The 57,530-nt window shown below is 59.9% G+C and carries 54 protein-coding genes and 1 pseudogene (2 of these 55 cut by a window edge); 32 read left to right on the top strand and 23 right to left on the bottom strand.

Annotated elements, in window-relative coordinates:
• The 3 genes and pseudogenes from EL257_RS15890 to EL257_RS15900 form a co-directional block, all read left to right on the top strand.
• A protein-coding gene (locus EL257_RS15890; RefSeq protein ID WP_126364189.1) for a PAS domain-containing protein crosses the window boundary here: on the top strand, window positions 1-2,206 show its 3' portion. Its footprint begins 257 nt before the window's first position; the window shows 2,206 of its 2,463 coding nt (coding positions 258-2,463); its start codon lies off the left edge, out of view; the stop codon is at window positions 2,204-2,206.
• Window positions 2,207-2,300: 94 nt separating this feature from the next.
• Window positions 2,301-2,564 carry a hypothetical protein gene (locus EL257_RS15895; RefSeq protein ID WP_126364191.1) on the top strand — a complete coding sequence of 88 codons (264 nt, stop codon included), beginning with the start codon at window positions 2,301-2,303 and terminating at the stop codon, window positions 2,562-2,564.
• A pseudogene (locus tag EL257_RS15900) lies at window positions 2,561-2,835 on the top strand (cell filamentation protein Fic); the annotation flags it as partial. The gene EL257_RS15895 and the pseudogene EL257_RS15900, both read left to right, overlap by 4 nt.
• A 100-nt stretch (window positions 2,836-2,935) precedes the next feature.
• Here the strand turns inward: EL257_RS15900 and ycaC are convergent.
• Window positions 2,936-3,568, bottom strand: coding sequence for an isochorismate family cysteine hydrolase YcaC (gene ycaC / locus EL257_RS15905; RefSeq protein ID WP_126364192.1), 633 nt, complete (start codon window positions 3,566-3,568; stop codon window positions 2,936-2,938).
• A 135-nt stretch (window positions 3,569-3,703) separates the two neighbouring features.
• Window positions 3,704-4,714 (bottom strand): LacI family DNA-binding transcriptional regulator, encoded by a 1,011-nt coding sequence (locus EL257_RS15910; protein WP_126364194.1) that lies wholly within the window; start codon window positions 4,712-4,714, stop codon window positions 3,704-3,706.
• A 171-nt stretch (window positions 4,715-4,885) separates the two neighbouring features.
• On the opposite strand from EL257_RS15910, the gene EL257_RS15915 reads away from it, so the two are divergent.
• From EL257_RS15915 to EL257_RS15925, 3 genes are read left to right on the top strand one after another with little or no spacing between them, the layout of a single operon-like run.
• Window positions 4,886-6,067: a Gfo/Idh/MocA family protein gene (locus EL257_RS15915; protein WP_126368160.1), complete on the top strand. Its 1,182-nt coding sequence runs from the start codon at window positions 4,886-4,888 to the stop codon at window positions 6,065-6,067.
• Window positions 6,064-7,146, top strand: a complete 1,083-nt coding sequence (locus tag EL257_RS15920; protein WP_126364196.1) for a sugar phosphate isomerase/epimerase family protein — start codon at window positions 6,064-6,066, stop codon at window positions 7,144-7,146. Before EL257_RS15915 ends, EL257_RS15920 begins: the two co-directional genes overlap by 4 nt.
• A gap of 42 nt (window positions 7,147-7,188) precedes the next feature.
• Window positions 7,189-8,400 (top strand): MFS transporter, encoded by a 1,212-nt coding sequence (locus tag EL257_RS15925; RefSeq protein ID WP_126364199.1) that lies wholly within the window; start codon window positions 7,189-7,191, stop codon window positions 8,398-8,400.
• Window positions 8,401-8,404: 4 nt separating this feature from the next.
• Here the strand turns inward: EL257_RS15925 and EL257_RS15930 are convergent, their stop codons facing one another.
• A complete protein-coding gene (locus EL257_RS15930; RefSeq protein ID WP_232013112.1) occupies window positions 8,405-9,439 on the bottom strand; it encodes a M20/M25/M40 family metallo-hydrolase in 1,035 nt (344 codons plus the stop codon).
• A 255-nt stretch (window positions 9,440-9,694) separates the two neighbouring features.
• On the opposite strand from EL257_RS15930, the gene EL257_RS15935 reads away from it, so the two are divergent.
• On the top strand, window positions 9,695-10,690 hold the full coding sequence (locus EL257_RS15935; protein WP_126364203.1) for a ribonuclease Z: 996 nt from the start codon (window positions 9,695-9,697) through the stop codon (window positions 10,688-10,690).
• 10 nt (window positions 10,691-10,700) lie between these two features.
• Here EL257_RS15935 and EL257_RS15940 read toward each other — a convergent pair whose 3' ends face one another.
• On the bottom strand, window positions 10,701-10,973 hold the full coding sequence (locus tag EL257_RS15940) for a hypothetical protein (protein ID WP_126364206.1): 273 nt from the start codon (window positions 10,971-10,973) through the stop codon (window positions 10,701-10,703).
• Window positions 10,974-11,151: 178 nt separating this feature from the next.
• Between EL257_RS15940 and EL257_RS15945 the strand changes: the two genes are divergently transcribed.
• The 8 genes from EL257_RS15945 (at window position 11,152) to EL257_RS15980 (ending at window position 17,203) form a co-directional block, all read left to right on the top strand.
• Window positions 11,152-12,270 (top strand): carboxylate-amine ligase, encoded by a 1,119-nt coding sequence (locus tag EL257_RS15945; RefSeq protein ID WP_126364208.1) that lies wholly within the window; start codon window positions 11,152-11,154, stop codon window positions 12,268-12,270.
• Window positions 12,271-12,357: 87 nt separating this feature from the next.
• Window positions 12,358-13,680, top strand: coding sequence for an SDR family oxidoreductase (locus tag EL257_RS15950; protein ID WP_126364210.1), 1,323 nt, complete (start codon window positions 12,358-12,360; stop codon window positions 13,678-13,680).
• Between the two features lie 24 nt (window positions 13,681-13,704).
• Entirely contained in the window at window positions 13,705-15,006 is a 1,302-nt protein-coding gene (locus EL257_RS15955; RefSeq protein WP_126364212.1) for an erythromycin esterase family protein, read from the top strand.
• A gap of 54 nt (window positions 15,007-15,060) precedes the next feature.
• A complete protein-coding gene (locus tag EL257_RS15960) occupies window positions 15,061-15,741 on the top strand; it encodes a polysaccharide lyase family 7 protein (protein ID WP_126364215.1) in 681 nt (226 codons plus the stop codon).
• A 24-nt stretch (window positions 15,742-15,765) separates the two neighbouring features.
• Complete coding sequence (locus EL257_RS15965) at window positions 15,766-15,948, top strand: hypothetical protein (RefSeq protein ID WP_126364217.1); 183 nt, start codon at window positions 15,766-15,768, stop codon at window positions 15,946-15,948.
• Window positions 15,949-16,072: 124 nt separating this feature from the next.
• A complete protein-coding gene (locus tag EL257_RS15970) occupies window positions 16,073-16,246 on the top strand; it encodes a KGG domain-containing protein (protein WP_126364219.1) in 174 nt (57 codons plus the stop codon).
• A 56-nt stretch (window positions 16,247-16,302) separates the two neighbouring features.
• Window positions 16,303-16,566 carry a hypothetical protein gene (locus tag EL257_RS15975; RefSeq protein WP_126364222.1) on the top strand — a complete coding sequence of 88 codons (264 nt, stop codon included), beginning with the start codon at window positions 16,303-16,305 and terminating at the stop codon, window positions 16,564-16,566.
• Between the two features lie 85 nt (window positions 16,567-16,651).
• A complete protein-coding gene (locus EL257_RS15980; RefSeq protein WP_126364224.1) occupies window positions 16,652-17,203 on the top strand; it encodes an ATP-dependent Clp protease proteolytic subunit in 552 nt (183 codons plus the stop codon).
• Between the two features lie 10 nt (window positions 17,204-17,213).
• Here the strand turns inward: EL257_RS15980 and EL257_RS15985 are convergent, their stop codons facing one another.
• Together EL257_RS15985 and EL257_RS15990 are read right to left on the bottom strand one after the other, a co-directional pair.
• Window positions 17,214-17,447 (bottom strand): hypothetical protein, encoded by a 234-nt coding sequence (locus EL257_RS15985; protein WP_126364226.1) that lies wholly within the window; start codon window positions 17,445-17,447, stop codon window positions 17,214-17,216.
• Window positions 17,448-17,569: 122 nt separating this feature from the next.
• On the bottom strand, window positions 17,570-18,733 hold the full coding sequence (locus tag EL257_RS15990) for a zinc-dependent alcohol dehydrogenase (RefSeq protein WP_126364228.1): 1,164 nt from the start codon (window positions 18,731-18,733) through the stop codon (window positions 17,570-17,572).
• A gap of 273 nt (window positions 18,734-19,006) precedes the next feature.
• On the opposite strand from EL257_RS15990, the gene EL257_RS15995 reads away from it, so the two are divergent.
• Entirely contained in the window at window positions 19,007-19,291 is a 285-nt protein-coding gene (locus EL257_RS15995) for a hypothetical protein (protein ID WP_126364230.1), read from the top strand.
• Window positions 19,292-19,298: 7 nt separating this feature from the next.
• On the opposite strand, the gene EL257_RS16000 is transcribed toward EL257_RS15995, so the two are convergent.
• On the bottom strand, window positions 19,299-19,526 hold the full coding sequence (locus tag EL257_RS16000; protein ID WP_126364232.1) for a PLD nuclease N-terminal domain-containing protein: 228 nt from the start codon (window positions 19,524-19,526) through the stop codon (window positions 19,299-19,301).
• Between the two features lie 266 nt (window positions 19,527-19,792).
• Here EL257_RS16000 and EL257_RS16005 point away from each other — a divergent pair, with 266 nt between their 5' ends.
• Together EL257_RS16005 and EL257_RS16010 are read left to right on the top strand one after the other, a co-directional pair.
• Complete coding sequence (locus EL257_RS16005) at window positions 19,793-20,398, top strand: SCO family protein (RefSeq protein ID WP_126364234.1); 606 nt, start codon at window positions 19,793-19,795, stop codon at window positions 20,396-20,398.
• Window positions 20,398-20,877 (top strand): copper chaperone PCu(A)C, encoded by a 480-nt coding sequence (locus tag EL257_RS16010; protein ID WP_126364236.1) that lies wholly within the window; start codon window positions 20,398-20,400, stop codon window positions 20,875-20,877. Before EL257_RS16005 ends, EL257_RS16010 begins: the two co-directional genes overlap by 1 nt.
• Before the next feature lie 148 nt (window positions 20,878-21,025).
• Here the strand turns inward: EL257_RS16010 and EL257_RS16015 are convergent, their stop codons facing one another.
• Window positions 21,026-22,042 (bottom strand): ABC transporter substrate-binding protein, encoded by a 1,017-nt coding sequence (locus EL257_RS16015; RefSeq protein WP_126364238.1) that lies wholly within the window; start codon window positions 22,040-22,042, stop codon window positions 21,026-21,028.
• Between the two features lie 263 nt (window positions 22,043-22,305).
• Here EL257_RS16015 and EL257_RS16020 point away from each other — a divergent pair, with 263 nt between their 5' ends.
• Together EL257_RS16020 and katG are read left to right on the top strand one after the other, a co-directional pair.
• Window positions 22,306-24,516: an LTA synthase family protein gene (locus EL257_RS16020; protein WP_126364240.1), complete on the top strand. Its 2,211-nt coding sequence runs from the start codon at window positions 22,306-22,308 to the stop codon at window positions 24,514-24,516.
• Between the two features lie 170 nt (window positions 24,517-24,686).
• A complete protein-coding gene (gene katG / locus EL257_RS16025; protein ID WP_126364242.1) occupies window positions 24,687-26,963 on the top strand; it encodes a catalase/peroxidase HPI in 2,277 nt (758 codons plus the stop codon).
• Window positions 26,964-27,177: 214 nt separating this feature from the next.
• Here katG and pepN read toward each other — a convergent pair whose 3' ends face one another.
• From pepN to EL257_RS16055, 6 genes are read right to left on the bottom strand one after another with little or no spacing between them, the layout of a single operon-like run.
• Entirely contained in the window at window positions 27,178-29,835 is a 2,658-nt protein-coding gene (pepN, locus tag EL257_RS16030; RefSeq protein WP_126364244.1) for an aminopeptidase N, read from the bottom strand.
• Between the two features lie 10 nt (window positions 29,836-29,845).
• On the bottom strand, window positions 29,846-30,676 hold the full coding sequence (locus EL257_RS16035; protein WP_126364246.1) for a DUF2797 domain-containing protein: 831 nt from the start codon (window positions 30,674-30,676) through the stop codon (window positions 29,846-29,848).
• Complete coding sequence (locus EL257_RS16040; protein WP_042609561.1) at window positions 30,673-30,933, bottom strand: YeaC family protein; 261 nt, start codon at window positions 30,931-30,933, stop codon at window positions 30,673-30,675. The genes EL257_RS16035 and EL257_RS16040 overlap by 4 nt, the downstream gene beginning before the upstream one ends.
• A 34-nt stretch (window positions 30,934-30,967) precedes the next feature.
• On the bottom strand, window positions 30,968-31,837 hold the full coding sequence (locus EL257_RS16045; RefSeq protein ID WP_126364248.1) for a rhomboid family intramembrane serine protease: 870 nt from the start codon (window positions 31,835-31,837) through the stop codon (window positions 30,968-30,970).
• Complete coding sequence (locus tag EL257_RS16050; protein WP_126364249.1) at window positions 31,834-32,805, bottom strand: metallophosphoesterase; 972 nt, start codon at window positions 32,803-32,805, stop codon at window positions 31,834-31,836. Before EL257_RS16050 ends, EL257_RS16045 begins: the two co-directional genes overlap by 4 nt.
• Window positions 32,805-33,695 carry an NAD(+) kinase gene (locus EL257_RS16055; protein WP_003224174.1) on the bottom strand — a complete coding sequence of 297 codons (891 nt, stop codon included), beginning with the start codon at window positions 33,693-33,695 and terminating at the stop codon, window positions 32,805-32,807. The genes EL257_RS16050 and EL257_RS16055 overlap by 1 nt, the downstream gene beginning before the upstream one ends.
• A gap of 115 nt (window positions 33,696-33,810) precedes the next feature.
• On the opposite strand from EL257_RS16055, the gene EL257_RS16060 reads away from it, so the two are divergent.
• Window positions 33,811-34,761, top strand: coding sequence for a DUF1853 family protein (locus EL257_RS16060; protein WP_126364250.1), 951 nt, complete (start codon window positions 33,811-33,813; stop codon window positions 34,759-34,761).
• Between the two features lie 62 nt (window positions 34,762-34,823).
• Here EL257_RS16060 and EL257_RS16065 read toward each other — a convergent pair whose 3' ends face one another.
• Window positions 34,824-36,107: an arsenic transporter gene (locus EL257_RS16065; RefSeq protein WP_126364251.1), complete on the bottom strand. Its 1,284-nt coding sequence runs from the start codon at window positions 36,105-36,107 to the stop codon at window positions 34,824-34,826.
• Between the two features lie 186 nt (window positions 36,108-36,293).
• Window positions 36,294-36,851: an NADPH-dependent FMN reductase gene (locus tag EL257_RS16070; RefSeq protein ID WP_126364252.1), complete on the bottom strand. Its 558-nt coding sequence runs from the start codon at window positions 36,849-36,851 to the stop codon at window positions 36,294-36,296.
• Window positions 36,852-37,034: 183 nt separating this feature from the next.
• On the opposite strand from EL257_RS16070, the gene EL257_RS16075 reads away from it, so the two are divergent.
• Together EL257_RS16075 and EL257_RS16080 are read left to right on the top strand one after the other, a co-directional pair.
• A complete protein-coding gene (locus EL257_RS16075) occupies window positions 37,035-37,265 on the top strand; it encodes a hypothetical protein (protein ID WP_126364253.1) in 231 nt (76 codons plus the stop codon).
• 85 nt (window positions 37,266-37,350) lie between these two features.
• Window positions 37,351-38,244, top strand: coding sequence for a LysR substrate-binding domain-containing protein (locus EL257_RS16080; RefSeq protein ID WP_126364254.1), 894 nt, complete (start codon window positions 37,351-37,353; stop codon window positions 38,242-38,244).
• Here the strand turns inward: EL257_RS16080 and EL257_RS16085 are convergent.
• The 5 genes from EL257_RS16085 to EL257_RS16105 form a co-directional block, all read right to left on the bottom strand.
• A complete protein-coding gene (locus EL257_RS16085; RefSeq protein WP_126364255.1) occupies window positions 38,210-38,824 on the bottom strand; it encodes a GNAT family N-acetyltransferase in 615 nt (204 codons plus the stop codon). The two genes, EL257_RS16080 and EL257_RS16085, sit on opposite strands and share 35 nt — an antisense overlap.
• 14 nt (window positions 38,825-38,838) lie before the next feature.
• Window positions 38,839-41,094 (bottom strand): Orn/Lys/Arg decarboxylase N-terminal domain-containing protein, encoded by a 2,256-nt coding sequence (locus tag EL257_RS16090; protein ID WP_126364257.1) that lies wholly within the window; start codon window positions 41,092-41,094, stop codon window positions 38,839-38,841.
• Window positions 41,095-41,284: 190 nt separating this feature from the next.
• Window positions 41,285-42,043 carry a DNA polymerase III subunit epsilon gene (dnaQ, locus tag EL257_RS16095; RefSeq protein WP_126364259.1) on the bottom strand — a complete coding sequence of 253 codons (759 nt, stop codon included), beginning with the start codon at window positions 42,041-42,043 and terminating at the stop codon, window positions 41,285-41,287.
• A gap of 213 nt (window positions 42,044-42,256) precedes the next feature.
• Window positions 42,257-42,727 carry a ribonuclease HI gene (gene rnhA, locus EL257_RS16100; protein ID WP_126364262.1) on the bottom strand — a complete coding sequence of 157 codons (471 nt, stop codon included), beginning with the start codon at window positions 42,725-42,727 and terminating at the stop codon, window positions 42,257-42,259.
• Window positions 42,728-42,820: 93 nt separating this feature from the next.
• A complete protein-coding gene (locus tag EL257_RS16105; RefSeq protein WP_126364264.1) occupies window positions 42,821-43,579 on the bottom strand; it encodes a class I SAM-dependent methyltransferase in 759 nt (252 codons plus the stop codon).
• Window positions 43,580-43,645: 66 nt separating this feature from the next.
• Here EL257_RS16105 and gloB point away from each other — a divergent pair, with 66 nt between their 5' ends.
• The 9 genes from gloB (at window position 43,646) to fabI (ending at window position 55,890) form a co-directional block, all read left to right on the top strand.
• Entirely contained in the window at window positions 43,646-44,413 is a 768-nt protein-coding gene (gloB, locus tag EL257_RS16110; protein ID WP_126364266.1) for a hydroxyacylglutathione hydrolase, read from the top strand.
• Between the two features lie 99 nt (window positions 44,414-44,512).
• Window positions 44,513-45,976, top strand: a complete 1,464-nt coding sequence (locus EL257_RS16115) for a transglycosylase SLT domain-containing protein (protein ID WP_126364268.1) — start codon at window positions 44,513-44,515, stop codon at window positions 45,974-45,976.
• A 404-nt stretch (window positions 45,977-46,380) separates the two neighbouring features.
• A complete protein-coding gene (locus tag EL257_RS16120) occupies window positions 46,381-47,526 on the top strand; it encodes an integrase core domain-containing protein (protein ID WP_126361162.1) in 1,146 nt (381 codons plus the stop codon).
• 168 nt (window positions 47,527-47,694) lie between these two features.
• On the top strand, window positions 47,695-49,527 hold the full coding sequence (locus EL257_RS16125; RefSeq protein WP_126364270.1) for an extracellular solute-binding protein: 1,833 nt from the start codon (window positions 47,695-47,697) through the stop codon (window positions 49,525-49,527).
• Entirely contained in the window at window positions 49,524-51,365 is a 1,842-nt protein-coding gene (locus tag EL257_RS16130; RefSeq protein ID WP_126364272.1) for an extracellular solute-binding protein, read from the top strand. The genes EL257_RS16125 and EL257_RS16130 overlap by 4 nt, the downstream gene beginning before the upstream one ends.
• A 4-nt stretch (window positions 51,366-51,369) precedes the next feature.
• The gene (locus EL257_RS16135; RefSeq protein WP_126364274.1) at window positions 51,370-52,443 is read left to right on the top strand and encodes a microcin C ABC transporter permease YejB; all 1,074 of its coding nucleotides are present in this window, start codon (window positions 51,370-51,372) and stop codon (window positions 52,441-52,443) included.
• A 1-nt stretch (window position 52,444) separates the two neighbouring features.
• Window positions 52,445-53,464: an ABC transporter permease gene (locus tag EL257_RS16140; protein ID WP_064587187.1), complete on the top strand. Its 1,020-nt coding sequence runs from the start codon at window positions 52,445-52,447 to the stop codon at window positions 53,462-53,464.
• Between the two features lies 1 nt (window position 53,465).
• The gene (locus EL257_RS16145; protein WP_126364276.1) at window positions 53,466-55,076 is read left to right on the top strand and encodes an ABC transporter ATP-binding protein; all 1,611 of its coding nucleotides are present in this window, start codon (window positions 53,466-53,468) and stop codon (window positions 55,074-55,076) included.
• Window positions 55,077-55,095: 19 nt separating this feature from the next.
• Window positions 55,096-55,890: an enoyl-ACP reductase FabI gene (gene fabI / locus EL257_RS16150; RefSeq protein WP_090282903.1), complete on the top strand. Its 795-nt coding sequence runs from the start codon at window positions 55,096-55,098 to the stop codon at window positions 55,888-55,890.
• 154 nt (window positions 55,891-56,044) lie between these two features.
• Here the strand turns inward: fabI and EL257_RS16155 are convergent, their stop codons facing one another.
• On the bottom strand, window positions 56,045-57,010 hold the full coding sequence (locus EL257_RS16155; protein WP_126364278.1) for a sensor domain-containing diguanylate cyclase: 966 nt from the start codon (window positions 57,008-57,010) through the stop codon (window positions 56,045-56,047).
• A gap of 181 nt (window positions 57,011-57,191) precedes the next feature.
• A protein-coding gene (locus EL257_RS16160; RefSeq protein WP_126364280.1) for a hypothetical protein crosses the window boundary here: on the bottom strand, window positions 57,192-57,530 show its end. The gene runs 867 nt beyond the window's last position; only the last 339 of its 1,206 coding nucleotides appear in the window; its start codon lies beyond the right edge, outside the window; its stop codon occupies window positions 57,192-57,194.

Below are 57,530 nucleotides of genomic sequence, written 5' to 3' on the forward strand. Positions count from 1 at the left end.
CTCCGGCAGCACCTGGAGCGCTGAATACCGCTTTCTCTGCCATGACGGCTCGTACGCCGAAGTGCTCGATCGCGGTCATCTGATCCGCAATGCCGAGGGTCAGGCGGAGCGCATGATCGGCGCGATGCTCGACCTCACCCGCTCGCGCAGTGCCGAGACCGCACTGCGCCAAAGCGAAGAGCGCTTCAGCGCGATCCTGGAAACCATCGAGACGGCGTTCGCCATCGTCGACGTCAAATTCGACGCCGACGACCACCCCATCGATTACTTCTTCGTCGAGGCCAACCCGGCCTTCGAACGCCAGGCGGGCGTCAACCTGCGCGGCAAGTGGGTGACCGAGTTCGCGCCCAATCTGGAAAAATTCTGGTTCGAAACCTACGGTCATGTGGCCAAGACCGGTGAGCCGGCGAACTTCGAAAGTTACGCCAACACCTTTGAACGCTGGTTCGATGTGCGCGCCGTTCGTGTCGGCGACCCGGCGCACCGACAGATTGGAATTTTCTTCAGCGACGTCACCGAGCGCCGCAATGCGCAGGAGCGTTTGCGCATCAGCGAAGCGGTCGCGCGCGAGAACGTCGAACGCGTGCAACTGGCCCTCGCCGCGGGCGCGATCATCGGCACCTGGCATTGGCACCTGCCCTCGGATCGCTTTTCGGTGGATGAAGCGTTTGCCCAAGTCTTCAACCTCGATCCGGCACTGGGTCGCGATGGTCTGAGCCTGGCGCAAGTGGCGATGAGCGTGCACCCCGACGACCGCGATGGCCTGACCTGCGCGATCAACGAAGTGATTGCCCGCGGCGGTGCTTATTCGCACCAGTATCGCGTGCTCGGCGCGGACGGAAATTACACCTGGATCGAAGCGAACGGCCGCGTCGAATGCGCCGAGGACGGCACGCCGATGCGCTTTCCCGGCGTGCTGATCGATGTTGAAGACCGGCGCAATGTCGAAGCCGAGCGTGACCGGGTCACTGCTGCCTTGCAGGCGCTCAACGACACCCTCGAACAACGGGTATCGGCGCGCACCGCAGAGCTGATGCAAGCCGAGGAAAAGCTCCGCCAGTCGCAGAAGATGGAAGCCGTCGGCCAACTCACAGGAGGCCTGGCGCATGACTTCAACAATTTGCTGGCAGGCATCTGCGCCTCGCTGGAACTGATGGACAAACGCATCGCCCAGGGCCGGCTCAACGACGTCGACAAATACATGCTGATTGCCCAGGACGCGGCCAGACGTGCAACCGCCCTGACCCATCGTTTGCTGGCCTTCTCCCGACGTCAGACGCTTGATCCACGGCCCACGGAAATCAACTCGTTGATTGCCGGCATAACCGAGCTGATCCAGCGCACCGTCGGCCCGAGCATCCGCCTGAACACCGTCGCTGCAGCCGATCTATGGCCGGCCCTGGTGGATGCCAGTCAACTGGAAAACGCGTTGCTGAACCTGTGCATCAACGCCCGTGATGCCATGCCCGATGGCGGCAACATAACCGTGGAAACTGCCAATCGCACGCTGGACAGCGAATCGGCACGCGCGCTGGACATCCCTGCAGGGCAATACCTGTGTTTGTGCGTCAGAGACACCGGCGCCGGCATGAGCGCCGACGTCATCGCCAAGGCTTTCGACCCGTTCTTCACCACCAAACCGTTGGGCCAAGGCACTGGGCTGGGGCTGTCGATGATTTACGGTTTCACCAAACAATCCGGCGGCCAGGTGCGTGTCCAGTCACGAGTCGGTCAGGGCACCGAAATGTGCATTTACCTGCCGCGCTATCGCGGTGAGGCGCAGCGCCCTCGCGATGACATCCACAGCACAGCCACAGCGCACGCCCGCGCGGGCGAAACCATCCTCGTCGTCGACGATGAATCCTCGGTGCGCTTGCTGCTCAAAGATGTGCTCAAGGATCTTGGCTACAACCTGCTCGAGGCCGCCGACAGCGTCGAAGGACTGGAAGTATTGCGCTCGAGCGCGGTCATCGATTTGCTGATCACCGATGTCGGCTTGCCGGGCGGCATGAATGGCCGGCAGATGGCCGATGCGGGCCGGCAAATCCGCCCGCAACTGAAAACCCTGTTCATCACCGGGTATGCGGAAAATTCAGTGATCGGCAGCGGCCAGCTCGGGCCAGGGATGCAAGTGCTGACCAAGCCTTTCGCCGTCGACACGCTGGTGTCACGCGTCAGCGGTTTGCTCGCTGCCGGTTTCGACTGAGGGGTTGCCGGCCAAGCTGATTTACGGCGCTGACTGATAAATCTGCTGCTGCGGCACCATGCTACGCTGTGGTTAACAAAAGAAGGGGGGTCACATGACGGGTTCAGACACTGCAGGCGTAGCAAGCGAGGTCCGTCAGCTCGCCGAAAAGCACAAGGTGACCGCTGAACGTGACAGTTTGAGCCGGATGGCGGTGACCATTACAGCTTTGGCTGGCGATGCGGTCGAGCTGGATGCGGTTGAGCAGTTGCTCGTCAACCTGAAGCGCAAAGGCGTCCTGAACAAGACAGAAATCATGGTTCTTCAAGGACGCTACCTTGAGGAGAAAAGACGCTCCAAGAGGCGGCTTAGCGCATGACTTTCGACCCCTTCGGCGATTTCGACACTGAAGGTTATCTTCAAAACTCGCTCAAACTGAAAAACCCTATCGAAGTCAAAGAGTCTGAGCATCTCTCCTTTGGAGCCAGTCTCGAAGACGCCCTCGCCTATCTGGCCAAGAAAAAACGATCGACTCCAAAGCTGTCCTCAAAACCCATGAAATTCTCTTTTCCGCCTTTTATCCATGGGCGGGAAAAGACCGAAACGAACTGGTTCCCCATCTCGCGGTGTACACAGGTTCGAAAGAAGATGCCCATTACATCACCTCGCGATATTCATTGGGCAACTTGAACTTTAATACGAAAAAAAGCCTGCTTTTGAGGGCAGGCTTTGGTTTTCGCTCGGCTCGGCTTATTTCTGCTGAGCAGTCAGCGCCGTGTAGCTGTTCATCAGGTTGCGGTAGTTCGGAATCCGCTGCGACAGCAGATTACCCAAGCCTTCAATGTCGTTGCGCCAGTCGCGGTGCAGCTCACAGGCTACCGAGAACCAGTTCATCATCTGTGCGCCGGCCTGCGTCATGCGGCTCCACGCGGCTTGTTGCACGGTGGTGTTGAAGGTGCCGGAGGCGTCGGTGACCACAAACACATCGAAGCCTTCCGCCAGCGCCGACAAAGTCGGGAACGCTACGCACACGTCGGTGACCACACCGGCAATAATGATCTGCTTGCGCCCGGTGGCTTTGATCGCTTTGACGAAGTCTTCGTTGTCCCAGGCGTTGATCTGGCCAGGGCGAGCGATGTACGGCGCGTCCGGGAACATCTCTTTCAGTTCCGGCACCAGCGGACCGTTCGGGCCTTGTTCGAAACTGGTGGTGAGAATGGTCGGCAAGTTGAAGAACTTGGCCAGATCAGCCAGGGCCAGCACGTTGTTTTTGAACTCGTTCGGCGAGAAGTCCTGCACCAGCGAAATCAGCCCGGTCTGGTGGTCAACCAGCAGCACGATAGCGTCGTCTTTGTTCAGGCGGTTGTAGGTTGGCGTGGTCATGGTGTTCATCCCTTTTGAGTTTTTGAAGTTTGTTGTTGCGTTCAAGTTGGGTACAGATTACGGACGCAACGCTGAGGGATAAATCGGCTGAAACGCGTTTCACCGTCAACTCAAAAGGGACAATCTCGCAATGCGTCAGTCGCCGGCCTCGCTCCAGCGCGCGGCACTGCTGCGCGGGGTCAGTTCGAATGGCAGCACGATATGGCGCGCCGGCAACGGCTGCTTTTCGATCAGCGCAATCAGCATCTCGACGGCTTTTTCACCAAAGGTTTCCGCCGGTTGGGCGATGGTCGTCAGCGGCGGGTCGCAGTACGCGGCCATTGGAATGTCGTCGAAGCCCACCACAGAGATGTCTTGCGGAACGCGCAGGCCTTCTTGTTTGAGGCGTTTCAGGGCACCGATGGCCATTTCGTCGTTTTCACAGAACAATGCGCTGGGCCGCTGCGCCAAGGCCAACATCGTTGCCGCCCCTGCGAAACCTGCGTCGAGGCTGAAATTGCCGTGGCAGACCAGCGCCTCGTCGAACGGCACGCCGGCCTCGTGCAGCGCCGCTTCGTACCCCGCCAAACGCTCGCGAGTCAGTGGGCTGCCTTTCGAACCCTTGATCAGTCCGATGCGTCGATGCCCCAGCGCCAGCAGGTGTTGGGTCATCGCTTTGGCCGCGGCAAAGTTGTCGAGGCTGATGGTCGGAAAGCGCCCTTCCCGATTCACTTCACAGGCGTTGACGATTGGCGGCAGGTCCGCGCCGGGGCTGGAATGTTCGAAAGGATCATAGGCGCGCAACTGGATGACGCCATCCGCTTGATGCGCATGCACGAGATCGGCGAACTGTCGCTCGAGTTCTTCGCGGCCCTGGGTGTCGCACAGCAACAACCGGTAACCGGCCGCCTGCGCAGCCTTTTGCGCGCCGCTGATGACACGGGCGAAAAACGTGTTGGTAATCGTCGGCACCAAAATCACCAGATTGCCGGTGCGGCGTGAGCGAAATTGCACCGCCATCAGATTTGGACGATACCCCGCTTGCTCGACAGCTGCGTTGACCCGATCGCGGGTTTGCGGCAAGACGCGCTCCGGGGACGTCAGAGTCCTCGACACGGTCGCCACCGAAACCCCGGCCAGCCGAGCTACTTCGCGGATATTGGACAAGACCACCTCGTGCTTTCAGTGCAATCAGGCGCCGAGCTTACCGCAACACCGAGCAACGCCAAAACCTTCAACAGCGTTTGACAGCCGCGCAGATCGAGCCTAGATTTCGCCAACGATGTAACCGGTTACATCATGAACCGTGTCATGCCTGAATCCAAAGAGAAAAACGCCATGAACGCTGCTGCACGAAAAATCAGAATGGGCTTCGTCGGCGGCGGCGAAGGTGCTTTCATCGCGCAAGCGCACCGCCAGGCGGCTGGCCTCGATGGCCGCTTCGCCCTGACGTGCGGCGCGTTCAGCCGTGATCCGCAGAACAATCAGCGCACCGCCGCCGCCTTGGGCCTGCCAGCGGAACGCTGTTATGACAGCTGGCAAACCCTGCTCGCCGCCGAGAGTGCGCTGCCGGCCGATCAGCGCATGGAATTGCTGGTTATCGTCACACCCAATCACTTGCACGCGCCGATTGCCGAGCAGGCCCTGCGCAGCGGTTTCCATGTGTTCAGCGAGAAACCCGCCGCGCTCAATCTGGCCGAAGTGCAGGCCTTGCGCGACACGGTTGCCCGCAGCCAGCGAATCTACGGCCTCGCCCATACCTACCTGGGCTATCCGATGGTCTGGCAGGCGCGGGAGATGGTCGCCAGCGGCGCCATTGGCGAGCTGCGCAAAGTGCTCGTCGAATACCCGCAAGGCTGGCTCAGCACCGACGTTGCCGGGCAAGGCAACAAACAGGCGGGTTGGCGTGATAACCCCGAGCAATCCGGGATTGGCGGCTGCATCGGCGACATCGGCACCCATGCATTTTCCCTCGCGGAATTCGTCGCCGGTCAGCAGATCCGCTTCATCAGCGCGATGCTCGGCTCGCACGTCAGCGGCCGGCAGCTCGACGATGATGCGTCGATGCTGTTCAAGATGAGCGACGGCGCCAGCGGCGTGTTGATTGCCAGTCAGGTCTGCGCCGGCGAAGAGAATCCGCTGAAGATCCGTTTGTACGGCGACAAGGGCGGACTGGAATGGCGCCAGGAAGAGCCCGCCAGCCTGATTCACCGGCCGTTGAACGAACCCATGCGCGTGTTGCGTTCCGGGGTCGGCCAAGCGTGGCTGTGCGCAGCGGCGACCCAGCGCATGCGCCTGCCCGCCGGGCACCCGGAAGGTTATCTGGAAGCCATGGCCAATCTTTATGGCGATCTGGCGCAGGCCATCCTGAAAGGATCGAACGGCCCTGGCGCACCCGGCGTGCCGGGCATCGACACGGGATGGCGCGGCATGGCGTTCATCGAAACCGCACTGATCAACCATCACGGCGCAGCCAAGTGGAGCGAAATTCCCGATCTGCCCACAGGAGCAGCGTCATGAACAACGAAGCAACCCGCACCACCGGCCTGCGCGGCCCTGGCATTTTTCTCGCGCAATTCATTTCGGATCAGGCGCCTTTCGACACGCTGGAAAACATCGCGCAATGGGCCGCATCGCAAGGCTATAAAGCCATCCAGTTGCCGACGTCGGGCACGCGCTACATTGATCTGCAGCGCGCCGCCGACGATCAGCAGTATTGCGACGAACTGATTGCCGTCTGCGCTCGCGCCGGCGTGGTGATCAGCGAATTATCGACGCACCTGCAAGGCCAGTTGGTCGCAGTGCATCCGGCGTTCGACAGCCTCTTCGATGACTTCGCCCCCGAAGCGCTGCGCGGCAAACCGCAGCAGCGCACGGAATGGGCGATCGAACAGTTGAAACTGGCCGCGCGCGCGAGTCGGCGTCTGGGTCTGAACGCCCATGCGACTTTTTCCGGCGCGCTGCTCTGGCCTTACGTTTACCCTTGGCCGCAGCGCCCCGCCGGTTTGGTCGAGCTGGGTTTCGCCGAACTGGCGCAGCGCTGGCTACCGATTCTCGACTGTTTCGAAGAGGCCGGCGTCGACCTGTGCTACGAAATCCATCCCGGCGAAGACCTGCATGACGGCGCCTCCTTCGAGCGTTTCCTCGAAGCGGTGAATCATCATCCGCGCGCCGCGATCCTGTATGACCCGAGCCATTTGCTGCTGCAACAAATGGACTATCTGGGCTTCATTGATCGCTATCACTCGCGCATTCGCATGTTCCATGTGAAGGATGCCGAGTTCCGGCCGGATGCGCGCTCTGGCGTTTACGGCGGTTATCAGGGCTGGGTCGAGCGCCCGGGCCGGTTCCGTTCACTGGGTGACGGCCAGATCGATTTCAAGTCGATCTTCAGCAAGTTGACCCAGTACGGCTTCAACGGCTGGGCCGTTCTGGAATGGGAATGCTGCCTGAAGGACTCCGCACAAGGCGCGGCTGAAGGTGCGGCGTTCATCGAACGACACATGATCACTCGAACGGAAAAAGCCTTCGACGATTTCGCTGGCGTGACCGCCGACGAACACTCCAACCGACGCTTGCTGGGCCTTGGCGACCAGTGATTCAACAGCGGTTACCGACATAACAATAAAACGGTGATTGAAATGAACGTAATGAATGCCCGACTCAGCGTCATGATGTTTTTGCAGTTCTTTATCTGGGGTGGCTGGTTCGTCACCCTCGGCACTTTCCTCTCCAGCACTCTGTCGGCAACCGGCAGCCAAGTGGGCATGGCGTTCTCGACGCAGTCGTGGGGCGCGATCCTGGCGCCTTTCGTCATCGGGCTGATCGCCGACCGCTTCTTCAATGCCGAACGCATCCTCGCCGTGCTGCATCTGCTCGGCGCGGTGCTGCTGTTTCAGTTGTATCGGGCGGCGGACTTCAGCGTTTTTTATCCCTATGTGCTGGCCTATATGATGATCTACATGCCGACGTTGGCACTGGTCAACGCCGTAGCGTTCCGGCAGATCAAAGACCCTGCGCTGGAATTCTCGCGCATTCGCGTCTGGGGCACGGTTGGCTGGATCGTCGCCGGTCTGGTGATCAGTTTCATGTTTGCCTGGGATTCGCAGCAAGCCATCGCGGCCGGCGCGTTGCGCAACACCTTTTTGATGTCGGCACTCGCCTCCCTGCTGCTGGGGTTGTACAGCTTCAGCCTGCCGGCAACCGCTCCGTTGAAATCCGCCAGCGGCTCGCCGAGCCTCAAACAGATGCTCGGCGTTGATGCGTTGGGGTTGCTCAAGGATCGCAGCTATCTGGTGTTCTTCCTTGCGTCCATTCTGATCTGCATTCCGCTGGCGTTTTATTACCAGAACGCCAATCCGTTTCTCGCCGAACTCGGTGTGACCAACCCGACGGCGAAGATGGCCATCGGTCAGGTATCCGAAGTGCTGTTCATGCTCCTGCTGCCGTTGTTCATTCAACGCTTCGGCATCAAGGTCGCCTTGTTCGCCCTCTTCGCCTACGGCAACAATGGCGACCAGGCTTTCATGTTGCTGATCGGCATTGCCTTGCACGGGGTGTGCTACGACTTTTTCTTCGTTTCCGGGCAGATCTATACCGATGCCAAAGCGCCTGAACGCTTCCGCAGTTCGGCGCAAGGCCTGATCACGTTGGCGACCTACGGCCTGGGAATGTTGATCGGCTTCTGGATTGCCGGGCAGATCACCGACCACTTCACTTCCGCCAACGGTCACGACTGGCAAAGCATCTGGCTGTTCCCGGCCGGCTTCGCGCTGATCGTCCTGCTGTGTTTTGGGCTGGCGTTCAAGGGAGGCAATCATGCCAAAGGCGCGGTGGCTACCACGGCGCCGTAGGCCTTTACTCTTCGCCCATGGCTTGCGCGGCGGTCAGATACTCCACCAACGTCGCCGCGCACGCTTCAATCGCACCGTCCACCACCAATTCGAAGCCGTGGGTGTTCTCCGTCGGGATCGCCACACAACCGGCCTGGGCGCTGATGCCCGCGCTCATCACCGCGCTGGCATCAGAGGCGAAATCCACCAGCAATGCGAACTGCGGATCGTAGCCGCCGCGCCTCGCTGCATCCGCCAGCGCCGCCACCACGCCGCGCGAGTAGTAGCCCTTCTGATCGCCGCTGTCGATGATCGGATCGACACTCAGTCGCGTGGCGTATTCGCTCATGACCGGGCCGACTTCGACGGCAATGGTGATGTCGCCCGGCAAGTGCGAAGCGGCGTACATGGCGCCGGCGTTGCTTTCTTCTTCGAGTGTGGTGAACACGAAATAAGCGTCGTAGCGCAACTGGCTACGACGTTCGCGCAGTTGCGCCACCGCTTGCAGCATGGCCACCACCGGCGCGCGGTCATCGAGAAAATGCGCGGCGATCGCATCGCCGACACGAAACGGTGCGCGCCAATGCTGACTCAACACCACCCGCGTGCCGGGGCGCACGCCCAAGCGCTGCAAGGTTTGCGTATCGAGGCGGGTTATCACGTGCACGTCTTCCCAATGCACCGCGCCACTGAGCACATCCTGCCCTTGCGGCGAGCCCGTGGTCGCGTGCATTGAGCCGAACGACAGCACACCCGGCAGCGTTTCGCGGTCGCCAAGAATGTCGACCGGACACACCCCGAAGTTCACCGGATTGGCGCCGCCAAGCGCGACCACGCGCAACGTGCCATCGGCTTCGACGCGTTTGACGACCATGGCAATTTCATCCATGTGTCCCATGATCCGTACAGCATGGCGCGCCTGCGGATCAGCCTCATGGCCCTTAAGCAGACCGATGACATTGCCGGCCGGATCGGTCCAGCATTCGTCGCAATGCTGTTGCAGCTGCTCCAGGCAAATCGCCCGCACTTCATCTTCCTGGCCACCGGGCCCGCGGGCCATCAACAATCGGCTCAGCAACTCGACGGTGTCAGTCTCCTGTGCTTGATCTACCGCGCGCGGCGGCTGCGCCTGGCTGTGTGACATGCTCTGCCTCCTTGTGTATCGCCTCGAAATCATCTGTTGAAATTTAGGGCCTGGAAGCGCGTAAAAATTCACCGCGATTGATGTGATCGTGGTCATTTCGCATGGATACCGAGCGCCAAATGCGTTGTCGATATGGGCATCCCCACCGATTTGCGGCAATGGAGAACCACCGTGGACTTGTTGTTTCTTGGCACCTCTGCCGGCGCGCCGACGCGCCAGCGCAACGTCAGCGCTACGGCCTTGATCGAGACTTCGGGCAAAGGCTGGTATCTGATCGATTGTGGCGAGGCCACGCAGCATCAGGTGTTGCGCACGCCCCTGTCGTTGAACGAGCTGCGCGCGGTTTTCATCACCCATGTTCACGGTGATCACTGTCTGGGGTTGCCGGGTCTGCTGGCGAGCGCCAGCATGGCCGGGCGCACCCGAGCGCTGGACATTGTCCTGCCGGCAGCCTTGCATCCTTGGCTCACGCTGAGCCTTTCGGTCACTCACTCGCACCTGTCGTTCGACATTCAATTGCATGCCGTGGAAAGCCTGAGCGAGTGGCGTCACGGCAACGTCCACGTGACGACCGTCGAACTGTCACACCGCGTCCCGTGCCACGGCTATGTCTTCACCGAATCCGATCCCGAGCCGCGCCTCGATGTGCTACGTCTGGATGCCGAGGGGATCGCGCGCGGCCCGCTGTGGGGGCAACTCGCTCACGGCCAGGACGTGGAGCATGGCGGCGACTGGTTGCGCGCGCGGGACTATCTGCTCAGGGCCCGTCCCGACCGGCGGATTATTGTCTGCGGCGACAACGACCGGCCCGAATTGCTAGCCGACGTGGCGGCTTCAGCGGATGTGCTCGTCCATGAGTCGACGTTCGTGCAAGCGGCGATCGACCGCACGCGCGCCAGTTACGGCCACACCAGCGCCGCTGCCATCGCCGGTTTTTCCGAAGCGGCGGGTGTGCGCAACCTGGTGCTGACCCACTTCAGCGCGCGGTACCAGGCCAATCCTGCGCAGAGCCCGTCGATCGAGGATGTGCGCAACGAAGCGGCGACCCACTATCACGGCCAACTGATTCTGGCGCGCGATCTGCAGCGCTATCACCTCGACCGCGAGGGACATTTGCAGCCGGTTTCCAGCGAGCGCAAACCACCGCGCAACGACGCTCAAGGGTAATTGAACGGGTTCAATCGGCGCCTTCGTTGTCCTGCGCCGACGCTGCGTCATCCTTGGCCGCGTCGCCGGGCTTGCGTGATGGCGCACTCTCTTCAGCCCCAGGGTAACCGGGCAGCCCACGAGTATCGTCCGGGGTCATGACCTCGCCACTTTCCGGTAGCCGGTTGCCGTCGGTCGTGGCATTCGGGTCTTCGTCGCGGCCGGCAGTGCCGAGGACGAAGCCGTCATCATTCGGGTTCACGTTTTCTTCGAGCGGCGTATCTGGGCGCGATGAATTGTTCATGATTACCTCCAAATCGCGTGGATCGAATCCTTTGGAATAACCATCGGGTTGCAAGTGCAATGCAAAGGACGAACGGCGCCCGCAGTGCATCCGGTCAATTCGCCTGAACCACTGATGGCTCAGAACGCTCCCAGTAAAAACACTGACTCCGAAAGCTTCAGCCCTGAGAGCAAGCCACATGGCCCAACCGCGATTTGGCATTGAAGAAGAATATTTTTTCACCGACCTGACAACCCGCAGGATGGTCGGCAGCCCGGAACCCAGGGTGATCAAAGCATGCAGAGCGGCGCTGGGCTCAGCGTTTGCGACGGAGATGTTTCAGGGTCAGATCGAAGTGGCTTCGCCGATCTTCAGTGATTTCATTGAGGCCGAAGATTACTTGCGCAATGCGCGCGCCAGATTGATTAATGCAGTGCAGCCGTTCGCCTTGGGCTTGCTCTGCGCTGGCAGCCATCCGCTGGCGGATTGGCGCGAACAACTCGCCACCGACGAAGCGCACTTTCAGCATCTGTTCAAGACCTACGGCCACGTCGCTCGGCGCAGCGTGCTGTGTGGTCTGCATGTGCATGTGGAGGTGACCGCGTCTGTGGATCGCGTCCGCGTGATGAATGAAGTGCTGCCATGGACGCCGCTGCTGCTCGCGCTCAGTTGCTCTTCGCCGTTATGGGATGGCGCTGACAGCGGCTTCATGAGTTATAGGCAGACATACTGTGATCAATGGCCGCGCATGGGCATTGCGCCGCTGTTCGCCGATCAGCATGAATATGACGAATATGTGGCGCAGCTGACGCGCATTGGCGCCATCACTCAGCCTTGCGAATGCTGGTGGGGCGTCCGCCCGGCGGCACGCTTCCCGACTATCGAGTTGCGCATGACCGACGCTTGCCCGCGTGTGGAAGACGCGCTGGCACTCGCTGCGTTTTTTCGCATCCTGGTCGCGCACGCCAGCGCGCAAGCACGGCCCGGCTCGACGTATGACCCAACGGCCCGAGCCATCCTCGAAGAGAACCGTTGGCGGGCCAAGCGCTGGGGCATTCATGGCCGTTTCATCGTGGGTGTTGACGGCGCATGTAGGATCGAGCAGTGGTTGGCGCTCGCCGAGCAGCGCTTTGGCGAGACCGCGCACGCCTTGCACCTGCCAGCCCTGTTCCCACGCCTGCGCGAAATAATCGCCAAGGGCAGCAGCGCCGACCGGCAATTGGCCGCGTTCGATCAAGTCTTGCAACAGCCCCGCTCCAAGCGATCAGCGCTGTTTCACGTCGCCGATCTTCTGCTCGAGGAAACCGCAGCGGTCTGATCGCCGGGGCGTGTCCGTTCCTCTTTCGGATGGAACCCCTGCCAAATCCCCGTTCTCTACCCAGAGTCAACCCACGGAGGATTACCCATGATCGCCCCAGCAACCGGCATGAAACCTGGCGAACGTTACGTCATTGAAAGCGTCGAGCGCGCTCCGCAATTTCCTGGTTTTTTTCTTGATGGCAAATATTACCTGGGCCCGGAATTGCAGACTGCAGTGGGTTGGCTCGAGGGACAGGACTTCATTTACGATCAACTCGACCCGACCGGCGAGCCGATCTACCCCAACCGGCGCGCCGGCACGATCGATAATCTGGCGTTGATTCTGGATGACGGTTTGCGTCTGGAACTCAGCGCAGTCCCGTATCGCGCCGAAGCCGAACGTGCGCCCTCGGCCACAGAATCGATCGACAATTATCGCCAGACGCAGCGCGAGCGCACGTCGCCACTGGCCGGCAAACTGGTGGTCATCACCGGTGCCTCCAGCGGCATCGGTAGAGCAACGGCGCAGGCCTTCGCCGACCAAGGGGCGCGGTTGGTGCTTGCCGCGCGCGACGAAGTTGCGCTGGCCGAAGTCGTTGATGAATGCGTCGAACGTGGCGCTGCGGCAATGGCCGTGCGCACCGATGTCACGTCCAGCGAACAAATGCAGGCCTTGGCAACCCAGGCCGCCGAGTTCGGTGATGGCCGTATCGATATCTGGATCAACAATGCCGGAGTCGGCGCGGTAGGCAATTTTGAAGAGACGCCGCTTGAGGTGCACGAACAGGTTTTGCAAACCGATCTGCTCGGCTATCTGCGTGGCGCCTATGTGGCGATGCCGTACTTCAAGGCGCAGAAACGCGGAGTGCTGATCAATACGTTGTCGCTGGGTAGTTGGGTGGCGCAGCCGTTCGCCGCCGCTTATTCAGCGAGCAAATATGGTCTGCGCGGTTTGACCGAAGCCCTGCGCGGCGAACTGGTCGGATCGCCAGATATTCACGTTTGCGACATCTATCCCGCCGTCATGGACACCCCGGGTTTTCGCGACGGCGCCAACTACACCGGTCATGCGCTGAAGCCGCCAGCGCCCGTCTACGACCCGCATCGCGTCGCCGCGGCGATGGTCGAATGCGCGATCAAACCGAGAACCACCACTACCGTCGGCGCCGCCGCGACCGTGGCCCGCGCGGCGCATTTTCTTATGCCGGGTTTCCCGCAAGTGTCAGGTTGGCTGACACGGTTTGCCATTAAACGTCTGCCCGCTTCGCAGACCTCCGATGGCAATCTTTTCGCGCCGCCCAGCGGTCAGCGGCGTGTCGAAGGTGGCTGGCGCCAGCCCGCGAAACCTTCGGCGTGGCTGGTTGCCGGCGCGGCGCTGTTGGTCGGCGGCTGTCTGTTGGCGGTCAATCGCTCGCGTCGGCGGGACTAATGATGCTCGCCAGGAGGATCGACCATGGACACTTTAGTCAGCGCTCTGAAGGCGCACGCCGAACCGCTGCCCGACCCTGACAGTGCCGAGTTTGCCGCGCTGTTCGACCGCTACGCCGATGCGCAAGTGGTGTTGATTGGCGAGGCCAGTCACGGCACTCATGAGTTCTATCAGGCGCGGGCGGCGATCACCCGGCATTTGATCGCACACCATGGGTTTTCCGTGGTGGCGGTTGAGGCCGACTGGCCGGACGCCGACCAGATCGATCGTTGCGTGCGCGGCCGCGAACCCGCGCATTGGCACGACGCGGCGTTTTCACGTTTCCCCACGTGGATGTGGCGTAACACCGACGTGCAGGCATTCGCGCGTTGGTTGTTCGAGTACAACCAGACTCAGGCCGCCACGCAGCGCGTGGAGTTTCGCGGCCTCGATGTGTACAGCTTGCGCAGCTCGATTCGCGAGGTGCTCGGCTATTTGCAAGACACTGACCCGACAATGGCACGCGAAGCACGTGAGCGTTATGCCTGTTTGCTGCCCTGGCACGATGAGCCGGCGTTGTACGGGCACTTCACCGAAGTGGGCGGCATGGCCACCTGCGAAGAAGCCGTGCTTGAGCAGTTGCAGGCATTGCTCGGGCAACGCTTGACCGCGATGGAACACGACGGCGAAGCCTTGTTCAACGCCACGCAGAATGCGCGAGTGGTGCATGCCGCCGAGCAATATTATCGGGCGATGTACCGAGGCAGCCGCGAATCGTGGAACCTGCGCGACCGGCATATGTTCGAGACCCTGCAAGCGTTGCGCTCGCGACAGGAACGCGACGCCAAAGTGGTCGTCTGGGCGCACAACTCGCACATCGGCGACGCGCGGGCCACGGAGATGGGCGACAGCGGTCAGCTGACGCTGGGCCAGTTATGTCGCGAAGCACTCGGGCGCGCCGCCGTGCTGATTGGCATGGGCACGGACCACGGCAGCGTCGCTGCCGCCGATGACTGGGATCAACCGATGCGCATCAAGCAGGTCGTTCCCGCTCTGCCGCGCAGTTGGGAACGGGCCTGCGCCGAAGCCGACATACCGCGAGCGCTGTATGACTGGCGCGACGACGATCACGCTGTCCTGCGTGAAGCCTTGTCTGACCGGCGCCTGGAGCGTGCCATTGGCGTGATCTACCGCCCGCAGACCGAGCGGCAAAGCCACTACTTCGATGCAACCTTGAGCGAGCAATTCGATGCGTGGCTGTGGTTTGCCGAGACTCGCGCAATCACCGCGCTGAACACCACTCAGTCGTCGAGTCACGAGGAAGATACGTTTCCGTTCGGCTTATGACTCTCAGCGCAGCTCGCCATTTCGAACTCGTTGTACAACCCTCTGGAGGTACTCATGCCAGTCGATATCAGCCGTTTGATGATCACTACCCCTGTCGCGGTTTCCGCCACCAACCCAGTGGCTCTCGAACTGATGGGCAGCGACGCCCTGAGCCGTTTGCCTGAAGTGGTCAGCCGCCTGCCGGATGGCAGCATTCGCTTCAGCGCACCGACGTTGGGGGCGTCGAGCAAAAGCACGCATCGCACCCGTTGCGAGTGGAAGGAGCCGATCTACTGGTCGCTGGAAAGTGCAGCGACGCACGTTAACCGGCAGACCATGACGTTGCTGCAAGTCAATTCCGCGCAAAAAGTGGTGATTGCGCAAATGCACGTCAAAGGCGACGACAGCCCGGCAATCAAGGTGTTCTGGAACAAGAACCGCATCACCTGGGGCTTTCGCCAGACCTTCAATCAGGCGGAACCGGTGAATAGCACCATTGCCAGCAATATCGCGCTCAATGTGCCGTTCACAGTGGAGATCAATGTGAACTCGGCCGGACGCGTACTGGTGGCGGTCAGCAGCAATGGCGTCACCGCCTCGACACCCGCCATGCAACTCGACAGCAGCTGGGCCGGACAACGGTTCGACTTCCATGGCGGCGTTTACAACCAGATCGATTACAGCGCCACCACCGCCGCGAGCGATGGCTCGGTGTGCATCATCCACGATTTGCTACTCAATCATGCTGCGGCTTGAACGCTGCTCAGAGGGAGATTTTTCATGACCGATACTAAATCACGCGCCGAACACAGCACCGATATCGCTGACAAGCAGTTGCAGATCGATGATCGCAAGGACGGCCTGACCGATGACCAGCGCGCCAGCCGCGAAACCGATTCAAAGCAGAGCGGCGCAAGAGTTCAGCCAGGTCCAGCGGACCGCGACCGCGATGCACAGAGTTGATGGCAGCACCGCTTGTCGGGACACGCAAAAACAATCCAAACGATCTAGCGGTTTCGGTTATCGGAATTAGTGTCCGTAGCGTTTACGGACGGCAGTGAACCTTCATTAATGTTGGAGAACTATCATGACTACCGGTAATAAAAATCAGGGCAATGATAAAGCTTCTTCTGATAGCGGCAAGAAAGGCGGCCAATCGGGCGGCGGCAATAGCGGCAACTTCGCCAATGACCGCGAAAAGGCCTCGGAAGCCGGCAAAAAAGGTGGCCAGTCGAGCCACAGCGGCGGACGCAAGTCTTAAGCCGCAACCCTGGGGGCGGCACTGCTGCCCCTTTTTCATGACCAACGAGGCCAATCATGGAAAGCATCATCGAACATACGTGTTGCGCTGCGCGTCCGGAGAAAGCCGAAGAAGCGGCTCACGAGTGTGAGTCGACTTCACTGCCAGGCGCCGCGTTGAGTGATAGCCCTGTTGAACATCGCGCGCAAACGTCGACAACCGGCCGCAATGAGCGGGTTGCCACGCAAGGTGCCTGCTATGAACACCGGCAAGGCAGTGGGCAATCGGAGCGCAGTTCCACGGCCACGCATAGCCGTCAGGTCTGCGAACGCGGCTCTTGAGACGCTCGCCCCGCCCGCACATTCAGCTAGCCTTATCAACTCACACCAAACGAGGTGCCCCACCCTTTTTTTTGCGAGGTGACTCATGCCTGTTCACGTCATCAACTTCACCGCCCCGATCAACTCGGCCACCTGCGGCCAACTGATCGAAAAGGCCTCGGCAGCGGTTCAGCAAAACGCATCCAGATTGATCGTCAACATCGCCACCATGGGCGGTGAATGCAGTTACGGTTTTACTCTGTACAACTATCTGCTTTCGCTACCGATCCCGGTGCACACGCACAATCTCGGCACGGTCGAATCGATGGGCAATATCATTTTTCTTGCCGGCGAACACCGTTCGGCCTGCATCCATAGCAAGTTTCTTTTTCATCCGTTTCACTGGCACGTACAGGGTTCGGTCGATCACTCGCGCATGTCCGAATACGCGATGAGCCTGGATTACGACCTCGACTTGTACGCGCGCATTGTCGCCGAGCGCACCGTGGACGCTCAGGAGCCACTGGAGACGGAAAAATACCTGATCGCCGCGCCGCGGATCATCAATCCGCAACAAGCGCTTGATTGCGGCCTGATACATTCGATCGAAATGCCCCATATGGACGCGCATTCAGTGACCTCGACGATCCACTCCTGACGCCTGCGCATTAGGTCATCAGCAGAGCCTTGCTGGTTTCAATCGACGGGATGGCCACTTCCGCGCGCTGATTCTCCAGCCAATGACGGGTTCTGTTGATGTCGAAGATCTGTCCTTCGTCGATCATCGACAGGATCAATTCGTCGGAAATGCGGTAGCGCCCACAGTCCGGGCAATCTCGCTCCTCCCAAGGCCCGGAGCAGTGAATACGCTGCGCCGCGCCGACACAAATCAGACAATTCATCTTCATCACCCTTCTTATTGACGCCGGCCGCTTTGCGCGGCCGGGCGAGTGTTTTATCGGTGGCTGCTTGTCGGTATTCCCGCAGGATCAACGGTCTGCTTCGGCAACGACGTCGCCTTTGCTTAATCGTTTGCAGTCGAACCGTTGGCGCCGGGTTCGAGCTTGACCTTGATCCAGCCCGATTGATGGGTGTCAAAGGCTTTGAACGCCGAGATCGCGTCCGTGAGCGGCTCGTCCTGGGTCAGGATCCGTGACGGGTCGACGCGCCCGGCGAGGGTCATCTCGATCAGTTTGGGAATGTATTTGCGGTGGTGACAGTTGCCCATGTTGATGCGGATATTCTTGTTCATCGCCGCGCCGATCGGGAAGCTGTCGAACCCTGCCGGATAGACACCGATGATGGAAATCGTGCCAGCCTTGGCCACGCATTCGACGGCCCACTGCAGCGCTTGGGAAGGCTCGTCGCCCGGCTGCCATTGCGAACGCTGCTGGCCGTGATCATGCGCATGATCGGCGTCGATACCCACGGCATCGATGGCGCAGTCGACGCCGATATCGGCCGTCAGACGCGCGATGGTCTTGACCGGATCCTCCTTGTCGAAATTGATGCATTCTGCCCCGAGCTCACGTGCCCGAGCGAGGCGGTCGTCGAGGCAGTCGATGGCGAATACCCTGCCCGCTCCCATCAATCTGGCGCTGACGATCGCGAACAGACCGACCGGGCCACAACCGAGCACGGCCACGGTGTCGCCATCCTTGATCTGCGCCATTTCCGCGCCAAACCAGGCGGTGGGAAAGATGTCCGACATGGCAATGGCCTGGTCGTCAGTAATCTCCGGCGGCAGTTTGATCAAGCCGATGTGTGCGAAGGGAATGCGCGCCTTTTCCGCCTGCAGGCCATTGAACGGGCCGGTGTTTTTGGGCCCGCCGAAGAATGACGTGCCGGCGGTTTTGCCGTTGGGGTTGGCAACGTCGCATTGGGCGAAATAACCGGCGCGGCAGTACGAGCAATTACCGCAGGCGATGGTCGAGGGAATCAACACACGGTCGCCGATCTGCAAATTGCGCACGTCTTCGCCGAGCGCCTCAACGATGCCGACCGCCTCATGGCCGAGAATCGTTCCGGGCTGCATATCGGGCGCGCTGCCACGGATGAAGTGCAGATCGGTACCGCAGATCGCCGATGCGGTGATCCGCACGATGGCGTCCGTCGGCGCTTGCAACGTCGGCTCCGGCACTTCGTCCAGGCGGATGTCGCCTACTGCGTGAAATACAACGGCTTTCATGGTTCCACCTCCGCACGAATCAAGGGTTCTAATTAAGTGGAAACGCGCAGCAGGCCCAAGGTTTCATCAAAAAAACCTCGCTCCGGACAAATGGTAATCCGGCCCTGCATGAACCGCCGAACGCAGCGATTTATTGATCCTGATGCTGCTCGGCGAAAAACCATCCGCTCAGCAATTACGTTGAATTTTTCCAGCGGCAACCGACTCCTTTGGCTATTAGTAATAGAACCGGAATCCGCCGTTTCGGCTTACAGACCGATCTCAATCGCATGAGTGAAGCCGCGTGAAACGGCCGCAGAAAGCTGCAAAGGAGGCGTCATCATGATTTCAACCACATCGACCGACTCATTTACATCCTCCGAGGACGACGAGCCTGCACGGATCAACGCGTTGTTTTTCGAAGCGGACAGGCTTGAGGAAATCGCCTACCGACTCTTTGATGAAAGCAGCCGAAACGCCGCCACCTGGGAGCATTTCAACGAGGCCAAAGCCAGCGCCGACGCCAAACGCACCGAAGCATTTCAAGCCTTCATGGCGCTGCGCCGGCGTCAGCGATAACGCGTCGTCAGCCTTTGCTGTGCTCGGGAGACGACGGCCCTTCCTTGATCCCGCGAGGGCCGGCGATGCCCCAGACGATCAGGCCCAGCACCGGGAAGACGATCAGGCCGATCGCCCAGGCGGCTTTGGTGCCAACCGACTTCTGGCTGCGAAACACGCTGATGATCGCCCACAGGTCGACCAGCAGAATGATCACAGCGACACCTATCGAGAAATAACTGGTGGCTTCGTTCATGGCGCAATCCTCCGTAGTGGGTAATCAATTGAGCAACGAGCCCTTGAGCGCGTTCAAAAAAATTCCACCGCCGAGCTTGTGACGCCTCGCCAGAACCACCGCGTCGGCAGGCTCATGTCATTTTTACTTACACCTTTTGTCGCGCTGTCCGACGCCGCGCGGCGATCCGCGGCCGTCGTCTGGTCTCAGTTTGGTATCATGCGCCGCTTTTACGGTTAACCCCCCGCCAGTCGTACCGGCTGACGGGCTGCAAAGGGCGGTATCAGATGACGGCTTTGTTGACTCGGCGCAAAGTGCTTGCGGGAATGGGCGTACTCGGTCTCGGCCTGCTTGCCGGCTGCGATACCCGTGGCGAACTGTCGTATAAATACGGCAAGGATCTGAGCGACAAGATCCTCGGCCGCACCTTCAAGCTGAAGAATACCGACGGCGAAACCATGTCGCTGTCGAGCTTTCGCGGCATGATGCCGATGATTTTCTTCGGCTTCACGCAATGCCCGGCGGTCTGCCCGACCACGCTCGCCCGCGCGGCGAAAATCAAGAAACTGATGGGCAGGGACGGCGATCGCTTGCAGGTGATTTTCATCACCCTCGACCCAGAACGCGATACGCCGCAAATCCTCGACGCCTACATGAAAGCGTTCGATCCAAGCTTCGTTGCGCTGTACGGCACGGTTGAGGAAACCAAGGCCACCGCCAAGGAATTCGACGTGTTCTACGAGAAAGTCCCGGCCGGCGACACCTATACCATCTCGCACACGTCCACCAGTTACGTGTACGACTCCCGCGGCGGTCTGCGCCTGGGCCTGTCCACTTCACTTTCGGCAGAAGAATGCACGGAAGATTTGCTCACCGTTATGGAGGTTTGCTGATGCATCCAATTTGCAACAAGATCAAACGCGCCGCGCTGGCTCTGTCACTGATGGGCCTGGCGTTTCAAGCGTCGGCGCAGACTCGGATCGACGACGCCTGGGTGCGTGCCACCGTGCCGACCCAGACCGCCAGCGGCGCATTCATGACCGTCACCGCCGATAGCGACAGCAAATTGCTCAGTGTTGCTACCCCGGTGGCGAAGGACGTGCAGATTCACGAAATGACCATGAAGAACGACGTCATGAGCATGGGCCCGGTGAAGTTCGTCGAGCTGCCGGCGGGCAAAGCCGTCAAGCTGGATCCGAACGGTTACCACGTGATGCTGATGGGCCTGACGGCTCAGTTGAAAGAAGGCGACAGCGTGCCACTGACCCTGACCGTGGAAAACGCCAAGGGCGAGAAAGAAACCATCGAGGTCAAAGCACCGGTTCGCGCGCTTACGAATATGGAAGGCCACGATCACAGCAAGATGCATTGATCGCTGACGGTCTTAAACAACAAAGGGCGGCTTGATGATCAAGCCGCCCTTTTCATTGAGCTTCATTTAACGTATCCCGCCTGCTCAACCGTTACCCGGCAATGCTCTGGGCACGCTCTGGCGGGTCATCCCTGCAAATCTCTCTGCCTCAGCTACCCGAGCCGCTGTGTGCCTCTTCAAAGAAGTAATCCTTCCAGCTGCCCGCCTTGTTTTTCAGTACGCCAAGTTCCTGCAGTTTTTCGGCATAAATGAACGTGCGCTGCGGTACGACCGTGAAATCGATTTCCGGGTCCTTGACGATTTGTTCGACCAGCGCCAGCGGTAACTTCGACTGCTCGACGCGAATGTAAGCCTGGGCCGCAGCGGGTTTGTCGGCCTTGATGATCTCTTCGGCTTCGGTCAGGGCGTCGTAGAACGCCTTGTAGGTTTTCGGGTTTTCATCGTGGAATTTCTCCGTGGTGTAAAGCACATTGAACGTCGCCTGACCGCCGAGAATGTCGTAGGAGCTCAAGACTTTGTGCACCTTGGGATTCTGCAGTGCCTGGTATTGGAACGGCGGGCTGGAAAAGTGTGAGTTGATCTCCGAACCGCCGGCAATCAGCGCCGCCGTGGCATCGGGGTGCGGGAGGCTGACCGAGATGTTGTCGAACTTCTTGTATTGCTCATCGCCGAATTGCTTGGCAGTTTCGATCTGCAAGGTGCGTGACTGGAAGCCCACGCCCGCTGCTGGCACGGCAATGCGATCCTTGTCGCTGAAATCCTTGAACGTCTTGATGTCCGGATTATTGGTCAGCAAATAGTTAGGCATCGAACCGAGCGCGGCGATGGCTTTGACGTTCTGCTTGCCCTTGGTCCGATCCCACACCGTCAGCATCGGTGGCACACCCGCCGAGACTACATCGAGGGAACCGGTGAGCAATGCTTCATTCATCGCGGTGGCGCCGGAGATGCTGTTCCAGTCGACCTTGATGTCCAGACCCTGGGCCTTGCCGTGCTTCTCGATAAGCTGCTGATCGCGCACCACATCGAGAATCAGATAACCGATGCCGAATTGCTGGGCGATGCTGATCTCGCCTTCAGCCTGCGCGCCAGTGCTGAACAGCGCACTCGCTGCCAGAGACGCGGCCAACAGAGTCAGTGCGGAACGTTTGAACGGTGTGGCCATGACAACCTCGCAGCAGAAAGTGGTGTGCTGAAAAGCCCGACTCTATCGCTATAAAAAATAGAAATTAAATATCTTTATGGAATATGCATAGCACGCCGATGTGGGCATGATCCGGGCCTCCGGTGGGAGCTTGCCCTGCAAGCGATTTCAGCGTCGTCGCGACGCAACACCATTCAAACATTTTCAGAACATTCCGAGCCCCCACCCTTGGTATCATCGCCCACACTTTTATGACGATTTAATGGCTGGAAGGTCTTTTTTTTGTGAGCGCTCTTTTTCATCGGTTACGACAGCCCCATGGCCGCCTGTTCTCTCTAGTATTTCTGGTGCTGATCGTGCCGGTCTGCCTGCGTGCGGCATTAGGTTGGTCGACGCCGGCAGGGTATCTGTCGGATCTGGCTGTCGGCAGCTTGCTGTTGGTGGTATTGCATCGCCGCGCGTGGTGGCTGGCGCTGCCGGTACTGCTGTTCTGGGCGCTGTTGGCCATAGCGACAGCTGAACTCGTCAGTGCGGTAGGCCGATTGCCGACGCCTTCCGACTTCCATTACCTGATCGACCCGCAGTTCGTGGAGAACTCCGCCGGTGGCGGCCTCGCTCACCCGGCCATCGGCATTACGCTGTTTTTCGCCCTCGCGTTTTGGCTACTGACCCAACTGACCGCGCGTGGAACGCCGCGCACCTCCCTGCCCCGCACACTCTGGAGCGTGCCGCTGGTGTTGTTCGCCGCGCATTGGGCCATGCAGAACCAATGGCCTAGCGAAGAAGACCCTTGGCGCCAGTACAACCTGCCCCACCAGTTGCTCGCCGCCGAGGTCGCCGATCTGCAGATTCAGGCCGAGGAATGGCTCGATGGCGATGTCGAAGAGCCGGCGCCTGCGATGGCGGGACTTACTGACGTTGACCTCAACGGCCAGTCCTTGCTGACCGCGCCGGGTCAGGCGCGCAACGTGCTGATTATCGCGCTGGAGGGCATCCCCGGCGCCTACATTCGTGCCAATCGCGAGGCCATCGGCAGCCGCTATCATGAAGACCTGATGCCCAACCTCAGCCGCTGGGCCGAGCGCGGCATGAATACGCCGGATTACGTCTTGCACACCCACCAGACCATTCGCGGCTTGTACGCGATGCTCTGCGGCGATTACGACAAGCTCAACAATGGCACGCCCAAAGGCGTGGAAATGCTCACCCTCAACGATCGCAATCAGGCCTGCCTGCCGGCGCAGCTGCGTGATCATGGCTTCAGCACCCATTACCTGCAAGGCGCCGGTCTACGCTTCATGGCCAAAGACAAAATCATGCCGCACATCGGTTTCGATGCCACGCATGGCGTGGAATGGTTCACCAACAGCAACTATCTGGAATTTCCATGGGGCAAGGATGACAAGGCGTTTTTCGAAGGCGCGCTGGACTATGTCGGCCAACTGAAAAAACAAAAACAGCCGTGGATGCTGACCTTGTTGACCGTGGGCACGCATCAACCCTACTCCGCGCCGGAAGACTATCTGCAACGCTATGAAACGCCGAAGAAAGCCGCCGTGGGCTATCTCGATGATGCGCTGGATCGGTTTCTCAGTGGCCTCGAACGTCAAGGTCTATTGAAAAACACTTTGGTGATCATCACCTCCGACGAGTCTCACGGCATCGATGGCGTGCGTCTGGCCTCTTCGTGGGGTTTCAACCTGACGCTGGCGCCAGAGCACGAACAGCTGCCGCGGCTTAACAAAGGGGTCTATGGCCATGTCGATCTGAGCACATCGATCCTCGATTACTTCGACCTCCCGGTGCCCTCCGCGCTCAGTGGGCGTTCGCTGTTCCGCGACTACGACAGCGGGCGCGAGATCATGTCGTTCACCAACGGCAAGCTGCGCTATCACAACGGTCAGGGGATTTTCTCCGAGTGCGATATGCCGCGCCGCTGCCGCTACTACGAAAGCCCCGGCTTCATCGCCGACAGCGCCATCTACAAAGGCAACTACAGCGGTCACCCGGCCCGGCAGATTGCCGCGCGAGCCGATGCACTGGATCTGTCGTTGCTGCGCACCCCGCTTAATCATCGTTACCAGTTCGGCAGCACCAACATCATCCCGCTGCGAGCGCAGATCAAGGATGACTGGGCCGACAACCTGATCGGCGCGCAATATCTGGAGATGCCCAAGGGCTCGCACACTCGCGTGCGTTTGACCGTGCGTTCAGTCGATCCGCAGCAAGCCGCGTACATCCAGCTCAAGGCCAAAGAATTCGAACAGGACGTGCAACTCGGGTTGCCGGCGGAGATGGTCGCCACGGCCGATCAACCCCTGGAGATGGATTTCAGCTTCGACAATCCGCAACCGCGCAAAGCGTTCTCCTTCCACTTGTTGGGTTATGGCCAGGGCGCGGTCGAAGTCACCGACTTCAGCGTCATCACCCAATTGCCTGGTCAGGACGACATCCTCGACGAAGTACCCGAGGACGACGCCGCCCAATCCAGCTAACCCATGCAGGAGCTGCCGCACTCTGGGGCCGCTCTTGCATTGCGCCATGAGAGAGTTTGCCTATCGGTGTCCAATAGTCGGGCTATTAGCTGACTTGCCAACTCGGGTCTAGCCTTACCAGTCCGAAGTCGGCACGAGCCGGCCGTAGACGACCTGATAGGGACCCGAACATGGCAAACGAATCGAAATGCCCGTTCAACCACGCCGCCGGTGGTGGTACGACAAACCGTGACTGGTGGCCGAATGCACTCAACCTGAAAATCCTCAGCCAGCACTCACCCAAGTCGGACCCGCTGGGCCAGGACTTCGACTACGCCAAAGCCTTCAAAAGCCTCGACTTCCAAGCTCTGAAACAAGACATCAAAGCGCTGATGACCGACTCCCAGGACTGGTGGCCGGCTGACTTCGGCCACTACGGCCCGCTGTTCGTGCGCATGGCCTGGCACAGTGCCGGAACCTATCGCACCGCCGACGGCCGTGGCGGCGCTGGTTCAGGCCAGCAACGCTTTGCGCCGCTTAACAGTTGGCCGGACAACGTCAGCCTCGATAAAGCACGGCGCCTGCTGTGGCCGATCAAGCAGAAATATGGCCGCAATATTTCCTGGGCCGATCTGATCGTGCTCACCGGCAACGTCGCGCTGGAATCCATGGGCTTCAAGACCTTCGGTTTTTCCGGTGGCCGCGCCGATGTCTGGGAACCGGATGAAGACGTTTACTGGGGCTCGGAAACCGAGTGGCTGGGCGGCGATAATCGCTATGGCAAGAGCAATGGCCCGGTGCAAGAGCCCGGCGACGGCACGCTGGTGGCGGAACCGGATCTGCATGGCCGCGAGGAAAGTCGCACCGATCAAGGTGAGCGCAATCTGGAAAATCCTCTCGCCGCGGTGCAGATGGGTCTGATCTACGTGAACCCCGAAGGCCCTGAAGGCAACCCGGACCCGGTCGCATCCGCCAAAGACATCCGCGAAACCTTCGGCCGCATGGCCATGAACGATGAAGAAACTGTGGCGCTGATTGCCGGCGGCCATGCCTTCGGCAAAACCCACGGCGCCGGCCCTGCTGACAATGTCGGCGCCGAGCCAGAAGCGGCGGGCCTGGAGCAGCAAGGTCTGGGCTGGAAAAACACCTTCGGCACCGGCAAGGGCGCCGACACCATCACCAGCGGCCTCGAAGTCACCTGGACCACTACGCCGACGCAATGGAGCAATAACTATCTGGAAAACCTGTTCGGTTTCGAGTGGGAGCTGACCAAAAGTCCTGCGGGCGCCAATCAGTGGCAACCGAAAAACGGCGCCGGTGCCGGCACCGTCCCCCATGCACACGATCCGAACAAAAAACTCTCGCCGACCATGCTCACGTCCGATCTGGCGTTGCGTTTCGACCCGGCGTATGAACAGATCTCGCGGCGCTTCCTCGCCAATCCCGATCAACTCGCCGACGCCTTTGCTCGCGCCTGGTACAAGCTGATCCACCGTGACATGGGCCCCCTCTCCCGTTACCTTGGCCCGGAATTGCCGCAAGAGGAGTTGCTTTGGCAAGACCCGCTGCCCGACGTGACGCACCCGCTGATCGATGACAGCGATGCCTCGGCGTTGAAGAACAAAGTACTCGCCTCGGGGCTATCGGTATCGCAACTGGTCTCGACCGCGTGGGCGGCCGCTTCGACCTTCCGAGGCTCAGACAAGCGCGGCGGCGCCAACGGCGGGCGTTTGCGTCTGGCGCCGCAGAAGTTCTGGCAGGCCAACCAACCCGAGCAATTGGACAAGGTGCTGAGTACGCTGGAAGGCATTCAGAACGAGTTCAATGGCGCGGCAGCGGGTGGCAAGAAGATCTCGCTGGCAGACCTGATCGTGCTGGCCGGCAATGCCGGTATCGAAAAAGCGGCGCAAAACGCCGGGCACTCGGTGTCGGTGCCATTCTCACCGGGCCGCGTCGATGCTTCGCAAGAGCAAACCGACGTCGAATCGTTCGGCTTCCTCGAACCGATCGCCGATGGCTTCCGCAACTACAGCAAAGGCAAATACACGGTTGCCGCTGAAACATTGCTGATCGACAAGGCGCAATTGCTCACCCTCACGGCGCCGGAAATGACCGTGCTGCTGGGTGGCTTGCGGGTGTTGAATACCAATGTCGGGCAGACCAGGCATGGTGTCTTCACCGATAAAACCGACACGCTGAGCAATGATTTCTTCACCCATTTGCTGGACATGGGTGTCGAGTGGACGCCGACGTCACGGGATGCCGATGAGTTCGAGGGACGTGATCGCAAGACCGGGACAGCGAAATGGACGGCGACCCGGGTGGATCTGGTGTTTGGCTCCAATGCCCAACTGCGCGCATTGGCCGAAGTCTATGCCAGCGCGGACGCGAAGACACAGTTCGTTAATGATTTCGTCAAAGCGTGGACGAAGGTGATGAGTCTGGATCGGTTTGATCTAAGAGGCTGACCCCCTGTAGGAGCTGCGGAACGCTGCGATCTTTTGATCTTCAAAATCAACAGATCGCAGCCTCGTTGCACTCGACAGCTCCTACAGGGCACTGCCTGAGAAGCTGAAAAAACACACCGCCCCTGTAGGAGCTGCGGCACGCTGCGATCTTTTTATCTTCAAAATCAACAGATCGCAGCCTCGTTGCACTCGACAGCTCCTACATTTGATCGGGTTAGGCCAAGCTCTTGCTCACCACTTCATACACATCGCTGGACAACGACCCCGACGCCAGAATCCGCTCCAGCTCACCCTTCATCAATGCCTGACGCGCGCTGTCGTATTTGCGCCAGCGGGTCAACGGCGCCAGTTGGCGCGAGGCGATTTGTGGGTTGAAGCCGTTGAGTTCGATCACCAGATCCGCAAGGAAGCGATAACCCGAACCATCTGCCGCATGGAAGTTGATTAGATTCTGCCCGGCAAACGCACCGATCAGCGCCCGCACCTTGTTCGGGTTCTTGATATTGAACGCCGGGTGCTGCATCAACGCCTTCACCCGCTCCAGCCCGCCCGGCAACGTACTGCCGGCCTGGACGCTGAACCACTGATCCATGACCAGCGGATTGTCCTTGAAGTGTTCGGCGAAACTCGCCAGCGCGAGGGCTTTCTGCTCTTCGAATGGCGAGTTGACCAACACCGCCAGCGCAGTCAGACGCTCGGTCATGTTGTCGGCACTTTCGAATTGCTCCAGCGCCGCCGCCAGTACTTCCGGCTTGCCGCTGAGCATCAGGTACGACAAAGCAATGTTCTGCAGCGCGCGGCGGGCGAAGTGCTCGGCCTCGGCCACGTATGGGGTTTTCTTCGACAGGTCGCGGTTGGCCTGATAACGCAGCCACAGCGCCTCAAACAGACCTTCCGCCAATTGCTTGCGGGCAAACTCGCGAGCGATGTGGATCGCCTCGACGTCAGCCACTTCACTGATCTCGGTGAGATACGCTTCACCCGGCAGCGAAAGCATTTCTGCCACCATCGCCTGATCCAGCGACTCATCCGACAAGACCGTGCGCAACGCCGACACCAAACGCGGGTCGAGTTGCAGGCTTTCGCCCTTCTGCTGCTGGCCGATCAGTTCCTGCAGTACCTGCACCGACAGTTGCTGACCAGCATCCCAGCGGTTGAAGCCGTCGCTGTCGTGCTGCATAAGAAACATCAGCTGATCGCGGTTGTACGGGAAGCTCAGTTTCACCGGCGCGGAGAATCCGCGCAGCAGCGATGGCAGCGGCTGCTCGTTAATGTCGAGAAAGGTGAACGTCTGCTCGGCCTCGGTCACCGAGATCACCCGGGTGGTGCCCTGCGCCGACGCTTCACTACTCAGGCGCAGGGCGATTTCGTTGCCCTGGCTGTCGAGCAGGCCGAGTTCGACCGGAATCACGAACGGCAGCTTTTCCACTTTGTCCGGGGTTTCCGGGCAGCTCTGGCGGAAGGTCAGGCTGTAGGTTTTCGCCGCGGCATCGTAAGACTCGCTCACCGCCAGACGCGGCGTGCCGGCCTGGCTGTACCAGCGCTTGAACTGGGTCAGGTCGACGCCGTTGGCATCTTCCATCGCCTTGATGAAGTCATCACAGGTCACCGCTTGGCCGTCATGGCGTTCGAAGTACAGATCGCTGCCCTTGCGGAAACCTTCGGCGCCAAGCAGCGTGTGGATCATGCCGACCACTTCCGAACCTTTTTCGTACACGGTCAGGGTGTAGAAGTTGGAAATCTCGATGAAGCTGTCCGGGCGCACGGCATGCGCCATCGGTCCGGCATCTTCGGCGAATTGATGGGTGCGCAGGTAAGCGACATCCTGAATGCGCTTGACCGTGGCCGAGTTCATGTCCGAAGAGAAACCGGCATCGCGGAACACTGTGAAGCCTTCCTTGAGCGACAACTGGAACCAGTCGCGGCAGGTCACACGGTTGCCCGACCAGTTGTGGAAGTACTCGTGGGCGACGATCGCCTCGACGCGCTGGTGTGCCGCATCAGTCGCGGTTTCGGCGCGGGCCAGTACGGCGCTGGAGTTGAAGATGTTGAGGCCTTTGTTCTCCATCGCGCCCATGTTGAAGTCGTTGACCGCGACGATCATGAAGATGTCCAGATCGTATTCGCGCCCGTAGACCTCTTCGTCCCAGCGCATCGACTTCTTCAGGCTGTTCATCGCGTGCTGGCACTTGTCGATGTTTTCCGGCTCGACATAGATGCGCAGCGCGACGGTGCGCTGATTCATGGTGGTGAAGGTGTCTTCTACGCACCACAAATCACCGGCGACCAACGCAAACAGATAGGCCGGTTTCTTGAACGGGTCTTCCCAGGTCGCCCAGTGCCGGCCGTCTTCGCCAGGGCCCGAGGCGATCGGGTTGCCATTGGAGAGCAGCACCGGATAGCTGTGCTGTTCGGCCACGACCGTGGTGGTGAACTTGCTCATCACGTCCGGACGATCGAGGTAATAGGTGATCTTGCGAAAGCCCTCGGCCTCGCACTGGGTGCAGAACATGGTGCCGGATTTGTACAGGCCTTCCAGCGCGGTATTGGTCTCCGGGTGGATGCGCACGCTAGTGTCGAGGGTGAACGTTTCGCTGGTCGGGTGCAGGGTCAGGTGGCTGTCGGAAACCTGATAGTCCGCCGCGCTCAGTTGCTGGTCCGCCAGCGCCACCGACAGCAGCTCCAGTTGCTGGCCGTCGAGTACCAGCGGCGGCAGGCCGGCGCCACGCTCGGGGTTGCGGCGCATCACCAGTTGCGCGTGAACCAGGCTGTGGTCCTCGAACAACTCGAAGGTCAGGTGCGTTTCGTCGATCAGGTACTCGGGCGCCTGATAGTCCTTGAGGTAGATCATCTTCGGTTGTTCGGTGCGCATGCTGGAATCCTTATTGATGCACGGCGAGCTGATAAGCCGTGTATTTACGAATGTTGATCACGCCGGTGTCGAAAATCAGGTATTGGCCCTTGATCCCCAGCAGCGTGCCTTCGGCAATCGGGTTCTTGTCCAGGTTGAAACTGACGATTTTCGCCGGGTATTGCTCGACGGGATAGCGGATTTCGAGAGGTTCTACATCGGCAATCGTCTGAATTGCCTGTAGGCCAAATCGCTCCTGCAGGCCCTGCAAGCCTTCGGCGCAGCTTTCGAACAGCTGATCGCGCACCTGTGGCAGATTCACCGACACCGCGTCGCCCTTGAGCAGCGCGCGCCAGTTGGTTTTATCGGCTACTTGGCTGCGAAACAGATCTTCAACGAAACCGGACTGCTGGCGCGTCGACACACGCATGATCGGCAATGCCTGACTGGCGCCCTGATCGAGCCAGCGTGTCGGCAACTGCGTCGCGCGGGTGATGCCGACCTTGATCCCCGAAGAGTTGGCCAGATAGACCACGTGATCGGTCATGCAGAACTGCTCGCCCCACACGGGATCGCGGCAGGTGCCGGCGTCAAAGTGGCAGCGCTCCGGGCTCATGATGCACAGGTCGCACTGCGCCAGTTTGGTCATGCACGGGTAGCAATAACCCTGGCTGAAACTGGTTTTGGTCTTGCGCCCGCAATGGGTGCAATGGATCGCCCCGAGAAATTCCAGACGCAGGGTGCTGCCGATCAACGGATTGACCGGCACCTCGACGTCATCCAGACGAAACGCGTACTGCACGTTCGGCCCGTCCAGGCGCGCCGACATTTTGCTGATTGCACCGCGGCCAATCTCGATCAATGGATGGCATCCGACTTGAACAGGATGTTCGGCACTTCGATCGACTTCGACGCACATTCCTGCGGGCCCATGTAACCGGTGCGCTGGTCTTCAGGCAGGTTCTGGATTTCCCAGGCGATCATCGCCTGCAACGACAGCTCGCGCTGCTCGGCGGTGAGTTTGTTGCCATCGGACCATTTGCCGATTTCCACGGCCAGTTTCAGGCTTTCGTAGATGTCCGGGGTGATGTTGCTGATCATGTCGTTGAAAGAGGACATCAGGGTCTCCGTGCTCTTTACTGAAACAAAAATTTTAGACGGCCAGTTTACGGCGGTTATACAAACCGCCCAACAAACCGGTGAAGCATCCGATGAGTAACCCGCTGAGGTGCGCGGCGTTGGCGATCTGGCCGAAACCGATCATGGAAATCAGCCCGGACATGCACACCACCAGCCACACCAGCATCATCACCAGCACGCCGCGCGGCAGGCGATAGGCCGGGTTCGGCGACAGCAGCTGGAAGATCCAGCAATGTCCGAGCAAGCCGTACAACACGCCAGACAATCCGCCGAACAGGCTCGGGCCGCTCCAGACGAATTGCGCATAGTTGGAGACGAGGCTGAACAGCAGCGTCAGACCAATCAGGTTGATGCTGCCCTGGCGCGATTCGATGCGCCGCCCCAACTCCCAGTACCACATGCCGTTCATGGCCAGGTGGAGGATGCCGAAGTGGATCAGCATCGGCGTGACCAGTCGCCACCACTGCCCTGCCGCAAGGCTGTCGGCCAACGGAGTGAAATGGATGTACTCGCCGATCACGCGAAAATCGAGGAAGGTCAGCCAGCGTAGGGTTTCCAGGTTTTCTCCAAGGAATGTCAGGCCGGCAACGATCAGGCTCAACAGCAGGATGAAGCCAGTGGCTTTGGCATGTTTCAGTTGTTCGGCAAAGCCTGGACGCTTCGCGGTCTCGCCGACCGTAATGTCCAGTTGCTGATCGGGATCGCCGGCCGGAAAACGCTCGTACAGCGAGCGCACGTCTTCGCTGATTTCAGCAGGCGCCCACAGCACTTGCTCACCGGCCTCCTCACTGACGCGATGCGGGACCTGCATGCGCTGCAGCAGTTTGACGAAACCGCTCAAGTCCACCGCCAATGGCAGACGTAATACCGCGACCGCACTCATTGCAGCACCTCCGGCCGCTCGACATCGACCCAGACAAATTTTTGCGGATCCAGACGTGCTTCCTGATCCAGACGATAGGCCACCAGCTTGCCGTACAGCACCGCGCTGTAATCCAGGCACGCGAGGTTAGGCCGGATCGGCTCGGGTTTGCCGCTGCGCCAGTAATGGCCGACGAAGAGCAACGGTTCGTCGACGCCATAGCGCAGCAGCGAGCTTCTTTCGCGCGAGGTCAGCGGCGTCTGCGCCACCGGCTCTGGCAGCGCATCAGGCTGGAAGACGATGTCGCCGTAGGTTTTCGGGTCGTCTTCCCAGAACTTGGTGCGGAAGAACGAACGCACCAGTCCGTCGCCGCTGGTCATGGTCAAACCGCCCGGCAGGCGCATGTCGGTGCCGCGCAGCAAGCGGTCGAACACGGTGCAGGCAAAGCTGCCCGGCACGGCCGAGGCTTGCAGAAAGTGTTCATCGATGCAGCCGTCGGGGAACAACGCGCGCAGCGGTTCGATCAGCCCCGCATCCCAACAGGCATGCACGACCCGGAAACGCCCGGCATCGACAAACAGCGGCAGTTCGTAGAACCAGCGCTGAAAATCGTGCCAGTCGCCGGGATGATCTTCGAACTGGCTGAGGGTTTCGTGGAGCAGGCGCGCGTGGCGCGGCGTGTGTTCGCGCACGAACTGCTTGCCGCTGCCGGGTGGCGCCGGCGTGCCCCAGCCCAGAGCGTTGAATTCGTGGTTGCCCATGATGCACAAGGCCTGGCCGGCCTCGACCATGTCGTGAACGATGTGCAGCGCCTCGCGAATGCGCGGGCCACGGTCGATGATGTCGCCGACAAACACGGCCATGCGTGACGGATGCCGCCAGACCCCGCCCTGCTTGTGATAACCGAGGCGATCAAGCAAATGTTCGAGGGTCAGGGCGCATCCGTGCACGTCACCGATCAGGTCGTAACTGCGCGCGGGATCGAGCATCAGTCGCCTCCGCCCCCCAACTTGCTGCCCCAGCCGAGCTTCGTCCGGCAGACTTCATAGTAGTTGTGGTCCAGCGGATGAATCAGGCGCAGCTTCTGCGCTTTCTTGCTGACGGTGATGGTGTCGCCCGGCGCGCAGGTGAAATGGTTCTGCCCGTCGCAGGAGACTTGCGGATAGATCTGCATGTTTTTCGACACGACGATTTTCAGCTCACTGTTGCCGTCGACCACAATTGGCCTGCTCGACAACATATGGGGATACATCGGCACAATCACAATGGCGTCGAGCTTGGGATGCATGATCGGCCCGCCGGCAGACAGCGCATAAGCGGTGGAGCCGGTCGGGGTGGCAACGATCAGGCCGTCAGCCTTTTGGCTGCAGACGAACTGGCCGTCGATGTACAGCTCGAACTCGATCATTCGCGTCGATTTGCCGGGGTGCAGCACCACGTCGTTGAGCGCATCGCCCTGGCCGATGGCCTCGGCATGCCGGCGCACTTCGGCTTGCAGGAGGAAGCGGTTTTCCACCAGATAATGGCCATCGAGGACCTTGGCAACTTCGACTTCCAGCTCGTCCGGGCGAATATCGGTCAGGAACCCGAGGCTGCCACGGTTTATGCCGAGCACCGGGATATTGTGTTTGGCCAGCGCTCGGGCAGCGCCGAGCAGGCTGCCGTCGCCGCCGACGACAATGACCATGTCGCAGACTTCACCGAGCATCTTGCGCGACGAGGTTTGCAGGCCATGACCGGGCAGCACTTCAGCGATGGTGTCTTCGAGGATCACATGCAGGTGACGATCGAGCAGAAAGCGTTTCAGTCGGCGGACGGTATCCAGCACCTGGGAACTGCCCAGGCGTCCGATGATGCCGATATTACGAAATTGCTCCATGGGACCTCTGCGGACAATCGAAAACGCGAAAAACACGATTATGGGCGAAAGCCTGCGATAGACAAAATCCTTTCAGCCTCAAGGGCGTGCTCGCGTTTAAGGCTATGCTCGCAAGATGATCGTATTTCCTGACTTGCTCCAGTTGCCCCATCAATTACGCCACCCGGAAGTGCGGGATCTGGCCTGGGTGATTCTCGCCCCGCCCATGCTCGCCACCACGCCGTGGCCGCAACGCCATCCCCTGGCCGGAAGCGACTGGGTCAACGATCCGCATCGCCTGGAACAATGGTTGCGCCAGCTCGACCGCGACAGTTATGGCTTGCTGCAATGGTTGTTGCAGGCGCGCACGCGGCGTCTGGGTCTGTATTACGAGCGGCTGTGGCAGTTCGCCGTGGAGCATGCTCCGGGCATTGAACTGATCGCGGCCAACCTGCCGATCCGTCGCGAGGGCCATACCCTCGGTGAGCTGGACATGTTGCTGCGTGACCGCGACGGTGTGCATCACCTGGAACTGGCGATCAAGCTCTATCTCGGCCCGCAGGATGGCGACGGCAACGATCCGGCGCAGTGGTTGGGGCCGGGTTGTCATGATCGACTGGACCGCAAACTCGCGCATCTGGCGCAACATCAGTTGCCGATTTCGGCACGTCCGGAAAGCCGCGAAGTGCTGGCGGCGCTGGACATCGAGACGTTCACCGCGCAGTTGTGGCTTGGCGGTTATCTGCTGTACCCGTGGCCGGGGCAGGCGGCATCACCGCAAGGCGTGCATCCGCAGCATTTGCGCGGCAGCTGGCTGCATCAGAAGGACTGGCCGGCGTTCGTCGCGCAACGCCCGGCCGGACGCTGGCAACCCCTGCCCCGCCACGCCTGGCTGGCGCCGGCGCATTACCCGGCGGATCAGGTCTGGGCGGATGAGCATTTGCGCTTGTGGCTGGAGGATCTGCCAGCGCTGGCCCCGGCGCAATTGATGGTGCGGTTGACCGAGAATGCGCAGGGCGAATGGGAAGAGGCTGAGCGGTTGTTTCTGGTGGCCGATCTTTGGCCGAATGTGCCGGGGCAGGGCTGATGTTTTTATGGTGTTTGTGCCGGCCCCATCGCTAGCAGGGCTAGCGATTGGGGCCGATGCGATTAGAGGGATAAACGCACCGCCAGCGCCGCCAATGTCACCAACAACACCGGCACCGTCAGCACAATCCCGACCCGGAAATAATACCCCCAACCGATATGGATGCCCTTGCGCTCCAGCACATGCAGCCACAACAACGTCGCCAGGCTGCCGATCGGCGTAATCTTCGGTCCCAGGTCGCTGCCGATCACGTTGGCGTAGATCATCGCTTCCTTGATCACCCCGCTGGCCTGACTGGCATCAATCGATAACAGGCCGATCAGCACCGTCGGCAAATTGTTCATGATCGAGGACAGTAACGCCGTCAGCACCCCGGTGCCCATGGCGGCGCCCCACACCCCGTGACCGGCGAACACATCCAGCCAACCGGCGAGATAACCGGTGAGCCCTGCATTGCGCAGGCCGTACACCACCAGATACATGCCCAGCGAGAAGATCACGATCTGCCACGGCGCTTCTTTCATCACCTTGCGCGTAGAAATCTTGTGGCCGCGCGCGGCTATAGCCAGCAGCAGTGCGGCACACACTGCTGAAATGGCGCTGATTGGAATCCCCAGCGGTTCGAGCGCGAAGCAACCGATCAGCAGAATCGCCAACACCGCCCAACCGGCATAAAAGGTCGCCCTGTCATGAATCGCGGTGTGCGGGTTTTCCAGCTGATCGGGATCGTAGGTGGCGGGAATATCGCGGCGAAAAAACCACAACAACATGCCCAATGTCGCTGCCACGCTGACAAAGTTGACCGGCACCATCACGGCCGCATAACGGTTGAAACCGATGTGAAAAAAGTCGGCCGACACGATGTTGACCAGGTTCGACACCACCAGCGGCAGGCTTGCGGTGTCCGCGATGAAACCTGCCCCCATGACGAACGCCAGCGTCGCCGCCGGGGAAAAACGCAGCGCCAACAGCATGGAAATCACGATCGGCGTGAGAATCAGCGCCGCGCCATCGTTGGCAAACAGCGCCGAAACGAGCGCGCCGAGCAACACCATAAAAGCAAACAGCTTGCGCCCGTTGCCCTGCCCCCAGCGCGCCACATGCAACGCCGCCCAGTTGAAGAAACCGGCCTCGTCGAGTAGCAAACTGATGACGATCAGCGCAACAAAGGTGCCGGTGGCGTTCCAGATGATTTGCCAGACCAGCGGGATGTCCGTGAGATGGACCACGCCGAAGATCAATGCCAGCACGGCGCCCAAGGTTGCACTCCAGCCGACGCCGAGGCCTTTGGGTTGCCAGATGACAAGGGTAATGGTCAGCAGGAAAATCAGTGATGCAGCGAGCATCGCAACAGCCTTGTTCAAATGTAGTTTTCAGAGCGTTCAGGATACCTGTGGCGAGGGAGCTTGCTCCCGCTCGGCTGCGCAGCAGTCGCAAGTCCGTCGCACACGGTGTGTCAGTAGAATGCAGAGGGGCCCGCTTCGCGACCCAGCGGGAGCAAGCTCCCTCGCCACAAGGGTTCTCAGGCTGGCCTATTTCTTGTGTTGCTCTACGAACAGCCCGTACGCATCGATAAATTTCTGCAGGAACGGTTTCACCGAATCGCTCAGCTTGCCCGCGTCATCAAACGCATTACCCGCGCCGCCCAGATAGGCTTCCGGCTGTTGCAGACAGTGGATATCAAGGAATACGAACGTCTGGCGCAGGTGCTGGTTGGCGCCGAAACCGCCGATGGCGCCAGGCGAAACGCTGATCACTGCGCCAGGCTTGCCGCTCCAGGCGCTCTTGCCGTAAGGACGGGAACCGACGTCGATGGCGTTCTTCAACGGTGCCGGGATCGAGCGGTTGTATTCGGGCGTGACAAACAGCACCGCGTCGGATGAAGCCACTTTCTGACGGAAAGTGCTGTAGGCTGCTGGCGGGGAATCGCCGTCGATGTCTTCGTTGTACAGCGGCAGGTCACCGATCTCGACGATCTCGAGCTTGAGATTGGCCGGTGCCAGTTCGGCAAGGGCCAGTGCCATTTTGCGATTGATCGATGCTTTGCGCAGGCTACCGACCACTACGGCGACGTTGTAGACATTGCTCATGGAAGACTCTCGATGGTCCGTGGGAAGAGTCGCTAGTTATAGATGATCCGGTCACGGTTTCACCAGTGGTCTTCGGTTTTTCCTGCGGCAAGAATATTTTTTTCGTGTAAGAAAACTTACCGAGCTTGATGAAGGTCTACCAAGCCGCAAATCAAGCGTTTTATCTCCAGAGGTTCTAAGCAGATGGCAGCAGTACTCGTCGGTCAGTTTCATGCAAGAGATGCGGAAGGCCGCGTTTATTCCGTGCATGAATTCCAGGAATCGAATCCGTCTGCAGACGGTTCCATTGGCTCGGAGCCGATTTACAGACTGGCCATTGGTGATCGGATCAAAAAGATCAATGACCAGACGTTCGAACTGGTTCAGTCGGGCATCACCCTGACCCGTGAACCTGAGCCAATCGCCGCTTCATAACTGTGCGTTATGAGCAGAAGTCAGATGTGCAGACTTGGGGTAGGATTCAGCCACTGACCCCACCGGCTGAACATGGACTTCACGCATGCGTTTACGCCACATAGAAGTGATTCAGGCGCTTTTGCAGACCGGTCACCTGGGCACCGCCGCCGAATGGCTGCAGTTGCCGGTGACCGAAGTCGAAGAGCGTTTGCGTGAAGCCGAGAGTCAGTTGGGGTTCATGCTTTTTGCCAGCGTACGGGGACGTTTGCAATCGACCCCAGAAGCGCGGGCGCTTCAAGTCGAGATCGCCCATGTCTACGAAGCGCTGGAGCCAGTGCAGCGTTTGGCCAGCAGCCTTAAGCAATACCTCGCCCCGCCCTTGCGTATCATCGGCACCCCGCCGCTGGCCCAACAATTATTGCCACAAAGCCTCGCCGCACTGCGCCGACGTCTGCCGGACGCGCCGTGCAGTCTGCTCAGTGCTCCGACTCGTGACATCGTCCGCAGCCTGTTATTGCGCGAAAGCGATCTCGGTTTGAGCCTGCACGATCCCGAACACGCTGATATCGATTGCCGGCCGTTGGCCCAAGGCAAGTTGCAACTGCTGGCACCCCACGGCTGGTTGCAGCCGAAACAGAAATATCTTTCCGTACAGGATCTGGCCGGCCAAGCGATGATCGGCCTCGAAGGCCACGACCCGCTGAGCCCCGCGCTGGACAACAAGCTTCAGGCGTTGCGGCCGGCACCGAGCATTCAGACCCGGGTACAGACTCACCAGATGATGCGCAGCATGGTCGAGGCCGGCGAAGGTCTGGCCATCGTCGATCCATTCACCGCTCTGGGCGCCCGCGCCGGGGGGCTGGATGTCTGCCCGCTGTCGCCCGCCGTGCCGATCAGCGTCTACGCGCTGACCTTCAAACACGCCGCGCCGTCGTCGGCCATTCAGGCGTTGCTGGCGATCATCACGGAACAAGCCGAGGCGATGTTGTCGAGCTGAGCGGGTTTTCCAGCGGGTTATCGAACAGTCGATACCAGAACAACGCCATTTCCGCGGTATGAGGGTCGATGCCGCGGTAGCGCAGTTGATCGACGCCACCAATTACATAACCGCAGCGCTCATACAACCGACAGGCGCCGAGGTTGTTGTTCTGGGTTTCGAGCATGATCCCCGGCAGTTTCTTCTTGCGACTCCAGAACTGCGCTACATCAAGCAACGCTTTCGCCACACCGTGCCGCCGCGCGGGTGCGTGCACCGCAAGCTCGTCGATATGGGCAAAACCGTTCCAATTGGTGCTGATCACCAAATGGCCGACCGGCTCGTCGTCGAGATAGGCCATGAAGATCGCGCTATCAGGTGCATCGTGAAAGGCGCTGAATTCTTCGGGATCGATGCCATAGCACTTGCGGTACGGCACGATCGGCGTGATCTGCCACTGATCGACCGGCGTTCCGATCACCGCAGCCCCATAAGCGGACACCTCGAAACTGAAGTCGCTGCCCCAGATATAGGGCGCGAAGCCTTCATCGGCGACGCGGACCGACAGGCCTGGATATTTAGGATTCATGACCGGTTGCATGCTGGGAAAGGTCCTCATTCCTTGACGCAATCGACGGTGTAGTGCCGCCCATTGCCTTCGTCTTCGTGTTGCAAGCCATGCACATCCGCGACAAAACCGGGAAAGCTGCTATCGAACGTGCGAGCGAATTTCAGGTAATCGATAATCGAGCGAGTCGCCTCGGTAAAGCGCTCGCCAGGTATGATCAACGGAATGCCCGGCGGATACGGCACCAGCATCACCGCTGCAATCCGCCCCTCCAGCTCGTCGATTGGGACGGCCTCAACCTCGCCACGAACCAGATTATCGTATGCGTGGGCTGGCTTCATGGCGATTTGTGGCAACACGGTATACATCCGTTTCAAGTGTTTGGCCGTGGCATTGCTGCGGTAACAGGCGTGCAATTGATCACACAAGTCGCGCAGGCCCATACCGCGATAACGCGCGGTGTCTTGTTGCGCCACGCACGGCAGGCAAGTATCGAGCCGCACGTTAGCATCATAGCTGCGCTTGAACTCCAGAAGTTCGGTGAGCAGCGTGCTCCATTTGCCCTTGGTGATGCCCATCGAGAACAACACCAGAAATGAATACAGACCGGTTTTCTCTACCACCAGTCCGCGCTCCCAGAGAAACTTGCTGACCACCGCCGCCGGAATCCCGTTTTCGCTCAAGGCGCCACCGGCATTGAGCCCTGGCATCACCAGCGTGACCTTGATCGGGTCGAGCAACACGTAATCATCACTCACCTCGGCGAATCCGTGCCAGTCGGCGTCCGGCTGCAGCAACCAGTCTTCGGAGTGCACCCGGTCAATCCCTTCGACACCCGGCGGCTGCCAGATCGAGAACCACCAATCGTCGGCGGCAATGTGCTGGCGCAAATTGGCCAGTGCGCGACGAAAACTCAGCGCCTCGTCGAAGGTTTCCTGCAACAGCGAACGCCCGGCCGGGCCTTCCATCATTGCCGACGCGACGTCCAGCGAGGCGATGATGCTGTATTGCGGCGACGTCGATATGTGCATCATGAACGCTTCGTTGAATCGATCGCGATCCAGCTGTCGCGCACCGCCGTCCTGCACATGGATCATCGAAGCCTGACTGAACGCCGCCAGCATCTTGTGGGTGGAATGGGTGGTGAACACCAGCGGACTGTCTTCACTGCGCGCGGTGGCCATGCCGTAGCGCCCGGCGAAAAATTCGTGAAACGCCGCATAGGCATACCAGGCTTCGTCGAAATGCAAGACTTCGACACTGTTGCCCAGGCTTTGCTTGATCAGCTCAGCGTTGTAACAGAGCCCGTCGTAGGTCGAGTTGGTGACCACCGCCAGTTTGACTTTCGGCTCCCGGCCCTGGGTCAGTGGGCTGGCATTGATCTTCGCCTGAATCGCCTCGCGACTGAATTCACTCAGCGGAATCGGGCCGATGATTCCCAGTTCGTTACGCTCCGGGCACAGATATAGCGGGATCGCGCCAGTCATGATGATCGCGTGCAACACCGATTTATGGCAGTTGCGATCCACCAGAACCAGATCATCACGGCCGACCATCGAGTGCCAGACAATCTTGTTGGCGGTCGAAGTGCCATTGATTACGAAAAACGTGTGGTCCGCGCCAAAATTGCGCGCCGCCCGCGCTTCCGCTTCGGCAAGCGGGCCGGTGTGATCGAGCAGCGAGCCAAGCTCCGGCACCGATACCGACAAGTCCGAACGCAGGGTGTTTTCGCCGAAAAACTGATGAAACGCCTGCCCGACCGGACTCTTGTGATACGCCACACCACCGCCGTGGCCGGGCGTGTGCCAGGAATAATTGGAATCGGCGGTGTGCTGCACCAGCGCTTTGAAAAACGGCGGCAGCAAACCATCCAGATATTTGCGCGCGGCGCGAGCCACCTGTCGCGCGAGAAACGGCACGGTATCTTCGAACAGATAGAGGATGCCGCGCAATTGGTTGAGTTCTGCCATGGCATCGGCCGGGGCATTTTCCAGCGTCACTTGCTCGCCCAAGGCAAAGATCGGCAGATCCGGCGCGCGCACCCGGGCCAGGCCGATCAATTCGGCCATGTTTTGCAACAAGTGAGAATGGGTGCTGGCGTCTTCGGCGGCGATCAGCATGCACGCCAGCCCATGATGGGTCGATGCCACCAAGCGCCCTTCGGCGTAATCGGTGGCCGAAACGATACTGAAACCTTCCTGCTCCAACTCCCGGGCAATGCCCCGGATGCGGTCACCGGCGACCGTGTCGGCCTTGACGTCGCGATGGACGATCAACACCGGAAACTTCAAATCTTTGTACATGGGGCTCAGTGTCCTGAGGCGGCAGCGCTGAATCTGCCAATGCACTCAGGGTAGAGGGTTGCAGCGAATGTGGCGAGGGTGGCAACTTGGCTTCATTGCGCCAAAAGCAAAAGATCGCAGCGTGCCGCAGCTCCTACAGGGGATCACATTCCAATGTAGGAGCTGCGGCACGCTGCGATCTTTTGATCTTTCAAGCCTGAGCGTCAGCCTCGGCAATCTGCGTCCACATCGCCGGCGCTCCCGCCGATTTGGCGATGATTTCGAGCCGCACCAGATGCGCCGCCAGCTCTTCTTCGGTCGCGCGAATGATCGGCGCTGGTCGGCGATCGGCCGGCAGGCGACGGATTTCCGTAGCGGAGTTGTCAGCGCCCTCGCCCGTGCCGTTGCCATCAGAGGCGTTGCCGGCCAGCGACAGGCTGGTCTGGCCACCGGTCATGGTCAGGTAGACGTCGGCGAGGATCTCCGAGTCGAGCAAAGCGCCGTGCAACTCACGGCCGGAGTTGTCGACGCCGTAACGTTTGCACAACGCATCGAGGCTGTTGCGCTGACCCGGATGACGTTCGCGGGCCATCATCAGGGTGTCGAGGATCGAGCAATGCTGAGTGATGTCGGCGCGGTCGTGCTGGCCCATCAAGGCAAATTCGTTGTTGATGAAGCCAACGTCGAACGCCGCGTTATGGATGATCAGCTGCGCGCCTTTGATGAATTCGAAGAACTCATCGGCGACCTCGGCAAAGCGCGGCTTGCCGACGAGGAATTCGTTGGTGATGCCGTGAACGCCGATGGCGCCTTCATCGCTTTCGCGATCCGGTTGCAGGTAAACGTGAAAATGCCGCCCCGTCAGGCGCCGACCGATCAGTTCGACGCAACCGATTTCAATGATCCGGTGACCATCGGTCACCGGCATGCCGGTGGTTTCGGTATCGAGTACAACGGATCTGGTAGCCATCAGTGCTCAGCTCTCAACGGGTCAATCGTGCAAAAGCGCGGATGTTAACACGCCAGACACACAACCCTGTAGGAGCTGCCGAAGGCTGCGATCTTTTGATTTTCAAGGGCAAGATCAAAAGATCGCAGCGTGCCGCAGCTCCTACAGGGGAGGTGCATTTCAATGTGGGAGCGAGCCTGATTGTGAATGGCCACACCACGGTTGGAAGCGAAATCAGCTCTGCTTGTACCCGCGAACCTCATCCACCCCACGATTGGCCAGTTGGTCGGCCCTTTCGTTGCCGTGGTGACCAATATGCCCGCGCACCCATTTCCAAGTGACTTTGTGGCGGTTGACCTGTTCGTCCAGCTCTTGCCACAGATCGGCATTCTTCACCGGCTCTTTCGCGGCAGTCTTCCAGCCGCGCTTCTTCCAGTTGGCCATCCACTCGTTGATGCCCTTCATCACATACTGCGAGTCGGTCACCAGCAGCACTTCACATGGACGTTTCAATGCTTCAAGGCCGCGAATCGCGCCGAGCAGTTCCATGCGGTTGTTGGTGGTGTTGGCTTCGCCGCCCCACAGTTCCTTTTCGACACCCTTGCACACCAGCAAGGCGCCCCAACCGCCCGGGCCGGGGTTGCCCTTGCACGCGCCGTCAGTGAACAGCTCTACGGTGTCGACGCTTTCAACGTTTTCGCTCATGCCACTTTATCCAGAAAAATGCCTGCCTCGCCGATCACGGACCGACGATGGCCGAGGCCGGAACAACAGTCCGGCCGCTAATTAGAAAAAGAGTTACGGTTCGATGCGGCGGCGATTGACCTTGGCCATCGGCAGCGGGATCAGCTTGCCCATCGGCTCGCGGCGCTCCTGGCGCAACGGTCTGAGCCCGACGACGATCTTGCGCGCCACCAATAAATAGAAGCCGCCGCCCGACAGCTGCCAGTCGCCAGCCTTGCGTTCCCAGCCGGCCAGTCGCGCCTGCCACTTGGGCGATGCGAGCGGCGGACGATAGCACCCGAAGCGGCGTTTCTCCAGCGCGAAGCCCAGCAGATTGAGCCAGTCCGCGACCCGCGACGGCGAGATGCAGCGCGCCTGACGCATGGCGTCGTTAGCGAAAGCATGGCGCAGGCCCCACGTGCTCCACGGATTGATCCCGACGATCAGCAAATGCCCGCCGGGCCGCACGCTGCTCGCCGCTTCACGCAGCAAACCGTGGGGCGACAGACAGAAATCCAGGCCATGCTGCATTACCACCACGTCGGCGGCGTGCTCGCTGAGCGGCCAGGCCTGTTCTTCGCAGACAATTTCGACGCCGGGCAGCGGCGCCCCCAGACGCACATTGCGCTGCACCTGCGGCGCCGACGGCGGGGTTTCGGCCGATGGCCCGTAATGCACCAGATAGCCGCCGAAGAACCGCCCGAGCTCGTCGTCGAGCATGCGTCGTTCCTCATTCAGCAGAAATTGTCCGAGCGGCCCGGACAGCCATTCCCGCGCGGCGCTGATCAACGCCAGCCAGTCGGGATCAGCCTGAGCGAACGCTTTATCGGTCATGTCATTCTCCAACGCGCCAGGAACTACTAAGATGCGCCAATGTTTTCCGCTTGGCGAATTCCGACGATGATACAGATCACTGCCCTGCCCGCGTTCACCGATAACTACATCTGGTTGTTACAGGATCATCGCACCCAGCGTTGTGCCGTGGTCGATCCGGGTGATGCCAGCCCCGTACTGGCATGGCTTGAAGCCCATCCGGGCTGGGTCTTGAGCGACATCCTGATCACTCATCATCATCACGACCACGTCGGCGGTGTCGAGCGTTTGAAAGCGGCGAGCGGCGCAACGGTTTATGGCCCGGCCAGCGAAAGCATTCCGGCGCGCGACGTTGCGCTCAAGGATAACGATAGCGTCAGCGTGCTCGGCTGGGACTTCGCCGTTTACGCGGTCCCCGGTCACACCTTGGGACACATTGCCTATTACCACCATGGCTTGCTGTTCTGCGGCGACACCCTGTTCGCCGCCGGTTGTGGTCGCCTGTTCGAAGGCACGCCAGAGCAGATGCACCAGTCGCTCAGCCGTCTCTCGACCCTGCCGGAAGATACCTTGGTCTACTGCACCCACGAATACACATTAAGCAATCTTAAATTCGCCGCTGCGGTCGAGCCGGGCAATCCGGACATCGCCGCCCGTCTGGAAAAAGTCACTCAACAGCGGCAGAACAGCGTTATGACGCTGCCTTCGACGCTGGCCCTGGAAAAGCTTACGAATCCATTTTTGCGCACCACTGAAACATTGGTTACACAAAAAGTGGACGAACGGGCGGGCGCTCAAAACCGGGCGCCGAGTGAGGTTTTTGCGGTGTTGCGGGCCTGGAAAGATACGTTCTAAGTACCGCTTCGCCTGGTCCGAAAATTCTCAATGGTTGACCGCAGGGGGTGCGCTTTCTAGAATCGCCCGACATTTTTGCCCGGAACTTACTTCCAGCCAATGTCGTCATCCATACGTAAGTCCGTCAATTCAGATGCATTCACCCGCCTGGCGCAAGCCATCGCGGTGGCTGTGTCCGCCACCCTGGCGGGCTGTTCCAGCCATGCTCCGCAGACTGAAGCGACGCACACGCCGAACATTGCTGCGCGAGCCAAGCAGAAGCCGATCTGGCTGACCGAGAAGCCCACGCCCGTGGCGCCCCAGGACATCTGGGAACGCATGCGCCAGGGCTTCCAGTTGCAGGAAGGTCTTGGCGTGAACCCGCGCATCGAGCAACAGCGCCTGTGGTTCGCCAGTAACCCCTCTTTCCTCGAGAATGCCGGCGAACGCGGCAGCCTCTATATTCACTACATTGTCGAACGCCTCGAAGAACGCAACATGCCGCTGGAACTGGCGCTGCTGCCGGTGATTGAAAGCGCGTACAACCCAATGGCCTATTCCCGGGCCGATGCCGTTGGCCTGTGGCAGTTCATTCCTTCTACCGGGCGTTATTTCAACCTGCGTCAGACACGCTTTTACGATGGCCGTCGCGATATCACGGCGTCGACCACCGCCGCGATGGATTACCTGACCCGCCTGCACGACATGTTCAACGGCGACTGGCTGCTGGCCCTGGCGGCGTACAACGCCGGCGAAGGTACGGTCAGCCGCGCCATCGAGCGCAATGAAAAGCTCGGCTTGCCGACTGACTACTGGAACCTGCCGCTGCCGGCGGAAACCCAGGCGTACGTGCCGAAACTGTTGGCACTGTCGCAAGTAGTGCTGGCGCCGGAAGCGTATGGCGTGAACCTCAATCCGATCGCCAACGAGCCGTACTTTCAGGTCGTCGAAATCAACCAGCGCATGGACCTGTCGAAGGTCGCTGCGGTGGCCAACATCGATGAAGACGAACTGTTCCAGCTCAACCCGGCATTCAAGCAGCGCACCACCATCGACGGCCCGCAACACTTGCTGGTGCCGACATCGAAAGCGCAGTTGCTGACGGCCAGCCTGCAGACCATGCGTCCTGACGAACTGATCAGCCCGCGCTCGCTGAAACCGGTGTTCGAGGGTGCCGATCCTTCCGAAGTGGCGCAGCTCAAGCGCGCCTATCGAGTGAAGCGTGGCGATAACCTCGGTTCCATCGCCAAGGCCAACAAGGTCGAAGTGAAGGATCTGCAACGCTGGAACAAGTTGACCGGCAAGAACCTCAAGGTTGGTCAGACCCTGGTGATGCAAGACAACACCAAGCGTGCCCCGGCGCGCAAATCGGGCCGGGTCAATACCGTCATCGCCGCCAACAGCAAAACCAAAGGCAAGGACGACAGCCAGCAGCAGACCCAGTACAAGGTCAAACGCGGCGACACGCTATATGTGGTGGCCAAGCGTTTCAATGTGCAGATGCAGCATCTCAAGCGCTGGAATCCGGGTGCGGGCAAGGCATTGAAGCCGGGGCAAATGCTCACGGTTTATCAGCCGCACTGACAGAAGAGCCCCTGAATATTCAGGGGCTTTTTTTGGTTCGGATTTTGTGGCGTGCTTTAGATCGATCCCCCTCACCCCAGCCCTCTCCCCCAAGGGGGCGAGAGGAAAGGGAGCCGATCGCAGGCTTTTCAAAATCTGAGTTCGCCTCGGTATCGCATGTCGGTGCAATTCGCCGAAACACCGCAATCAGTCCCCTCTCCCTCCGGGAGAGGGCTAGGGTGAGGGGCTGTTCAAAATCTGGGTTCAACTCGGTATCGCACGTCGGTGCAATTCGCCGAAACACCGCAATCAGTACCCTCTCCCCCAGGGAGAGGGCTAGGGTGGGTAAAAACCGGATACATCCTTTACGTTTGAGACCGGGGACATGGTTTACAGGTATCAATCGTGGTCAGGAGGTGCTGACCATGCCCTGGAAACAAGAGTCCCCAATGGATCAACGAGTAAAGTTAATCAGCGATTGGCTTAGCGGCAGCTACACCAAAAGCCAGTTAAGCCGGCGGTATGGTGTCAGCCGCCCTACCATCGACAAGTGGTTGGACCGATACGCAGCGTTGGGCGTTGATGGTTTGAAAGAGCAGTCGCGCAAGCCGCTGAACTGCCCTCATCAAACTTCCGACGAAATCATTGCCAAGTTGTTTGCCAAGAAAAACGAACATCCCGATCGAGGGCCCAAACAGATCATCGATCGCCTGCGCGTTTCCGATCCGCATATCCAGTGGCCGGCGGCGAGTACTGCCGGAGAGTGGTTGAAGAAAGCTGGTTTGGTCATGGCGCGACGACCTTATCCCCCACGTCCCCGTGCGCCAACGCATTTGCGTCCGGTCGACGCGCCCAATCAGACCTGGTGTGCTGATTACAAAGGGCAGTTCAAAATGCAGGACGGTAACTGGTGCTACCCGCTTACCATTACCGATCAGATGAGCCGCTTTTTATTCGTCTGTCGAGCTTTGCCCAGTACGCATGGCGCGCCGACGCGGGAAGGCTTCGAGTGGGCTTTTCGAGAATATGGGCTGCCGGATGTGATCCGCACTGACAATGGCGCTCCTTTCGCCTCGACAGGACTGGCGCGACTTTCGAAGTTATCAGTTTGGTTCATCAGGCTTGGAATCCATGTCGAAACGATTACGCCTGGCCGTCCCGACCAAAATGGTCGACATGAACGGATGCATCGAACGCTAAAGGCAGCGGTGCCACCTGCGGAAAACCTTGTGCGCCAGCAGCTGGCTTTTCAGGATTTCATCCAAGACTTCAACCACCACCGACCCCACACCGCGCTGGGCATGAAACCGCCAGCTTCGGTCTATAGCCCGTCGGAACGTGCTTATCCCGGTCACTTGCCTGCCCTTGAATACGGCTCTGATGTTGAAGTACGCAAGGTTCGGTCAAATGGTGAAATCAAATGGAAAGGACAGCTGATTTTTCTCGGAGAGGCTTTGATTGGAGAGGACATCGCGTTGAAGGAAGTGGCAGATGATGCTTGGGAGCTGTACCTTTGCAGCCACTGTTTAGGCAGGCTTGAACACGGCGCTAAACGCGTAGCAAGCCTGTAAAGGTGTAAACGATGTCCCCGGTCTAATTTGTAAAGGATGTACCGGTCTCTACAGTGAGGGGCTCTTTGCGCAAGCGATTAACCCCGCATTAACCCGCTATCTTTTTCCTGTCCAGACAAGCTGTTACTGTACGGCCCACAAAGCCCAAGCCGCTGGATCGGATCTGACTTGAAGCGTGCCCTCCTCCTGCTCCTGATCAGCCTGGCCTTGAGCTCAACCGCAAGCGCGACGATTACCGAAAGTCATGGTTATGCGCAGTTCGGCACGCTCAAGTACCCGGCCAGATTTACCCACTTCGACTGGGTCAACCCGCAAGCGCCCAAGGGCGGAACGTTGCGGGTGATGGCGTTCGGCACCTTCGATACGGTCAATCCTTACACCTTCAAAGGCACCAGCCCGGTCACCACTGCTAATTTCCTTCAGTACGGTATCAACGAGCTCAACGAGCCGCTGATGGTCGGCACCGGCCAGTATTCACCATCCGGCGACGAACCCGCCTCAAGCTACGGCCTGATCGCACAGTCGGTCGAGTACAGCGAAGATCGCAGCTGGGTGGTGTTCAATTTGCGCCCTGAAGCGCGCTTTCACGATGGGACGCCGATCACCGCCTACGACGTGGCGTTCTCCTATCGCCTGTTGCTCAAGGAAGGTCATCCGCTGTACCGCACCGCCCTGCAAGAAGTGCTGCGGGTCGACATTCTCAACAAACAGCGCATTCGCTTCGTCCTCAAACGCTCGGGCAATCCGCTGCTGATTCTGCGCCTCGGCGAATTGCCGGTCCTGCCGCAGCATTACTGGAAAGATCGCGACTTCAAAGCCACCACTTTCGAACCGCCGCTGGGCAGCGGGCCGTATCGCATCACCTCGGTAACGCCGGGGCGCCAGTTGATCTTCGAACGGGTCAAGGATTATTGGGGCAGAGACTTGCCGGTGAATCGCGGCAAGTACAACTTCGATCGCATGGAAGTCGAGTTCTACCGCGACAGCGACGTCGCGTTCGAAGCCTTCAAGGCCGGCGAGTTCGACATCTACATCGAGCACCAGGCGAAGAACTGGGTCAACGGCTACAACTTCCCCGCCGTGCGCCGTGGCGAGGTGATCAAGGCGCAGATCCCGCATCACATCCCGACGCAGAGTCAGGGCCTGTTCATGAACACCCGCCGGGCAACCTTCGCCGACGTGAAAACCCGCGAAGCGCTGGGCCTGATGTTCGATTTCGAGTGGACCAACCGGGCGCTGTTCAGCAACGCCTACAAGCGCACCACCAGCTATTACCCCAACAGTGAATTCAGCGCCAGCGGCCTGCCGGTCGGGCATGAATGGCTGATGCTCAAACCGTACAAGGATCAACTGCCGGCCAGGCTATTCACCGAGCCGTTCACCTTGCCGCAAACCGATGGGCGCGGCATCCCCCGCGAAACCATGCGCAAGGCGTTGGCACTGCTCGCCGAGGCGGGCTGGAAGCTCCATGGCCAGCGCCTGCAGAACGCCAGCGGCCAACCGCTGCGCTTCGAACTGCTGCTGGTCAATCCGAGCCTGGAGCGCCTCTATCAGCCCTACATCGAGAACCTCAACAGCATCGGCATCGACGCGCGCCTGCGCACCGTAGATCGCGCCCAGTACAAACAGCGGCTCGATCAATTCGATTTCGACATGATCTCGATGACGCTGGGCCAGACCCTCAGCCCCGGCCTGGAGCAGTGGCAGTATTTCCACTCCAGCCAAGTGAACGTCAAGGGCAGCAAGAATTACGCGGGCATCGCCAACCCGGTGGTCGATCATCTGCTTGAACAACTGCTCGCCGCGCGCACCCGCGATGAACAGGTCGCTGCCGGCAAGGCGCTCGACCGTGTGCTGCTCTGGCAGCATTACAGCATTCCCAACTGGTACCTCAATTATCACCGTCTGGCCTACCGCAACCGGTTGGCCTTTGTCACCACGCCGCCCTACACACTGGGCCTGAGCGCGTGGTGGCTGAAGTCTTCGGAGAAAGATCAATGAAGCCTATCCGCGCCCTGCTCGTGCAGGCCAGCGGCTTGCTGTTCGCCGGGCTGGCCTGCGCCGCGCCGCAACACGCCGTGACCTTGTACAACGAGCCACCGAAATATCCGGCCGATTTCAAGCATTTCGATTACGTGAACCCCGATGCGCCCAAAGGCGGAGTTTTCCGTCAGGCCGGTTTTGGAGGCTTCGACAGCCTCAATCCGTTCATCAGCAAAGGCGTGCCCGCCGATGACATCGGGCAGATCTACGACACCCTGACCAAACACAGCCTCGACGAACCCTTCACCGAATACGGCCTGATCGCCAGCAAAATCGAGAAAGCCGACGACAACAGCTGGGTGCGCTTCTATTTGCGTCCGCAAGCACGCTTTCACGATGGCCACCCGGTGCGCGCCGACGATGTGGTGTTCAGCTTCGACACGCTGACCAAGGAAGGCTCGCCGATGTTTCGTGGCTACTACAGCGACGTTGCCGAAGTGATCGCCGAAGATCCGTTGAAAGTGCTGTTCAAGTTCAAGCACAGCAACAACCGCGAGTTACCGCTGATCCTCGGCCAGTTGCCGGTGCTGCCAAAACACTGGTGGGCTGAACGCGATTTTGCCAAGGGCAACCTGGAAATCCCCTTGGGCAGCGGCCCGTACAAAGTCGCTGAGGTGAAGGCCGGGCGCTCGGTGCGTTACGAAAGGGTCAAGGATTACTGGGGCAAAGACCTGCCGGTCAACCGTGGCTTTTACAACTTCGACACGATGACCACCGATTACTACCGCGACAACACCGTCGCCCTTGAAGCGTTGAAGGCTGGTCAATTCGATTACTGGCTGGAGATGACTGCGAAAAACTGGGCCAACGCCTACAACATTCCAGCGGTCACCGAGGGCCGGTTGATCAAGGAACAGATCGCCAACAGCAACCCCACGGGCATGCAAGGCTTCGTTTACAACCTGCGCCGGCCCGTGTTCCAGGACGTGCGCGTGCGGCAGGCGCTGGCCTTGTTGCTGGATTTCGAATGGACCAACAAGCAACTGTTCAACGGCGCGTATTCGCGCACGCGCAGTTATTTCGAGAACTCGGAAATGGCCGCCACCGGCCTGCCCGATGCCGAGCAACGGGCGATCCTCGAGCCGTTCCGCAGCAAACTGCCGGCCCAGGTCTTCAGCGAAGCCTACGAAAACCCGAAAACCGACGCCAGCGGCATGATCCGCGCCCAGCAGCGCGAGGCCTATCAATTGCTGCAAGAGGCCGGCTGGAAGATCGTCGACGACAAAATGGTCGATGCCACGGGCAAGCCGGTGGTCATCGAATTCCTCCTCGCCCAGACCGAATTCGAACGCGTGCTGCTGCCGTTCAAACGCAATCTCAGCGACCTCGGCATCGATCTGGTCATCCGCCGTGTCGACGTCTCGCAATACATCAACCGTGTCCGCTCGCGGGATTTCGACATGATGGTCGGCAGCTTCCCGCAGTCCAACTCGCCGGGGAACGAGCAACGCGAATTCTGGATGAGCGCGGCGGCCGACAAATCCAGCAGCCGCAACAGCATGGGCCTGAAGGATCCGGTCGTTGATCAACTGGTCGAGAGCCTGATCAATGCCGACTCGCGCAAAAGTCTGGTGGCCCACGCCCGCGCGCTGGATCGTGTGCTGCAGTGGGGTTACTACGTGATTCCCAACTGGCATATCAAGACCTGGCGCGTAGCTTATTGGAATCACATTGGCCACCCGAAGGTGTCGCCCAAATACGACATCGGCATCAACACCTGGTGGGTCAAGCCTGACGCCAAACCCGCCGTAGAAGTCGAAACCCAACTGCAAGCCGACCCTGCGGGCACGGAGTAATCAGATGCTGGCGTATATTTTTCGGCGACTGCTGCTGATCATTCCAACCCTGTTCGGCATTCTGCTGATCAACTTCGTGATCATCCAGGCCGCGCCCGGCGGGCCGGTCGAGCAGATGATCGCCAAGCTCGAAGGTTTCGAAGGCGCCACCAGCCGGATCGCCGGCGGCGGCGCTGAAGTGGCGGTTGCAGGCTCGTCCTATCGCGGCGCGCAGGGGCTGGACCCGGCGCTGATCAAGGAAATCGAGCACATGTACGGGTTCGACAAATCGGCCCCGGAACGTCTGTGGATCATGGTCAAGAACTACGCGAAGCTGGATTTCGGCGACAGCTTTTTCCGCGACGCCAAGGTCATCGACCTGATCAAGGAAAAGATGCCGGTGTCGATCTCGCTGGGGCTGTGGAGCACGCTGATCATGTACCTGGTGTCGATCCCGCTGGGGATCGCAAAGGCGACGCGGCACGGCAGTCACTTCGACGTCTGGACCAGTTCGGCGATCATCGTCGGCTACGCGATTCCGGCGTTTCTGTTCGCGATCCTGCTGATCGTGGTGTTCGCCGGCGGCAGTTATCTCGACTGGTTCCCGTTGCGCGGGCTGACCTCGAACAACTTTGATGAGCTGAGCTTCGGCGGCAAAATCCTCGATTACTTCTGGCACCTGGCATTGCCGGTGACCGCACTGGTGATCGGCAACTTCGCGACCATGACGCTGCTGACGAAAAACAGCTTCCTCGATGAAATCAACAAACAGTACGTGGTCACCGCCAAGGCCAAAGGCCTGACCCGCCATCGCGTGCTTTACGGCCACGTGTTTCGCAACGCCATGTTGCTGGTGATTGCCGGGTTCCCATCGGCATTCATCGGCATCTTCTTCACCGGCTCGTTGCTGGTCGAGGTGATCTTTTCCCTCGACGGCCTCGGCCTGATGAGTTTCGAAGCGGCGATCAACCGTGACTATCCGGTGGTGTTCGGCACGTTGTTCATCTTCACCTTGCTTGGGCTGGTAGTGAAGCTGATCGGCGACCTCACCTATACCTTCGTCGATCCGCGCATCGACTTCGCCAGCCGGGAGCATTGAGATGAACCTGTCCCCTCTCAATCGCCGCCGCTTCGAACTGTTCAAGGCCAACAAGCGCGGCTGGTGGTCGCTGTGGCTGTTTCTGATCCTGTTCGGCCTGAGCCTCGGCGCCGAGCTGATCGCCAACGACAAGCCGCTGGTGGTGCATTACGACAACAATTGGTATTTCCCGGCGATCAAGCGCTACCCGGAAACCACTTTCGGTGGCGAATTCCCGCTGGAGGCCAACTACAAGAGCCCCTACATCCGCGAACTGCTCAAGGCCAAGGATGCCTGGGTGTTGTGGGCGCCGATTCCCTATAGCTACCAAAGCATCAATTACGATCTGAAAGTCCCGGCGCCGGCACCGCCCTCGGCGGACAATCTGCTCGGTACTGATGATCAGGGCCGCGATGTGTTGGCGCGGGTGATTTACGGCTTCCGTATTTCGGTACTGTTCGCGCTGACGCTGACGGTGTTGAGCTCGATCATCGGGGTGATCGCCGGTGCGCTGCAGGGTTTTTATGGCGGCTGGGTCGATCTGGCCGGGCAGCGTTTTCTGGAAATCTGGTCGGGGCTGCCGGTCCTGTATCTGCTGATCATTCTGGCCAGTTTCGTCCAGCCGAATTTCTGGTGGCTGCTGGGGATCATGCTGTTGTTCTCGTGGATGAGCCTGGTCGACGTGGTGCGCGCCGAGTTTCTGCGCGGGCGCAATCTCGAGTACGTTCGCGCGGCGCGGGCGCTGGGCATGCAGAACGGCGCGATCATGTTCCGCCATATCCTGCCCAACGCGATGGTCTCGACCATGACCTTCATGCCGTTCATCCTCACCGGCGCCATCGGTACTCTGACCGCGCTGGACTTCCTCGGCTTCGGCTTGCCGGCCGGCAGTCCGTCGCTGGGTGAACTGGTCGCGCAAGGCAAATCCAACCTGCAAGCACCGTGGCTGGGCATGAGTGCCTTTGCCGTGCTGGCGTTGATGTTGAGTTTGCTGGTGTTTATCGGCGAGTCCGCTCGCGATGCCTTCGACCCGAGGAAGTGAAATGAATCAGGACAATCTGATCGAAGTGCGCGACCTCGCCGTCGAATTCGGTTTCGGCGAGCGCGTGCATCGCGTCGTCGAGGGCGTGAGTTTCGACATCAAGCGTGGCGAGACCCTGGCGCTGGTTGGCGAATCCGGCTCGGGCAAATCGGTGACGGCGCATTCGATCCTGCGCCTGCTGCCCTACCCCATGGCGCGGCATCCGGCGGGCAGCATCAATTACGCCGGGCAAAATCTGCTGGGTCTGAGCGAAAAGACCCTGCGCCACATTCGCGGCAACCGCATCGCGATGATTTTTCAGGAGCCGATGACCTCGCTGAATCCGCTGCACTCGATCGAAAAGCAGATCAACGAAGTGCTCGGCATTCACAAGGGCCTGAGCGGCAAAGTCGCGACCAAGCGTACTTTGGAACTGCTGGAGATGGTCGGCATTCCCGAGCCGCACAAGCGCCTCAAGGCCCTGCCCCATGAATTGTCCGGTGGCCAGCGCCAACGGGTGATGATCGCCATGGCGCTGGCCAACGAGCCGGAATTGCTGATCGCCGACGAGCCCACCACGGCTTTGGACGTGACCGTTCAGCTGAAAATCCTCGATTTGCTCAAGGAACTTCAGGCTCGATTGGGCATGTCGCTGCTACTGATCAGTCACGATTTGAACCTGGTGCGAAGAATTGCGCATCGCGTATGTGTCATGCAGCGCGGTTGCATCGTCGAACAGGCATCGTGCGCGGAGCTGTTCCGTTCGCCGCAGCATCCGTACACTCGGGAACTGCTCGGCGCGGAGCCCAGCGGCGGCCCGGTGAGCAATGAAATTGGCGCGCCGCTGCTCGAAGTCGAGAACCTGAAAGTCTGGTTTCCGATCAAGAAAGGCCTGCTCAAGCGCACGGTGGATTACGTCAAGGCAGTGGACGGCATCAATTTCAGCCTGCCTCAGGGCCAGACTCTGGGGATTGTGGGAGAAAGCGGTTCCGGCAAATCCACCCTCGGTCTGGCGATTTTGCGCCTGATCGGCAGCAAAGGCGCGATCCGCTTTGAAGGCAAGCAGCTAGACTGCCTGACGCAGAGTGAGGTTCGCCCGTTGCGGCGGGAGATGCAGGTGGTGTTTCAGGACCCGTTTGGCAGCCTGAGCCCGCGCATGTGCGTCAATGACATCGTCGGCGAAGGCCTGCGGATTCACAAGATGGGTACCGCGACCGAACAGGAAGCGGCGATCATTGCGGCATTGAAGGAGGTAGGTCTGGATCCGGAAACCCGGCACCGCTACCCCCACGAATTTTCCGGTGGGCAACGGCAGCGAATTGCCATTGCCCGGGCTCTGGTGCTGAAACCGGCGCTGATCCTGCTGGACGAGCCGACTTCGGCGCTCGACCGCACGGTGCAGCGGCAAGTGGTGGAGCTGTTGCGTTCACTGCAAGCCAAGTACAACCTGACGTATTTGTTCATCAGCCATGATCTGGCTGTCGTCAAAGCGCTGAGCCACCAGTTGATGGTGGTCAAGCATGGCCAAGTGGTCGAACAGGGAGACGCGCAAAGTATTTTTGCCGCCCCCCAACATCCGTATACACAGCAGTTGCTGGAAGCCGCTTTTTTGGCACCAGCCACTGCGCAATAACCTGAAAGAGGAGCAACACATGGGTTTTCTCGCCGGTAAGCGCGTACTGATCGTCGGTGTCGCCAGCAAGCTGTCCATCGCATCCGGCATCGCTGCCGCCATGCATCGCGAGGGCGCTGAGCTTGCCTTCACTTATCAGAACGACAAGTTGAAAGGTCGTGTTGAGGAATTCGCCCAGGGCTGGGGTTCGAGCCCTGAGCTGTGCTTCCCGTGCGACGTGGCCAGCGACGAAGAAATCGCCAAGGTCTTCGAAGAACTGAGCAAGAAGTGGGACGGCCTGGACTGCATCGTGCATTCTGTAGGCTTCGCCCCGGGCGACCAACTGGACGGCGACTTCACCGAAGCCACCACCCGTGAAGGCTTCCGCATCGCTCACGACATCAGCGCCTACAGCTTCGTGGCCCTGGCCAAGGCCGGTCGCGAAATGATGAAAGGCCGCAACGGCAGCCTGCTGACCCTGTCGTACCTGGGCGCCGAGCGCACCATGCCGAACTACAACGTGATGGGCATGGCCAAGGCTTCGCTGGAAGCTGGCGTACGTTACCTGGCCGGTTCCCTGGGCCCGGACGGCACTCGCGTCAACTGCGTATCGGCTGGCCCGATCCGTACCCTGGCAGCGTCGGGCATCAAGAATTTCCGCAAGATGCTGGCCGCCAACGAAGCGCAAACCCCGCTGCGCCGCAACGTTACCATCGACGAAGTCGGCAATGCCGGCGCCTTCCTGTGCTCTGACCTGGCGTCGGGCATCAGCGGTGAAATCATGTACGTCGACGGCGGCTTCAACACCACCGCCATGGGCAACATCGAAGAGTGATCTTCGCCTAGCCGAAAAAAACCCGCCTGTTTCGGCGGGTTTTTTTATGGGTTGAAGATCAAAAGATCGCAGCCTGCGGCAGCTCCTGCAAGGAGATCCGTGATCTGGCCGATATCCAATGTGGGAGCCAGCCCTGCTGGCGATGGGGCCCGAACTAAGACCCTTTCAAGGCCTGCTTGTGCGCATACATCGCGCCATCCGCATCCGCCAGCAGGCTGTCGACCGACTCGTGGCGCTTGGCGTTGTATTCGATCTGGCCGACGCTGAACCGAATCGCATAACCGCGATGCAACGTGGCATTACGCTCTTCCAGTATCTCCTTGAGCCGCGCGACGATGGCGGTGGTTTCGACATGGCTTGAGCCGGTCAGCAACGCGACGAACTCATCGCCACCGAGGCGCCCGACCACATCGCTTTCGCGAAAGGCAATGCGCAACACGTCGGCAAAGGTCTTCAGCGCACTGTCGCCCTCGGCATGGCCGTAGAGATCATTGATCTGTTTGAAGTCGTTGAGGTCGAAAAACAGCAGCGTCGCCGGACGCCCCAATCGCGTGCAGGCATCGAGCGCGTGTTGCGCCAATTGTTTGAAGCCGCGACGGTTGGACAGTAGCGTCAGCTCGTCCATGCTCGCCATTTGCACCGCCGTCAGCTCTTGCTCGGCCATTTGCGCCAGATCGCGCAGCAGTGCGCGTTCTTCGTCGTCGAGTTCGCGAGGCTTGGTGTCGATAAGGCACAGGGTGCCCATCTTGTTGCCGTGGGGCACCGTCAGCGGATAGCCGGCATAGAAGCGGATGTTCGGCGCGCCGGTCACCAGCGGATTGTCGTGAAAACGCACGTCCTCGCGCGCATCGCGCACCAGCAGCAAGTCATCGTTGAGAATCGCATGCCCACAAAACGAAACATCCCGCGACGTCTCGGTGGCATCAAGGCCCACGCACGATTTGAACCACTGACGATCCTTGTCCACCAGCGTCACCAACGCGATCGGCACGTTGAACAGACGCTTGGCCAGCCGTGTGAGACGGTCAAAACGCTCCTCGGGGGCCGAATCGAGAAGATTGAGGCCGTGCAGCGCTTGCACGCGCGCGGCCTCATTGGCGGGTTTACCTGGAACCAGCATCAGCACACTCCGTTCGCAACAATGCTTCAAGCGTAGCGCTATTTCTGCAACGGTTCACCCACCAAATGCCCGCAACGGCACATGACCCGCCAGCATCGGCCCAGAGCTTGAACTGGCTCACAAAGAGGTCATGTGCCACAGCGACTCCCTTTCGTGGCTCGCGATGAACGGTTGGCCATTGCTAACTCTGGATACCGAGGATGTGCGAGTCAACGGCGGAAGCCGGGTCCAATGCGGCGATTATGCGCTGGCCGTTCCGCTGCACCAACAAACCGCCATGAAAACTCGATGGGGTATGGACATGAAGACCTTGATCTCCGAACAGCGGATCAAGCACTCCATCGTTCTGCACGCGCAGCCAGAAAGACTGATTAACGTAACCAGCATGGCCCGCAGCAACAATCTTTCCATCAGATTGCAATGCAACATACTCCATTGTGACGGGATACTGCGCAGTATCTACGGGCACACTAACAAGCAATCTCTTGCCTTTATTGAACTGCGGATCGAACTCGCCATC

The sequence above is a fragment of the Pseudomonas fluorescens genome, from assembly GCF_900636825.1.
Taxonomy (GTDB): domain Bacteria; phylum Pseudomonadota; class Gammaproteobacteria; order Pseudomonadales; family Pseudomonadaceae; genus Aquipseudomonas; species Aquipseudomonas fluorescens_BG.

Coding starts and splice junctions, on each gene's coding strand:
- EL257_RS15895 (WP_126364191.1), top strand. CDS start 2,301: ATGACGGGTTCAGACACTGCAGGCGTAGCAAGCGAGGTCCGTCAGCTC.
- ycaC (WP_126364192.1), bottom strand. CDS start 3,568: ATGACCACGCCAACCTACAACCGCCTGAACAAAGACGACGCTATCGTG.
- EL257_RS15915 (WP_126368160.1), top strand. CDS start 4,886: ATGAACGCTGCTGCACGAAAAATCAGAATGGGCTTCGTCGGCGGCGGC.
- EL257_RS15920 (WP_126364196.1), top strand. CDS start 6,064: ATGAACAACGAAGCAACCCGCACCACCGGCCTGCGCGGCCCTGGCATT.
- EL257_RS15925 (WP_126364199.1), top strand. CDS start 7,189: ATGAACGTAATGAATGCCCGACTCAGCGTCATGATGTTTTTGCAGTTC.
- EL257_RS15930 (WP_232013112.1), bottom strand. CDS start 9,439: ATGGCCCGCGGGCCCGGTGGCCAGGAAGATGAAGTGCGGGCGATTTGC.
- EL257_RS15940 (WP_126364206.1), bottom strand. CDS start 10,973: ATGAACAATTCATCGCGCCCAGATACGCCGCTCGAAGAAAACGTGAAC.
- EL257_RS15945 (WP_126364208.1), top strand. CDS start 11,152: ATGGCCCAACCGCGATTTGGCATTGAAGAAGAATATTTTTTCACCGAC.
- EL257_RS15950 (WP_126364210.1), top strand. CDS start 12,358: ATGATCGCCCCAGCAACCGGCATGAAACCTGGCGAACGTTACGTCATT.
- EL257_RS15955 (WP_126364212.1), top strand. CDS start 13,705: ATGGACACTTTAGTCAGCGCTCTGAAGGCGCACGCCGAACCGCTGCCC.
- EL257_RS15960 (WP_126364215.1), top strand. CDS start 15,061: ATGCCAGTCGATATCAGCCGTTTGATGATCACTACCCCTGTCGCGGTT.
- EL257_RS15965 (WP_126364217.1), top strand. CDS start 15,766: ATGACCGATACTAAATCACGCGCCGAACACAGCACCGATATCGCTGAC.
- EL257_RS15970 (WP_126364219.1), top strand. CDS start 16,073: ATGACTACCGGTAATAAAAATCAGGGCAATGATAAAGCTTCTTCTGAT.
- EL257_RS15975 (WP_126364222.1), top strand. CDS start 16,303: ATGGAAAGCATCATCGAACATACGTGTTGCGCTGCGCGTCCGGAGAAA.
- EL257_RS15980 (WP_126364224.1), top strand. CDS start 16,652: ATGCCTGTTCACGTCATCAACTTCACCGCCCCGATCAACTCGGCCACC.
- EL257_RS15985 (WP_126364226.1), bottom strand. CDS start 17,447: ATGAATTGTCTGATTTGTGTCGGCGCGGCGCAGCGTATTCACTGCTCC.
- EL257_RS15990 (WP_126364228.1), bottom strand. CDS start 18,733: ATGAAAGCCGTTGTATTTCACGCAGTAGGCGACATCCGCCTGGACGAA.
- EL257_RS16000 (WP_126364232.1), bottom strand. CDS start 19,526: ATGAACGAAGCCACCAGTTATTTCTCGATAGGTGTCGCTGTGATCATT.
- EL257_RS16005 (WP_126364234.1), top strand. CDS start 19,793: ATGACGGCTTTGTTGACTCGGCGCAAAGTGCTTGCGGGAATGGGCGTA.
- EL257_RS16010 (WP_126364236.1), top strand. CDS start 20,398: ATGCATCCAATTTGCAACAAGATCAAACGCGCCGCGCTGGCTCTGTCA.
- EL257_RS16015 (WP_126364238.1), bottom strand. CDS start 22,042: ATGGCCACACCGTTCAAACGTTCCGCACTGACTCTGTTGGCCGCGTCT.
- katG (WP_126364242.1), top strand. CDS start 24,687: ATGGCAAACGAATCGAAATGCCCGTTCAACCACGCCGCCGGTGGTGGT.
- pepN (WP_126364244.1), bottom strand. CDS start 29,835: ATGCGCACCGAACAACCGAAGATGATCTACCTCAAGGACTATCAGGCG.
- EL257_RS16040 (WP_042609561.1), bottom strand. CDS start 30,933: ATGTCCTCTTTCAACGACATGATCAGCAACATCACCCCGGACATCTAC.
- EL257_RS16045 (WP_126364248.1), bottom strand. CDS start 31,837: ATGAGTGCGGTCGCGGTATTACGTCTGCCATTGGCGGTGGACTTGAGC.
- EL257_RS16050 (WP_126364249.1), bottom strand. CDS start 32,805: ATGCTCGATCCCGCGCGCAGTTACGACCTGATCGGTGACGTGCACGGA.
- EL257_RS16055 (WP_003224174.1), bottom strand. CDS start 33,695: ATGGAGCAATTTCGTAATATCGGCATCATCGGACGCCTGGGCAGTTCC.
- EL257_RS16060 (WP_126364250.1), top strand. CDS start 33,811: ATGATCGTATTTCCTGACTTGCTCCAGTTGCCCCATCAATTACGCCAC.
- EL257_RS16065 (WP_126364251.1), bottom strand. CDS start 36,107: ATGCTCGCTGCATCACTGATTTTCCTGCTGACCATTACCCTTGTCATC.
- EL257_RS16070 (WP_126364252.1), bottom strand. CDS start 36,851: ATGAGCAATGTCTACAACGTCGCCGTAGTGGTCGGTAGCCTGCGCAAA.
- EL257_RS16075 (WP_126364253.1), top strand. CDS start 37,035: ATGGCAGCAGTACTCGTCGGTCAGTTTCATGCAAGAGATGCGGAAGGC.
- EL257_RS16080 (WP_126364254.1), top strand. CDS start 37,351: ATGCGTTTACGCCACATAGAAGTGATTCAGGCGCTTTTGCAGACCGGT.
- EL257_RS16085 (WP_126364255.1), bottom strand. CDS start 38,824: ATGCAACCGGTCATGAATCCTAAATATCCAGGCCTGTCGGTCCGCGTC.
- EL257_RS16090 (WP_126364257.1), bottom strand. CDS start 41,094: ATGTACAAAGATTTGAAGTTTCCGGTGTTGATCGTCCATCGCGACGTC.
- dnaQ (WP_126364259.1), bottom strand. CDS start 42,043: ATGGCTACCAGATCCGTTGTACTCGATACCGAAACCACCGGCATGCCG.
- rnhA (WP_126364262.1), bottom strand. CDS start 42,727: ATGAGCGAAAACGTTGAAAGCGTCGACACCGTAGAGCTGTTCACTGAC.
- EL257_RS16105 (WP_126364264.1), bottom strand. CDS start 43,579: ATGACCGATAAAGCGTTCGCTCAGGCTGATCCCGACTGGCTGGCGTTG.
- gloB (WP_126364266.1), top strand. CDS start 43,646: ATGATACAGATCACTGCCCTGCCCGCGTTCACCGATAACTACATCTGG.
- EL257_RS16115 (WP_126364268.1), top strand. CDS start 44,513: ATGTCGTCATCCATACGTAAGTCCGTCAATTCAGATGCATTCACCCGC.
- EL257_RS16120 (WP_126361162.1), top strand. CDS start 46,381: ATGCCCTGGAAACAAGAGTCCCCAATGGATCAACGAGTAAAGTTAATC.
- EL257_RS16130 (WP_126364272.1), top strand. CDS start 49,524: ATGAAGCCTATCCGCGCCCTGCTCGTGCAGGCCAGCGGCTTGCTGTTC.
- EL257_RS16135 (WP_126364274.1), top strand. CDS start 51,370: ATGCTGGCGTATATTTTTCGGCGACTGCTGCTGATCATTCCAACCCTG.
- EL257_RS16140 (WP_064587187.1), top strand. CDS start 52,445: ATGAACCTGTCCCCTCTCAATCGCCGCCGCTTCGAACTGTTCAAGGCC.
- EL257_RS16145 (WP_126364276.1), top strand. CDS start 53,466: ATGAATCAGGACAATCTGATCGAAGTGCGCGACCTCGCCGTCGAATTC.
- fabI (WP_090282903.1), top strand. CDS start 55,096: ATGGGTTTTCTCGCCGGTAAGCGCGTACTGATCGTCGGTGTCGCCAGC.
- EL257_RS16155 (WP_126364278.1), bottom strand. CDS start 57,010: ATGCTGGTTCCAGGTAAACCCGCCAATGAGGCCGCGCGCGTGCAAGCG.